General features: G+C 45.8%; 57 protein-coding genes and 1 pseudogene. 46 read left to right on the top strand and 12 right to left on the bottom strand.

The features are described from left to right. Positions 1-67 precede the first annotated feature (67 nt). The 7 genes and pseudogenes from HP401_RS32055 to HP401_RS32025 all read left to right on the top strand — a co-directional run bounded on the left by HP401_RS32055 (position 68) and on the right by HP401_RS32025 (position 7,252). A pseudogene (locus HP401_RS32055) lies at positions 68-673 on the top strand (MgtC/SapB family protein). 638 nt (positions 674-1,311) lie between these two features. Further along, the gene (noc, locus tag HP401_RS32050) at positions 1,312-2,169 is read left to right on the top strand and encodes a nucleoid occlusion protein (protein ID WP_015894095.1); all 858 of its coding nucleotides are present in this window, start codon (positions 1,312-1,314) and stop codon (positions 2,167-2,169) included. Between the two features lie 502 nt (positions 2,170-2,671). Then, on the top strand, positions 2,672-3,430 hold the full coding sequence (locus HP401_RS32045; protein ID WP_015894094.1) for a ParA family protein: 759 nt from the start codon (positions 2,672-2,674) through the stop codon (positions 3,428-3,430). Beyond that, positions 3,427-4,272: a ParB/RepB/Spo0J family partition protein gene (locus HP401_RS32040; protein WP_173606420.1), complete on the top strand. Its 846-nt coding sequence runs from the start codon at positions 3,427-3,429 to the stop codon at positions 4,270-4,272. The genes HP401_RS32045 and HP401_RS32040 overlap by 4 nt, the downstream gene beginning before the upstream one ends. A 15-nt stretch (positions 4,273-4,287) precedes the next feature. Next, positions 4,288-5,442: an aminotransferase class V-fold PLP-dependent enzyme gene (locus tag HP401_RS32035; protein ID WP_173606419.1), complete on the top strand. Its 1,155-nt coding sequence runs from the start codon at positions 4,288-4,290 to the stop codon at positions 5,440-5,442. 30 nt (positions 5,443-5,472) lie between these two features. Continuing rightward, positions 5,473-6,186, top strand: a complete 714-nt coding sequence (locus tag HP401_RS32030; protein WP_015894091.1) for a DUF554 domain-containing protein — start codon at positions 5,473-5,475, stop codon at positions 6,184-6,186. Between the two features lie 166 nt (positions 6,187-6,352). Beyond that, positions 6,353-7,252 (top strand): diacylglycerol/lipid kinase family protein, encoded by a 900-nt coding sequence (locus HP401_RS32025; protein WP_173606418.1) that lies wholly within the window; start codon positions 6,353-6,355, stop codon positions 7,250-7,252. Between the two features lie 214 nt (positions 7,253-7,466). On the opposite strand, the gene yyaC is transcribed toward HP401_RS32025, so the two are convergent. Then, a complete protein-coding gene (gene yyaC, locus HP401_RS32020; protein WP_015894089.1) occupies positions 7,467-8,072 on the bottom strand; it encodes a spore protease YyaC in 606 nt (201 codons plus the stop codon). 214 nt (positions 8,073-8,286) lie between these two features. Here yyaC and HP401_RS32015 point away from each other — a divergent pair, with 214 nt between their 5' ends. The 4 genes from HP401_RS32015 (at position 8,287) to HP401_RS32000 (ending at position 10,559) form a co-directional block, all read left to right on the top strand. Continuing rightward, on the top strand, positions 8,287-8,568 hold the full coding sequence (locus HP401_RS32015; RefSeq protein ID WP_173606417.1) for a putative Se/S carrier protein: 282 nt from the start codon (positions 8,287-8,289) through the stop codon (positions 8,566-8,568). Beyond that, a complete protein-coding gene (locus tag HP401_RS32010) occupies positions 8,565-9,440 on the top strand; it encodes a mechanosensitive ion channel family protein (RefSeq protein WP_015894087.1) in 876 nt (291 codons plus the stop codon). Before HP401_RS32015 ends, HP401_RS32010 begins: the two co-directional genes overlap by 4 nt. 15 nt (positions 9,441-9,455) lie before the next feature. After that, positions 9,456-9,665, top strand: coding sequence for a DUF951 domain-containing protein (locus HP401_RS32005; protein WP_007720174.1), 210 nt, complete (start codon positions 9,456-9,458; stop codon positions 9,663-9,665). A 114-nt stretch (positions 9,666-9,779) separates the two neighbouring features. Next, a complete protein-coding gene (locus HP401_RS32000) occupies positions 9,780-10,559 on the top strand; it encodes an Ig-like domain-containing domain (RefSeq protein ID WP_173606416.1) in 780 nt (259 codons plus the stop codon). A gap of 220 nt (positions 10,560-10,779) precedes the next feature. On the opposite strand, the gene HP401_RS35635 is transcribed toward HP401_RS32000, so the two are convergent. Then, positions 10,780-10,866, bottom strand: a complete 87-nt coding sequence (locus tag HP401_RS35635) for a YjcZ family sporulation protein (RefSeq protein WP_017246824.1) — start codon at positions 10,864-10,866, stop codon at positions 10,780-10,782. A 356-nt stretch (positions 10,867-11,222) separates the two neighbouring features. Between HP401_RS35635 and pepF the strand changes: the two genes are divergently transcribed. Then, a complete protein-coding gene (gene pepF / locus HP401_RS31990; RefSeq protein WP_173606415.1) occupies positions 11,223-13,133 on the top strand; it encodes an oligoendopeptidase F in 1,911 nt (636 codons plus the stop codon). Between the two features lie 64 nt (positions 13,134-13,197). Here the strand turns inward: pepF and HP401_RS31985 are convergent, their stop codons facing one another. Beyond that, positions 13,198-13,821, bottom strand: coding sequence for an NAD(P)-dependent oxidoreductase (locus HP401_RS31985; RefSeq protein ID WP_173606414.1), 624 nt, complete (start codon positions 13,819-13,821; stop codon positions 13,198-13,200). A 215-nt stretch (positions 13,822-14,036) separates the two neighbouring features. Between HP401_RS31985 and ychF the strand changes: the two genes are divergently transcribed. The 10 genes from ychF to HP401_RS31935 all read left to right on the top strand — a co-directional run bounded on the left by ychF (position 14,037) and on the right by HP401_RS31935 (position 22,959). Continuing rightward, a complete protein-coding gene (gene ychF / locus HP401_RS31980; RefSeq protein WP_015894083.1) occupies positions 14,037-15,137 on the top strand; it encodes a redox-regulated ATPase YchF in 1,101 nt (366 codons plus the stop codon). Between the two features lie 143 nt (positions 15,138-15,280). Beyond that, the gene (gene rpsF / locus HP401_RS31975) at positions 15,281-15,568 is read left to right on the top strand and encodes a 30S ribosomal protein S6 (RefSeq protein WP_007720183.1); all 288 of its coding nucleotides are present in this window, start codon (positions 15,281-15,283) and stop codon (positions 15,566-15,568) included. Positions 15,569-15,597: 29 nt separating this feature from the next. Beyond that, on the top strand, positions 15,598-16,077 hold the full coding sequence (locus HP401_RS31970) for a single-stranded DNA-binding protein (RefSeq protein ID WP_173606413.1): 480 nt from the start codon (positions 15,598-15,600) through the stop codon (positions 16,075-16,077). A gap of 40 nt (positions 16,078-16,117) precedes the next feature. Beyond that, a complete protein-coding gene (gene rpsR / locus HP401_RS31965; protein WP_016739387.1) occupies positions 16,118-16,348 on the top strand; it encodes a 30S ribosomal protein S18 in 231 nt (76 codons plus the stop codon). Positions 16,349-16,449: 101 nt separating this feature from the next. Beyond that, positions 16,450-17,358 (top strand): DUF2232 domain-containing protein, encoded by a 909-nt coding sequence (locus HP401_RS31960; protein ID WP_173606412.1) that lies wholly within the window; start codon positions 16,450-16,452, stop codon positions 17,356-17,358. A gap of 4 nt (positions 17,359-17,362) precedes the next feature. Then, positions 17,363-19,300 carry a DHH family phosphoesterase gene (locus HP401_RS31955; RefSeq protein WP_015894080.1) on the top strand — a complete coding sequence of 646 codons (1,938 nt, stop codon included), beginning with the start codon at positions 17,363-17,365 and terminating at the stop codon, positions 19,298-19,300. A gap of 26 nt (positions 19,301-19,326) precedes the next feature. Further along, positions 19,327-19,770, top strand: coding sequence for a 50S ribosomal protein L9 (gene rplI / locus HP401_RS31950; protein ID WP_015894079.1), 444 nt, complete (start codon positions 19,327-19,329; stop codon positions 19,768-19,770). A gap of 24 nt (positions 19,771-19,794) precedes the next feature. Further along, positions 19,795-21,144: a replicative DNA helicase gene (gene dnaB / locus HP401_RS31945; RefSeq protein WP_015894078.1), complete on the top strand. Its 1,350-nt coding sequence runs from the start codon at positions 19,795-19,797 to the stop codon at positions 21,142-21,144. A gap of 181 nt (positions 21,145-21,325) precedes the next feature. After that, positions 21,326-22,612, top strand: coding sequence for an adenylosuccinate synthase (locus HP401_RS31940; RefSeq protein ID WP_173606411.1), 1,287 nt, complete (start codon positions 21,326-21,328; stop codon positions 22,610-22,612). A gap of 131 nt (positions 22,613-22,743) precedes the next feature. After that, a complete protein-coding gene (locus tag HP401_RS31935) occupies positions 22,744-22,959 on the top strand; it encodes a hypothetical protein (protein WP_007720197.1) in 216 nt (71 codons plus the stop codon). Between the two features lie 68 nt (positions 22,960-23,027). On the opposite strand, the gene HP401_RS31930 is transcribed toward HP401_RS31935, so the two are convergent. After that, entirely contained in the window at positions 23,028-23,483 is a 456-nt protein-coding gene (locus HP401_RS31930) for a hypothetical protein (RefSeq protein WP_015894075.1), read from the bottom strand. 173 nt (positions 23,484-23,656) lie between these two features. Here HP401_RS31930 and HP401_RS31925 point away from each other — a divergent pair, with 173 nt between their 5' ends. The 6 genes from HP401_RS31925 (at position 23,657) to HP401_RS31900 (ending at position 30,861) form a co-directional block, all read left to right on the top strand. Further along, the gene (locus tag HP401_RS31925) at positions 23,657-25,153 is read left to right on the top strand and encodes a LysM peptidoglycan-binding domain-containing M23 family metallopeptidase (RefSeq protein ID WP_015894074.1); all 1,497 of its coding nucleotides are present in this window, start codon (positions 23,657-23,659) and stop codon (positions 25,151-25,153) included. A gap of 206 nt (positions 25,154-25,359) precedes the next feature. Beyond that, entirely contained in the window at positions 25,360-26,070 is a 711-nt protein-coding gene (gene yycF / locus HP401_RS31920; protein ID WP_007720203.1) for a response regulator YycF, read from the top strand. Further along, complete coding sequence (gene walK / locus HP401_RS31915; protein ID WP_173606410.1) at positions 26,067-27,890, top strand: cell wall metabolism sensor histidine kinase WalK; 1,824 nt, start codon at positions 26,067-26,069, stop codon at positions 27,888-27,890. Before yycF ends, walK begins: the two co-directional genes overlap by 4 nt. Further along, on the top strand, positions 27,887-29,269 hold the full coding sequence (locus tag HP401_RS31910; protein ID WP_173606409.1) for a YycH family regulatory protein: 1,383 nt from the start codon (positions 27,887-27,889) through the stop codon (positions 29,267-29,269). Before walK ends, HP401_RS31910 begins: the two co-directional genes overlap by 4 nt. After that, complete coding sequence (locus HP401_RS31905; protein ID WP_087350572.1) at positions 29,256-30,029, top strand: two-component system regulatory protein YycI; 774 nt, start codon at positions 29,256-29,258, stop codon at positions 30,027-30,029. Before HP401_RS31910 ends, HP401_RS31905 begins: the two co-directional genes overlap by 14 nt. Before the next feature lie 43 nt (positions 30,030-30,072). Continuing rightward, on the top strand, positions 30,073-30,861 hold the full coding sequence (locus tag HP401_RS31900; protein WP_015894070.1) for an MBL fold metallo-hydrolase: 789 nt from the start codon (positions 30,073-30,075) through the stop codon (positions 30,859-30,861). On the opposite strand, the gene HP401_RS31895 is transcribed toward HP401_RS31900, so the two are convergent. Next, positions 30,856-31,092: a hypothetical protein gene (locus HP401_RS31895; protein ID WP_173606408.1), complete on the bottom strand. Its 237-nt coding sequence runs from the start codon at positions 31,090-31,092 to the stop codon at positions 30,856-30,858. The genes HP401_RS31900 and HP401_RS31895 overlap by 6 nt on opposite strands. 265 nt (positions 31,093-31,357) lie before the next feature. Here HP401_RS31895 and HP401_RS31890 point away from each other — a divergent pair, with 265 nt between their 5' ends. From HP401_RS31890 to rlmH, 3 genes are all read left to right on the top strand, one after another. Continuing rightward, the gene (locus tag HP401_RS31890; protein WP_173606407.1) at positions 31,358-32,593 is read left to right on the top strand and encodes a S1C family serine protease; all 1,236 of its coding nucleotides are present in this window, start codon (positions 31,358-31,360) and stop codon (positions 32,591-32,593) included. 551 nt (positions 32,594-33,144) lie between these two features. Then, the gene (locus tag HP401_RS31885) at positions 33,145-33,411 is read left to right on the top strand and encodes a CxxH/CxxC protein (RefSeq protein ID WP_254457141.1); all 267 of its coding nucleotides are present in this window, start codon (positions 33,145-33,147) and stop codon (positions 33,409-33,411) included. A 4-nt stretch (positions 33,412-33,415) separates the two neighbouring features. Continuing rightward, positions 33,416-33,895: a 23S rRNA (pseudouridine(1915)-N(3))-methyltransferase RlmH gene (gene rlmH, locus HP401_RS31880; RefSeq protein WP_173606406.1), complete on the top strand. Its 480-nt coding sequence runs from the start codon at positions 33,416-33,418 to the stop codon at positions 33,893-33,895. 170 nt (positions 33,896-34,065) lie between these two features. Here the strand turns inward: rlmH and HP401_RS31875 are convergent, their stop codons facing one another. The 4 genes from HP401_RS31875 to HP401_RS31860 form a co-directional block, all read right to left on the bottom strand. Then, entirely contained in the window at positions 34,066-35,037 is a 972-nt protein-coding gene (locus HP401_RS31875; RefSeq protein WP_173606405.1) for a PDDEXK family nuclease, read from the bottom strand. A 261-nt stretch (positions 35,038-35,298) separates the two neighbouring features. Further along, a complete protein-coding gene (locus HP401_RS31870; RefSeq protein WP_173606404.1) occupies positions 35,299-35,553 on the bottom strand; it encodes an HNH endonuclease in 255 nt (84 codons plus the stop codon). A 133-nt stretch (positions 35,554-35,686) separates the two neighbouring features. Beyond that, the gene (locus HP401_RS31865) at positions 35,687-36,136 is read right to left on the bottom strand and encodes a hypothetical protein (protein WP_173606403.1); all 450 of its coding nucleotides are present in this window, start codon (positions 36,134-36,136) and stop codon (positions 35,687-35,689) included. Between the two features lie 60 nt (positions 36,137-36,196). Continuing rightward, positions 36,197-37,012, bottom strand: a complete 816-nt coding sequence (locus tag HP401_RS31860; RefSeq protein ID WP_375140436.1) for a recombinase zinc beta ribbon domain-containing protein — start codon at positions 37,010-37,012, stop codon at positions 36,197-36,199. A 224-nt stretch (positions 37,013-37,236) separates the two neighbouring features. On the opposite strand from HP401_RS31860, the gene hsdR reads away from it, so the two are divergent. From hsdR to HP401_RS31800, 12 genes are all read left to right on the top strand, one after another. Then, the gene (hsdR, locus tag HP401_RS31855) at positions 37,237-40,458 is read left to right on the top strand and encodes a type I restriction-modification system endonuclease (RefSeq protein WP_173606401.1); all 3,222 of its coding nucleotides are present in this window, start codon (positions 37,237-37,239) and stop codon (positions 40,456-40,458) included. 23 nt (positions 40,459-40,481) lie between these two features. Then, positions 40,482-41,903 carry a class I SAM-dependent DNA methyltransferase gene (locus HP401_RS31850; protein ID WP_173606400.1) on the top strand — a complete coding sequence of 474 codons (1,422 nt, stop codon included), beginning with the start codon at positions 40,482-40,484 and terminating at the stop codon, positions 41,901-41,903. Further along, complete coding sequence (locus tag HP401_RS31845) at positions 41,900-43,285, top strand: restriction endonuclease subunit S (protein ID WP_173606399.1); 1,386 nt, start codon at positions 41,900-41,902, stop codon at positions 43,283-43,285. The genes HP401_RS31850 and HP401_RS31845 overlap by 4 nt, the downstream gene beginning before the upstream one ends. Positions 43,286-43,603: 318 nt before the next feature. After that, positions 43,604-44,113, top strand: coding sequence for an SRPBCC family protein (locus HP401_RS31840; RefSeq protein WP_173606398.1), 510 nt, complete (start codon positions 43,604-43,606; stop codon positions 44,111-44,113). A gap of 262 nt (positions 44,114-44,375) precedes the next feature. Further along, positions 44,376-45,203 (top strand): helix-turn-helix transcriptional regulator, encoded by an 828-nt coding sequence (locus HP401_RS31835; protein ID WP_173606397.1) that lies wholly within the window; start codon positions 44,376-44,378, stop codon positions 45,201-45,203. Between the two features lie 87 nt (positions 45,204-45,290). Further along, positions 45,291-46,274 (top strand): ABC transporter substrate-binding protein, encoded by a 984-nt coding sequence (locus HP401_RS31830; RefSeq protein WP_173606396.1) that lies wholly within the window; start codon positions 45,291-45,293, stop codon positions 46,272-46,274. A gap of 29 nt (positions 46,275-46,303) precedes the next feature. After that, the gene (locus tag HP401_RS31825; RefSeq protein WP_173606395.1) at positions 46,304-46,642 is read left to right on the top strand and encodes a cupin domain-containing protein; all 339 of its coding nucleotides are present in this window, start codon (positions 46,304-46,306) and stop codon (positions 46,640-46,642) included. Positions 46,643-47,067: 425 nt separating this feature from the next. Then, positions 47,068-48,747 (top strand): DUF6138 family protein, encoded by a 1,680-nt coding sequence (locus HP401_RS31820; RefSeq protein ID WP_173606394.1) that lies wholly within the window; start codon positions 47,068-47,070, stop codon positions 48,745-48,747. Between the two features lie 96 nt (positions 48,748-48,843). Next, positions 48,844-49,341, top strand: a complete 498-nt coding sequence (locus HP401_RS31815) for an imm68 putative immunity domain-containing protein (RefSeq protein WP_173606393.1) — start codon at positions 48,844-48,846, stop codon at positions 49,339-49,341. A 135-nt stretch (positions 49,342-49,476) separates the two neighbouring features. Beyond that, entirely contained in the window at positions 49,477-49,995 is a 519-nt protein-coding gene (locus HP401_RS31810) for a DUF4303 domain-containing protein (protein ID WP_173606392.1), read from the top strand. Between the two features lie 28 nt (positions 49,996-50,023). Then, positions 50,024-50,440 (top strand): hypothetical protein, encoded by a 417-nt coding sequence (locus HP401_RS31805; protein ID WP_254457140.1) that lies wholly within the window; start codon positions 50,024-50,026, stop codon positions 50,438-50,440. A gap of 54 nt (positions 50,441-50,494) precedes the next feature. Beyond that, on the top strand, positions 50,495-50,917 hold the full coding sequence (locus HP401_RS31800) for a tetratricopeptide repeat protein (RefSeq protein WP_173606390.1): 423 nt from the start codon (positions 50,495-50,497) through the stop codon (positions 50,915-50,917). A gap of 155 nt (positions 50,918-51,072) precedes the next feature. Here the strand turns inward: HP401_RS31800 and budA are convergent, their stop codons facing one another. From budA to HP401_RS31785, 3 genes are all read right to left on the bottom strand, one after another. Then, positions 51,073-51,930: an acetolactate decarboxylase gene (gene budA, locus HP401_RS31795; RefSeq protein WP_173606389.1), complete on the bottom strand. Its 858-nt coding sequence runs from the start codon at positions 51,928-51,930 to the stop codon at positions 51,073-51,075. Positions 51,931-51,964: 34 nt separating this feature from the next. Continuing rightward, positions 51,965-53,989: a methyl-accepting chemotaxis protein gene (locus tag HP401_RS31790; RefSeq protein WP_173606388.1), complete on the bottom strand. Its 2,025-nt coding sequence runs from the start codon at positions 53,987-53,989 to the stop codon at positions 51,965-51,967. Between the two features lie 159 nt (positions 53,990-54,148). Then, the gene (locus HP401_RS31785) at positions 54,149-54,988 is read right to left on the bottom strand and encodes a helix-turn-helix transcriptional regulator (protein ID WP_064202793.1); all 840 of its coding nucleotides are present in this window, start codon (positions 54,986-54,988) and stop codon (positions 54,149-54,151) included. Between the two features lie 172 nt (positions 54,989-55,160). On the opposite strand from HP401_RS31785, the gene HP401_RS31780 reads away from it, so the two are divergent. From HP401_RS31780 to HP401_RS31770, 3 genes are read left to right on the top strand one after another with little or no spacing between them, the layout of a single operon-like run. Beyond that, a complete protein-coding gene (locus HP401_RS31780) occupies positions 55,161-56,330 on the top strand; it encodes an MFS transporter (RefSeq protein ID WP_217366172.1) in 1,170 nt (389 codons plus the stop codon). Beyond that, positions 56,317-56,727, top strand: a complete 411-nt coding sequence (locus HP401_RS31775; protein WP_173606386.1) for a carboxymuconolactone decarboxylase family protein — start codon at positions 56,317-56,319, stop codon at positions 56,725-56,727. The genes HP401_RS31780 and HP401_RS31775 overlap by 14 nt, the downstream gene beginning before the upstream one ends. After that, a complete protein-coding gene (locus HP401_RS31770; RefSeq protein ID WP_173606385.1) occupies positions 56,724-57,509 on the top strand; it encodes an amidohydrolase family protein in 786 nt (261 codons plus the stop codon). The genes HP401_RS31775 and HP401_RS31770 overlap by 4 nt, the downstream gene beginning before the upstream one ends. Positions 57,510-57,671 lie beyond the last annotated feature (162 nt).

The raw sequence follows: 57,671 nt of genomic DNA, 5'->3' as shown, positions 1-57,671 counted from the left end.
TAGCCCCTCCGAAAGAATGACATCGTGATAGAGGGGGATTTGACTATGCAAGAAACTCCCGACCATATTGCTTCGGCTCTTTCTTGCTTTTCTAGCAGGTGCCATCATGGGGTGGGAGCGAGAGAGATTTATAAAGGATGTGAGTAGGCAAAGATGTGCTGGTTTTCGAGCGTATAGTCTCGTTTGTTTTGGTTCGTTTCTTTTTGGACTAACCTCTATTTAACGTGAAAGAAAGTTTAAACTTTCTGGAGCGCATAAAAACATTCCGCAAAAACGCGGTCGCTCCTCTATGAATAGGCTTCGATAGAAGTTTTTTTACGGTTTTTCTTCGAGTGGCGTAAATCATGACCCTGGGAGAGTAGCTGTACAAGTCGTGACGGGAACGGGATTTTTGGGGACCGAAGTTATTATTAAATTCAATGGTACGGTAAAAGGCCTTACGACGGCAGCTGGGATGTGGGTTGTTTCAATCATTGGTTTGGTTCAGTGCAGGATGTCTGTCGCTGTGATCGTTGCTGCGATTTTTTCGCACCTGAAGTTAGACTTTCATAGTCTTTTTCCTCGATTGTTTTCTGTCACCAAGATTTCACATCCTACTGATGAGAGCATTGGAAGTGATGAGAGGCCAAAGCACCGTGACGATCACGATTTTTATGTGGAAGATCACGATTGATGTTTCACGTGAAACGTTTTTCGTTAGCAGGAATTGGGCGAATCTTGCAGAATTACATATATATAAATGAACCTGAAGAAAGCGTATAGGGAAAGAAGATTAGGTCAAAGGCAATTTTACAAACCGATCGGATGGGCAAGAAGAGTCTGTTAAGCAGTATGTACTATAGGGCTTGTGAAGCTTTTTTAAAAGAAGATGCATGCTGTCCTTAACGATGTAAGAGGAGGACCTATGTTAAAAGAGTAGGACTGAACTCACTTACGACGCCAATATGCCATTTTTCCTTAGCAGCAACAATCAAAGAACATATTCAATCTGTCATATCCGGACAATGGATTGGCGGGGGATAACAAAATGTTTCTAGGAAGATTCTGTCGTTGATTGGACAGGACCTTTTTCAGTTTCTAGGACGTATTCAAAAAGTTGTCTTTTCAGCACGAAGAAAGCGGCGAGAAGCTGAAGAAGGAGGAGCGGGATGTAGGGGAGCTACATGAGCACCTGACTTTCGAGAGTGAACGCTTGTATCATTTTTGCGCAATCTTTCAGGATTACTTCGTGATCAAAAATGACTTTTTGAACACCTCTTCAAAGACTTTAAAATAGCACGGATGGAACGGGTAGAAGTGGGGGATTTTTCTATGGCAGTTAAAGATTCATTTTCTCGGATTTTTGGCTTGACGGACAAGACAGATAACGAAGAAATCAAACAAATACCAGTCGAGGAGATTGTACCGAATCCATATCAACCTCGTACTGTATTTGATGACGAGAAAATTGATGAGTTGTGTCAAACGATACGAACTCATGGGCTCATTCAACCGATTGTCGTGCGAGTTCGCGACGGTCGTTATGAATTGATTGCTGGGGAACGACGTTTGCGCGCAACTAGAAAATTGGGCATGGAGAGGATTCCTGCGATTGTCAAAGAGTTTAATGACTCGCAAACAGCCTCTATCGCATTGATTGAGAATTTGCAACGAGAAGGTTTGACAGCTATTGAAGAGGCAGTCGCATATCAAAAGCTGATTGATTTGCACAATTTGACGCAAGAGAGTCTTGCTCAACGTTTGGGTAAAGGACAATCGACAATCGCAAACAAACTGCGCTTGCTCCATTTACCACAAGGAATTCAAGATGCCTTGTTGTCCAGACAAGTAACAGAGCGTCATGCAAGGGCTCTGATTCCGTTAAAAGATCCAGAATTACAAAATAAAGTCCTGTTGGAGATTTTGGAGCGGGAATGGAATGTGAAACAGACAGAAGTGCGCGTGAAGCAGCTTCTAGAACTGGCCGAGAATCCTAAATCGGAAAAAGATGCGAAGCCACGCTGGAAAGCATTCTCAAGAGATACGCGGATTGCGATTAATACTGTTCGTCAATCGATCGATATGGTGATCCAGACAGGCCTACCTGTAGAAACAGCAGAAGAAGATCATGATGAATTCTATCAATTCACGATCCGCATTCCAAAAAACAAGGAAACAGGAAATAAATGATCGTAACAAACATGGCGACAAGGTCGCCTTTCTTTTTGGGCAAATGCTGATTATTTATAGGAAAATGAGGCTTTTAGTACTATTTGATTTCCAGAAATATGCATTTCCTGTAAAAAGGCTAGGTAAATCTACATTTTCGGGGCAAAAATCAGGCTTTTTTGTCTCACTATCTAAAAAAAACAGCGTACGACCAAGCAGCAAATCTGATAACATGGAGAGTACCAACCTGTGCATACTTGCAGGTTTACTCGATAATCAATGAGGATGACTTTGCAGGGGCTTTTTTCGTCTTATCATGTACAGGCGATGTAAAGGTTACTGAATGGCAACGGACGAAGGAATTTGTATAAAAGATCATCGTTTTACAAGAATACGAGCAAATCGTAAATAGACTCGAATGACTAACTAGATGAGGATACAGAAGATGACTTTGAAAGACGTACTGGAGAGTGTACTGGTCGAGCCACAAACTTTCCTACACGACAAAAAAGAGGTGGAGAAGTTGGGAAAAATCATTGCGGTTGCGAACCAGAAAGGCGGCGTCGGGAAAACGACTACGTCCGTCAATCTAAGCGCTTGTTTGGCCGCATTGGGGAAAAAGGTGCTGCTGGTTGATATTGATCCCCAAGGAAATGCAACCAGTGGGATCGGGGTAAATAAGGCAGATGTTAAGTACTGCATTTATGATGTCCTGATCAATGATATCAACCCTGTCGATGCGACTTTGCCAACTGAAATTGAAGGATTAATGATCATTCCTGCCACCATTCAACTGGCAGGTGCGGAAATCGAGCTGGTCCCTACGATTTCTCGTGAGGTTCGTCTGAAAAAGGCGCTGGAAGTTGTCAAGGACAAGTACGATTACGTCATCATCGATTGCCCGCCATCCTTAGGGATTTTGACCGTAAATTCTTTGACAGCATCTGATTCGGTCTTGATTCCAATCCAGTGTGAATACTATGCGCTAGAAGGATTAAGCCAACTATTGAACACCATTCGTTTGGTCCAAAAACACTTGAATTCGCAACTTGCCATCGAAGGCGTCGTGCTGACGATGCTCGATGCACGTACGAATCTCGGTCTGCAAGTGATTGAAGAAGTGAAAAAGTATTTTCAGGACAAAGTATACAAGACAATTATTCCTCGAAATGTACGCTTGAGTGAAGCACCATCACACGGACAAGCCATCATTACGTACGATCCACGCTCACGAGGAGCGGAAGTCTATACTGATTTGGCGAAGGAAGTGGTAGGGGTATGAGTAGAGGATTGGGAAAAGGGCTGAATGCGCTTATTACTTCCAATCTCATCGAAGAAGGGGAACAGGTAAAAGAGGTTTCCATCAATGAGATTCGTCCTAACCCTTATCAGCCCCGGAAAGAATTCGAGCAATCAGCTATTGAGGAACTGGCACAGTCGATCAAAGAGCATGGGATCATCCAACCACTAATTGTTCGGAAAAGCATCAAAGGTTACGAGCTGGTGGCTGGTGAAAGAAGATTGCGCGCTGCAAAGCTAGCAGGGTTAAAAGAGGTTCCAGTAGTAGTAAAGGCGTATACAGATCAGCAATTAATGGAGATTGCCCTGATTGAGAACTTACAACGTGAAAATCTGAATCCACTCGAAGAGGCAGAGGCGTATGACAAGCTGATTTCCCACCATGATTATACGCAAGAACAGCTTGCACAAAAGATAGGGAAGAGTCGACCGCATGTAGCCAACATGCTGCGTTTGCTGCAACTGCCAGAGAAGATCCGAAAAATGGTATCGGCAGCCGAACTATCCATGGGGCATTCACGTGCTTTGCTTGGGGTAACGGATAAGAAAATACAACAACAGCTTGCAAATGACGTGGTGGAAAAAGGATTGAGTGTTCGTCAGCTGGAAGAGCTCGTGAAGCAGCTCAATGTTTCACGTGAAACAAAAAAGAAAAAGTCAGCGAAAAACGAGCCAGTTTTGATCGAGATGGAGGAACGGCTACGCAGCCGTTTTGGGACATCGGTCAAGATTAAAAAAGGGTCAAAGCGCGGCAAGATCGAAATTGACTTCTATTCACAGGAAGACTTGGAGCGAATCATCGAAATGCTGAATATAGAGAAGTAAGTCCAGGAGGTAGTCATGGCGATCATCTATTTGGATAACGCAGCTTCTACATGGCCGAAGCCACCAGCAGTTAAAGAAATGATGGCGGAGGTCATCGAGGATTTTGCTGCAAATCCTGGCCGAGGTGGACATGCACTGGCGATGAAAGCGAGTAAAGCTGTGTTTCGGACACGGGTGCAAGTGTCGCGGTTGTTTGGGATTCAAAACCCGAATAACCTCTTTTTTTATCTCAATGCCACTCAAGCGCTTAATCAGGCGATAAAAGGGTTCTTACAAGCAGGCGATCATGTTATTTCTTCATCTGTTGAGCATAATTCGGTAAGACGTCCCATCGAGTTCATGCGCAAAAACAACCAAGTAGAAGCTACTTTTGTAGAGCCAAGAGAAGACCATCAATTCTATGTAGAGGATTTTGCCAAGGCAATTACGCCCTCAACGCGTTTAATCGTTGTGAGCCATGCTTCCAATTTGACAGGTGTCATCCTGCCTGTTGCCGAACTGGGGAAACTGGCAAAAGAGCACGGAATTACGTTTTTGGTGGATGCTTCTCAGTCTGCTGGTGTTTTACCTATCGATGTAGAGGCAATGAATATTCATATGCTTGCTTTTCCTGGGCACAAAGGGCTGTATGGTCCACAAGGTACAGGTGGTTTGTACGTAAGTAGTGATATTGATCTCGAGCCCTTGATTCATGGGGGGACAGGCAGTCAGTCTGAAGCCATTGATCAACCGACAACTCGTCCAGACCGATACGAAAGCGGGACACTCAATACGGTTGGTTTGGCAGGGCTGCAAGCAGGCGTTGATTTTGTCATGGAAAAAGGTGTGGACAACATTCGTCAGCACGAATGGGAATTGGTGAAACAAACGATCCTTGGATTGCAGCAAATCGAGGGTGTACATGTCTACGGACCGGGGATTGAGATCGAACGTGTGGGCGTGGTTGCTTTTAATATCGGAGAGGTGGATGCAGCCGAGGTATCGTTTATCCTGGATCAACAATACGGGATTGCGACCAGATCGGGTTTTCATTGCACGCCATTGGGTCACCAGACTGCCGGTACCGAACAACGTGGAGCCGTTCGAGCCAGCTTTGGAATTTTTAACTCAGAGAAAGATGTAGAAGCGCTTCATAACGCTGTTCGGGAAATAGCAGCAGCGTTTGTGTAAGGGTAAGGCATCTGTAGGGGGACAGCGCAAGTGATCTTGCTGGGAACATTGGTCAACGCCGGAGCAATCATCTTAGGAGCATTGTTAGGCAGAATGTTGAAGCGAATTCCGGAGTCGATGCGACAAACCGTCATGCAAGGAATTGCTCTGGCCGTATTCATATTGGGTATTAAAATGTGCCTCGGTTCGGATAATTTTTTACTCGTGATTATCAGTATTGTGCTAGGAACAGTAATAGGTGAATGGATTGGGATTGAAAAAGGCTTAAACAATCTGGGGCACTGGCTGGAGAGGAAAGTTGGGGGGAGTCAAGGCAGTATCGCCACTGGTTTTATCACGGGGACGCTGGTGTACTGTATTGGAGCCATGGCTGTACTCGGTTCATTGGACAGTGGTTTGCGTAACAACCACGAAGTACTGTTTATGAAAGCAATGCTAGACGGATTCTCTGCGATCATTTTCGCATCAACACTAGGAATCGGTGTCATCTTTTCGGCAGTGCCCGTGTTTTTATATCAAGGCATGATTGCGTTATTATCTACAAGCATTTACAGTGTGGTGAGCGAAACGATGCTGAATGCGATCCTGGTAGAAGTAACGGCGGTAGGTGGCTTGATGATTATTGCCATTGGGTTAAACGTTTTGGAGATCAAACAGATCAGGGTAGCCAACATGATGCCAGCATTAGTGATTGCAGCAGTCGGTGTTCCCTTTATCGATTGGGTTTCAAAGCTGTTTTCATAGTTGGTACAGAGGCTCTTCCTTCGGGAGGAGTCTTTTTTTATGAAAAATCAACTATCATCGATAAAAATAGCATGCGATAATATGATACAAAAACTTGATTGCGAGCAAGGATGGATAATTGGGACGTGACAGTAGAGTACGACAGCATGTTGGGGAGAGAATGATTATGTTGGGTGTTATCGTCAATCCTGTATCGGGTAATGGCACAGGGGTGAAAGTATGGAGGCAAATTGAGCCGACGCTACGACGTCTGGGAGCGCCTTTTCATGTCAGGTTGACATCAGGAGAGGGGGACGACAAAAAATTATCAAAAGAGCTGATTCAAAAAGAGGGAGTAAAAACAATCATTGCTGTCGGAGGGGATGGAACTGTCCGAGGCGTGATAAATGGGATATACGATTCGAAACAAGATTGCCGATTTGGATTGGTGCCGGCTGGTTCCGGGAATGATTTCGCTCGCGGACATGGAATTCCGATGAAACCGTTACAGGCATTAGAGCGAATTCTGTCGGAAAAAGGGGAAAAGCGAATCGATCTGATTTTATTGAATGGGGAAGTAGCTGCGAATTCAATCGGGGCCGGATTCGATGCACAGGTAGCAAAGGTAACGGATCAAGCTGTGTACAAAGCTTGGCTGAATCGGTACAAGTTAGGAGCACTCGCCTACATTATATCGGTGATTCGCGTCGTATGTACGTATCAGCCACGTGACATCGTACTGAACGTTGATGGTATTGAGGCTCGTTTAGAGGCTGCCTGGCTAGTCGTCGCTGCCAATATTCCGAATTACGGAGGCGGAATGCTGATTTGTCCAGATGCTATACCGGACGATGGCATTGCGGATATTTGCGTAGTTAGTGGTGTGAGTCGGCTCGGATTGTTAGCTGCTTTTCCGAAAATATTCACAGGAGCTCACCGTCATCATCCGGGTGTCCGCTTTTATAGGGGAAAGCATGTAACGATACATGCAGCGGGACAGCTACCAGTCCATGCAGATGGGGAAAGCGTAGCGCCAACACCGATCAGTGCCCAAGTGATCGAAAAGTGCCTGACCATTTATGTGTAAAATAACCTGTATCGAGGTCATCTCATTGAGGAGCGACCGCGTTTTAGTAGAAGGTTATTATGCGTTCCAGAAAATTCATGGTCGCCTTTACAAGGTGAAGTACTTAAATTTTCCTACACGTAAAAAAAAATAGACCTGTCATCCGTTGAGGGAGAGAACAGATCAAAAAGCAAGTTTTCTAAAGAGGGATGGAACCTTTTGCAGAAAGAAACGGTCAATCATATAAGACACTATCGAATCGACTAGGCGTAGAAGCCAGTGTTACGGCTTTTGCCAGTCCGGAAGCTATGGTATCTGCCATGTTCATGACGATGGAGAGGCGGGTATTTTGAAGGACAAAATACTCCATGAATCCTCCTACGTTGACAATCCCGGTAATGTGGAAGGAACCAACAGGAGGCAGCTCTTTTTTTACACCAGCCCCTGGTTTTAGTGGACCATTCATCACATTGATGTTTCCGACGTGGCTAAATTGACCTAAACAGGCATCGACCGCAATAAGTGTAGCTGTCGGATGATTCGCCTGGATGAGCTCTAACTTTTCCTTAAGATTCATGGCGTGTACAGGATCCTCAAGCGTTCCGTACACTTGCAAAAAACGAGGTGACTGCGCGATGAGCTTGGTTCCTACTAATGGGCCTAGAGCATCACCAGTAGAACGGTCTGTCCCAATACATACAATGACAAGGTCGTCATCGAACCGATTTAAGCGAAAGCGCTGGGCAAGGTGACCGGCGAGATGCTCGTCTGCGTTTTCACTGCGGTATTCCACTTTAAAAGGTGGCAAAGAATAATCCTTGCGATTATCAGATGTACTCATGGAAACCCCCACTCTTGCCGACTTGGCTTAAACCAACCTGTAAAAGGTTATATAAAAGTATTCACAGTATCGTACCGATATGACATTTTTATACCTGCTAATGGGAAAGTTACGTAGGTTTTGAAAACTCAGCGAGGCTGGCATGCATCAAAACGAACAGGTAAAATAAGAGGAGCCTATGGTAGTTTGTGTGAAAGAGATGAGGGGGAGTGAAATGGGAGGAGAGACAGTGCTGATCGCGTTTGATTCCACGCAGCAAGCCTTGCGGGCAGAAATGCTGCTGGAGTACGAAGATATTGAGATCGATACAAGACCAACGCCAAAAGAAATAACGGCAGGCTGTGCCCTTTCCATTGAGTTCTCACTGTCGGATTACTTACGAGCGAAAGCGATCATGATGGAACAGCAAGTGGTAATACGAGGATACTTCCGTCAGTTTTTCGGCCAGTATAGCGAGGTGGACGAAAGCGGGGAGCAGAAGGAGCGGGAGGAATGAAGCAAGCTGGTTTCTTTGAAAGGATTTATGCCCAGGTACATGCGTATATGACAGATGCAGATATGTGGGTAAATATAGGGATGGCTGTACTGAAAATAGTCGCGATCATCCTGTTATCGCGAATCGTCGTTTCTGTTGTGCAATCAGGCGTAAATAAAGTGTTCCAGCACCGCCACGGAAGCAAGATTCAAATGGATCAACGCCGAGTGGACACAATGCGGGTGCTCGTCAACCATATCGTTCAGTACGGCATTTACTTTTTGGCGATTCTCATGATTTTGCAGCTGTTGGGCATTGATTTGCGCCCCGTTTTAGTAAGCGCAGGGGTACTGGGACTGGCAGTTGGTTTCGGGGCGCAAAGTCTCGTGCGTGATATTATTACGGGATTTTTCATTATTTTTGAGGATCAATTTGCTGTTGGAGACGTTGTAACGATCAACAACTTGACAGGCACGGTGCAGGAGATTGGTCTGCGCATTACAAAGGTGCGAAGCTGGACGGGGGAGGTACACATCTTTCCAAACGGCACGATTAATCAAGTGACCAACTTTTCACTGCAAAATACGTTAGCGGTTGTCGACGTATCTGTAGCATATGAAGAAGATCTGAATCAAGTTGAGTCTGTGCTCAAAGAAGTATTGGCATCGGCTCAGACAGAATTGACGGATATCGTAGCTGAGCCACAGATTTTGGGAGTACATGCACTGGGGCCTTCTGAAGTCATCATCCGGGTTACGGCTGAGTGTAAGCCGAACACACATCACGGAGTCAATCGAAATTTGCGTGCGAAGATCAGAACGGAATTAACCAACCGAGGCATTCAAATTCCGTATCCAAAAATCGTCGCGGTGTCTGGAAAGGGAACAGTGTAGAGAGGAGAAAGAGATATGGAACGCAAGCAATTTGGACTGGGGGATGTCGTACAGATGAAAAAGCCGCATCCATGTGGCACGAATGCGTGGAAGGTCATACGCATGGGCATGGATGTGCGAATCAAATGTACGGGTTGCGATCATAGTGTGATGATTGGACGACTAGAATTTGAACGCAAGCTGAAAAAGATACTGATTCGTGCGGAGGAAGAACCGCAAGCATAAACCATATTTCTTTGATCAACCCCTCTGTCTTTTTCTACAATGCCTGTAAACGATGAAGCGACGCACTTATATGCTTCACGGAGCGGCTTTGTCGTTTTAGACGGGAGGGGTTCAATGAAAAAGATGAGTGTTCGGTGGTTGCAATGGGTAGTAGTGTTTGCGCTTTTCCTACTTCCATCACAGGGAGTGTGGGCAAAGTCGGCAAACGAATGGGGAGTGAGAATATCCCCTGCTGACAAATCGGCGGAAATAGACCCGAATCAAATCATTACACTGACGTTTTCGGGGCCGGTTTCGTTAAAAAATGGGCAAGAGCTGTCCGACAAGTCTGGTCTCTCGATTATTTCACTCACGGACGCGAAAAAAAAGAAGGTTCGTTTTACGGCGAAATGGAACAAAACAGATCGAAGCATGACAATTGATCCGGAAGGAAATCTGGAAGCAGGGGCGTCCTATCGAGTTAGCTTGCTGGCCAAAAAAGTGAAGGATCAGCGAGGCAATTTGAATCCAGAGCTGGCTAGCACGTTTCAAACGAAAAAACCTGTGGATAATATCGCTCCACAAGCAGTCATATTGCCCGGTCACGGAGCTAAGAATGTAAAGCTCCAGGATAAAGTGACACTCCAGTTTGCAGAAGAGATTACTTTGGTTGATGGTGGAGCCCTATCCAGCAAAACAGCCGGGCCATTAGTTCGTGTAACAGATGAAAAAGGGACTGTCGTTCCGCACACAATTACATGGAACAAAAGCAAGCGGATGTTGTCTGTGAAGCCAAAAGGAAAATGGCAGCCACATACGAGATATCAGGTAAGTCTCATTGCGGGCTTGGTTAAGGATACAGCAGGTAATTTAAATCAAGCGCAGTGGATAACTTTTCAGACCGGATCGAAGTAATTCAAGCATGTGGGTAAAAAAAAGGATGCAGCCAATTTAGAGGCGCATCCTTTTTCCTTTTGTACGATCAAATGTATCTCCCGGTGATGGTACTTAGGTTATGACTGATCATTATCCCTAGGCTGCATTGCCTTGGCTATGATCTATGTGGAGTTAGAGAAGGTAAGGCTGCTGAGGATGCAAGCTTACCTTCAGATAGGCTGGATGGCAGCGGAGTAGGTTAGTCGCAGTCACAACCTACGATAACGAGAAGGATGAACAGAACCAAGATCAGCGCGAAATCGTCGAAACCGTTAAAGATACCCACTTGCTAACACCTCCTACCGTAGTTTCAATACTCATGCTATGTAGAAACCCACAACGGGGTATAGGCGGATGCCCTGGTTCCAAAAAAATAAGTTATGCACAGCATATCCACAGAAAATGTGGACAACTTTTTACTAAGAAAAGGAGTGTCTGCAAACGATGTGGGAGACAAAAAGTTGTTAGTAAATACTTATCCACAGACTTATCCACAAAAGGGGATTTTCTCTGGATAAATCGACGGTAATTATTGAATATTTTAAAAATTTTTATTAGTAAGAAGGAATTTGGCAGGTGAAAATATAATTACACACTTATAATTTTGGCAAAAATAGATAGAAGAAAAGGGGCGATTGAGATTTGAAGAAGCAAGTATTTGCATCAGTTACGGCTTTGGCCATTGCATTGTCGACAGTATCTGTACCATTTATTCCTTACAGCACGCAGGCGGTAGCTCTTGCTGCTGAAAAGCCTTCTTATCAAACTCGCGCTGAGATCCCAGATGCGTACAAGTGGAAGCTGGATGATATTTATCCGACTGTTAAGGAATGGGAAAAAGATGTTGCAAAGGTTGAATCTTTGGCAAACGCTTTCACAAAACACAAAGGCAAGCTGGGTACATCGTCTGGTGCGATGCAGGCAGCATTCGATGACTATGTTGAGTTGATGCGCTTAAATGACAAAGCATACGTGTACGCAAACATGTCTCTCGATGTAAACTCCGCGAATCCTGATCTGCAAAAGCTGGGAGACCGCGCTGAGAAAATGTACACGCTTGTCACAGAAAAAACTTCATGGGTACAGCCTGAAATCGTTGCGATTCCCGATGGCAAAATAAAGAGCTTGCTGTCTAAAAAGGAGCTTGAGCCTTACAAACTGTTTATCGAGGACATGCTAAGAACGAAGCCGTACTCACTCTCTGCGGATATGGAGCAGCTCTTGGCGAAATCGTCTCCTTTGGGAGGTGCACCGACCAACATTTACAGCATGCTGTCCAAAGACGTGAGGTTCCCTAAAATCAAAGATGAGACAGGCAAGGAAGTTCAGTTAACTCGTGCCAATTTCATTTCCTATATGGAAAGCAAAGATCAAAATGTGCGCAGAGAAGCGTTCAAGGCCTATTATGGGGCTCTGATCGATTTCCAAGACTCGTTTGCATCAACATTGGCTGCCAAAGTAAAGGGCGATAATTTCTACGCAGCGGTACGCAATTACGATTCTGCTCTGGAAGCAAGCCTAACACCGAACAACGTACCGACGAAGGTGTATGATGAGCTGATTGACACGGTGAATGATAATCTGCCATTGCTGCATCGCTACATTTCTTTGAAAAAGAAAATGCTTGGCGTGAAGGAATTGCACATGTACGACATTTACGTGCCGATCGTTCCATCTGATGACAAATATATTTCCTTCGACGAAGGAAAGAAAATCGTCGTTAATGGTTTGGGAGTAATGGGTGATGACTATGTGAAGGCAATGTCTGACGGCCTGGATGGCGGATGGGTAGATGTCTATTCCACTGATGACAAGCGCACGGGTGCCTACCAATGGGGTGCTTATGATACACATCCATATGTACTGTTGAATCACCAAGGTACGCTCGATGATGTGTATACCATCGCCCATGAGATGGGACACGCCATGCAGTCGTATTATACGAACAAAAATCAACCTTATATTTCCTCTAACTACCCAACCTTCACGGCAGAAGTGGCTTCTACCATGAATGAAACTCTGCTGTTCAAGAGCATGTACGCGAAGGCGAAGACGAAAGAAGAGAAGATGTATCTCTTGAATCACTATCTGGAAAACTTCCGCTCCACGTTGTTCCGTCAGACGCAGTTCGCGGAGTTTGAGAGAGCGATTCACGAGAAGGAGCAAGCGGGAGAATCTCTGAATGCGGAAGCGATCAAGAAGATCTACCTCGACATCAACAAGAAGTACTACGGAAAAGACATGGTTTCCGATGAGGAAATCGGTATGGAATGGGCACGTGTGAGCCATTTCTACAACTATAAATACTACGTCTATCAATACTCGACGAGCTTTGCCGCTGCACAAGCATTAGCGAAGCAAATCATGGATGAAGGTCAGCCAGCTGTGGATCGAGTTCGTAAAAACTTCCTCGAAGCGGGTAACTCTGCTCCGCCTATCGAGGTGCTGAAAGCAGCAGGTGTGGACATGTCCACGTCCCAGCCAATCGAGCAAGCGATGGAAATCTTTGAAGAGACATTGAATGAGCTGGAAAAGCTGGTAAACGAGAAGTAAAGAAGCAATAGAAGCAAAACAGGCTCCCTTCCATTACGGAGAGGAGCCTGTTTTTTTGTATGTATCAATAGGCAATGCCTACTCGCGCCCGAATGTATTCGGAACGACAGAGCTGCTGATACGTAAACTCCGCCGTATCTGGCACGGAAATTTGCATCCCATCTACAGGCAACTGGTGAGCCTCGACCCGGTAAGTGCCTGTATACTCGCCATCAGGCAAATAGGTCGGGCAAACAATAGTCCAATCGAGCTCGGACTGTTCCAAAAGCGAGTATGCCTTGTGATGTTCCTCGGCAGCACGCGTCAATTTTTGTCTGGACTCACTGGATTGATAGCGGAGCAGGTCAGGAGAAACTCTGCTTTGCAAGATGCCGGCGGTGCCCACCGTAATAATGCGTGAAACGCCTTCTCGCCTCATTGCTTCAATAATATAGGGAGTTCCTTCGGATAACGTCGTTGCCTTGTCTGTCCCGAGCGCGCTAATGACCGCGTCGACTCCACGCATGGCTGATGCAACATCCTTTTGATCAAGGACGTTTCCGGTCAGAACACGAAGATTTTCAGCAGCCAGATGAAGAAGCTTGTCTGCGGACCGAACGAGAGCAGTTATTTCATGCCCATCTTTTAACGCATAGTCGAGGATATGGCTTCCTACGCGACCAGTGGCACCAAGGAGTAAGAGCTTCATTTTTTAGTCACCTCTTTACCTTTTCTTTTACCGTAGCAAACAGATTCTGTTTGTCTAGTCTATCATTTCTTTTTTTGTCCCACCACATGGAGCTATGATAAGAGACAGGAGGAGACAAGTAAAAAAAAAGCTTCCACAAGGAGACAATTGTAATCTGAAAACCAAATCTATATACTTAGAAGGATATCAGGATGATGATAAGGGAGTGTATATAGATGGGTGCATCATGCGGGATTGTAGGTCTTCCTAACGTAGGAAAATCGACATTGTTTAATGCCATTACACAAGCGGGCGCTGAATCGGCTAACTACCCGTTCTGTACGATTGACCCGAACGTAGGGATCGTGGAGGTGCCAGACGAGCGTCTGGAAAAGCTGACACAAATCGTTGTACCGAACAAGGTAGTTCCAACTGCGTTTGAATTCGTAGACATTGCAGGCTTGGTAAAAGGCGCGAGCAGAGGTGAAGGACTTGGCAACCAGTTCCTGGGTCACATCCGTGAAGTGGACGCGATTGCCCATGTTGTTCGTTGCTTTGAAGATGAGAACATCACGCACGTAGCAGGTCGTGTCGATCCTTTGAGCGATATCGAGACAATCAACCTGGAGCTGATTTTTGCTGACCTGGACTCTGTTGATCGTCGTATTGACCGCATTGCACGCAAAGTGAAATCCGGCGACAAGGAATCCAAGCAAGAGCTGGACGTGCTGGAAAAATTGAAAGCAGCATTTGAAGAGGGTCAATCTGCTCGCAGTGTTGAACTCGATGACGAAGAGCGCAAATGGATTCGCGATTTGCATCTGCTGACAATCAAGCCAATGCTGTACGTGTGCAACGTAGCGGAAGACGGCATTAACGATGCAGACAACAACCCGCATGTGCAGACAGTTCGCCAGCATGCAGCGAGTGAAGGGGCAGAAGTGGTTGTCATCAGCGCGAAAGTAGAGGCGGAAATCGCTGAACTCGAGGGCGAAGACAAAGAGATGTTCTTGGAAGAGCTCGGTCTTACAGAGTCTGGTCTCGATCGCTTGATTCGTGCTGCTTACAAACTGTTGGGATTAGTAACTTATTTCACTGCAGGTGTACAAGAAGTTCGCGCATGGACCATCCGTCAGGGTACAAAGGCTCCGGGAGCGGCAGGCGTGATTCATACCGATTTCGAGCGCGGATTCATTCGTGCGGAAGTGATTGCTTATGATCATCTGGTAGATGCTGGTTCGGTGGCAGTAGCGAGAGAACGTGGGAAGTACCGTCTTGAAGGGAAAGAGTACGTAGTGGCAGATGGAGATGTTATGCATTTCCGTTTCAATGTTTAGTACGAAATTCTTGATTCGAACTAGGCGGTTTGTTATAATACGATAATGCGAGTATTTATGGAGTGCATGTTTTGTGCGTTTCGTTTTAGCACTCGCTCCTTGCCCGAACAGGGCCGCTAAAGTCCATAAGGAGGTGAAAAGGTATGCGCCAATACGAAGTAATGTATGTATTGCGTCCAGACCTTGAAGAAGAGAAAGTAAAATCCAATGTAGCTCGTTACAGCGATGTTGTAACTAACTATGGTGGCGAAATCTCTAAGCTTCAAGAAATGGGTAAACGTCGTCTTGCGTACGAGATCAACAAGTTCCGTGAAGGTTACTACGTTTTGATGAACTTCAAAGCGAACTCCGATGCTGTTGCGGAAGCTGAGCGTCTGATGAAAATCAATGACGACGTAATCCGCTTTATGTTTGTTCGTGATGAGAAGTAATCATTGTCGCGATCAGAGGGGGAACCAAGATGAATAAAGTCATTCTCATCGGCAACCTGACGAAAGATCCTGAACTTCGCTACACGCCAAATGGCGTTGCCGTTGCTACTTTTACTGTGGCCGTCAATCGTCCCCGCACCAATCAAGCGGGAGAGAGAGAAACGGACTTCATTAACATTGTCGCTTGGCAAAAACTTGCCGACCTGTGCGCAAGCTATTTGCGTAAAGGTAGACAAGCAGCCATCGAAGGACGTATGCAAACACGCTCCTATGATAATAAAGAAGGTAAAAAGGTATACGTGACGGAAGTCGTTGCGGAGAACGTTCAATTTTTGGGCGGTCGAGGCAATGAATCCGGCGGAGACAATCCAGGATACGATCCAGGACCGGGCATGGGTGGCGGTAACAAACCATCCGCTCAACGAAATAATGACTACGATCCGTTTGGTGATCCTTTCGCGAGTGCAGGCAAGCCGATCAACATTTCAGATGATGACTTGCCGTTCTAGTATCGTATAACTTTCACATTCCTAAGAGGGAGGGACTATCATGGCACGCAAAGGACGTCCTAATAAGCGTCGTAAAGTATGCTTCTTTAAAGTGAACAAAATCAAGCACATCGATTATAAAGATGTTGACTTGCTGAAAAAGTTCATCAGCGAGCGCGGCAAAATCTTGCCACGTCGTGTAACTGGTACTTCTGCGAAGTATCAACGTGCACTGACAATCGCAATCAAGCGATCCCGTCAAGTAGCACTGTTGCCTTACACTGCTGAATAAGTTGCAAAAGCTATAAAAAGGGGGGCACAATTGCGTGGCCCTCTTTTTTCCATAGTTTTCTATGGAAAGTGTACATGAGACATGAATAATGAGGTGCTGACATGCCGTCCAAAACGAAACACTTGGCTGAAAATGCCCTTATGCTGGGTATCGCACTGGTGCTGCTGTTTCTCGGTACATATACCATACTGGGAGGACTCGTCAGTTTCCTGATACCTCTGCCTTTTATCCTTTTGGCAGTAAATCGAACAGTACGTAACATGGTATGGATAACCCTTGCCTTTACGTTTCTGGGCTGGATCATTACGGGTCCGTTTGCAGCTACACTTGCTTTTTCAAGTGCGGTTTGGGGTTCAGTCATGGGGATTTTTTATGCGAGAAAAGGAACGGCTCTTCCGGCGATTGTGGCAGGGGCAGGCGTTGCCTTTTTAGGTGTCGTTTCCATGATGGCATTTATGGCATTCGGGATGAACGTTGATTTTAATGCCATCACGCAAGAAGTTGCTAAGCTACGCCCAGCAATGGTGCCAAAAGAGCAGTTTGATCAGCTTCTTGAACTGGGCAAAATCGTCTTGCCTACGAGTCTTGTCATGTTCAGCTTTTTATCGACCGCCATTATTCATGGATTGGCGAGTCTGATTGGACGACGTCTGCGCAGACCGATTCCAGCATTGAAGCCAATTCGGGAATGGAACTTCCCACGATCATTGCTTTATTACTACTTCATTGCGATGATCAGTCTTTTGTTGTTTGCCGAAAGCATGCAGGGAACGTTTTGGGAAATCGCCTTGATGAACCTGAAAGTCATGCTGGATGCGATTTTTGTTTTGCAGGGTTTGAGTTTTTGTCTGTTTGCAGCCTATTTATACGGCTGGAAGAGACTGACTCCTGTGCTCGTTGTCTGTCTATTTATTTTTCCACCCCTAAGTACTATACTTAGTCTAGTAGGGATATTTGACCTAGGAATTCGTTTGCGTGAAAAACTGGAAACAAGAGTGAAGAGGGGCTGAGGAAATGCCCAAGTTCCTGTTAAAGCGTTGGTACGGGATGCACATGGTCCTGGCACTCAGCTTTAGCTTGCTGTTGTTGGGGATTTTGACCTTGTTCCATTGGATGTACGGGGCGATCGGCATGGTGTGCTTGATTGGCTTGGTTCTTTACGCTCTTCAAGCAGAAAAGGGGTTCCAACGAGACTTGCGCCTGTACTTGGCGACGGTCACCCATCGTGTGAAGAAGGCGGGAGAAGGCGTTATCCAGGAACTGCCGATCGGAATTCTTTTATACAACGAGGAAAAGGCAATTGAGTGGGTAAACCCGTATATGACGCATATGTCCGGGGATGAAACCATGATCGGGAAAAGCCTTCAAGAGGTATTCCCCCAACTGGTTTGGAAGCCGGAGCAAAAACGGCTGGAGTTTACTTATAACGAGCGGGTATACGAAGTCATTGTTCGGTCCGATGAGCGCCTTTTGTATTTCAAGGACATTACGGATTTCAAAGAATTGACGACTCGTTACCATCGAGAAAAGGCTGCACTTGCCATCATTCACCTCGACAACTTGGACGAGGTTGGACAAGTCATGGATGATCAGAGCCGTACGCTGCTCTCTACAAGCGTGGCTGGTGTGATTACAGAGTGGGCCAACAAACATGGCATATATCTTCGCCGAATCACAGCCGACAAGTTTTTGGCTCTGATGGAACGGGAAGCACTTGATAAATTGGAAGAATCGCGATTTGACATTCTCGATGTAGTACGGGAGATGACGGCTGACAACAAGATTCCGATCACGCTCAGTATCGGGGTTGGAGCGGCGGCTACCACTTACATTGAGTTGGGACAAATGGCGCAATCAAGCTTGGATATCGCATTAGGGCGCGGTGGCGACCAGTGCGCTGTCAAGATTGGCAACAAGCTCACTTTTTACGGTGGGAAATCGAATGCGGTGGAAAAGCGGACACGTGTCCGGGCTCGTGTTATTGCACATGCTTTGCGTGATCTCATTCATGAGGCGGAGCACGTCATTGTCATGGGGCATAAACAGCCTGACATGGATTCCATCGGGGCATCACTTGGTGTATTGAAAGCTGTGCAGTTGCACAACAAAACGGCTTATATTGTCATGGATGAAGGCAATCATTCTGTCGAGCGTCTGATGAAAGAGATTTATGCCAATGAAGAGTTGGCTGAGACCTTTATCACGCCAGAACAGGCAATCCGACTCATCTCCGGTCGCACATTGCTGGTAGTCGTCGATACGCATCGACCATCGCTGGTGATTGAGCCGAAGCTGTTGACGGAAACGAGCCGAATTGTGGTGATCGACCACCATCGACGTTCGGAGGAGTTCATTGAGCCAGTACTCTTGTATCTGGAACCGTATGCTTCTTCGACGGCCGAGCTTGTTACGGAGCTCTTGCAATATCAGAGCGAGCGATTGAATATCGACAATCTGATTGCAACGGCACTGTTAGCAGGGATTGTGGTGGATACCAAAAGCTTTGCCTTCCGCACAGGTTCGCGGACCTTCGAAGCGGCGTCTTTCCTTCGCCGTAACGGGGCTGATACCGCAGCTGTCCAGCGTCTGTTGAAGGAAGATCTGGGGCAGTATGTGAAGCGAGCAAAAATCATCATGAATACGGAAACGTACCGTGACAACATGGCGATTGCCATAGGCGATCCGTCTGAGGATTACACACAGGTACAGGTGGCGCAAGCTGCTGAGCAGCTACTCACCTTGTCAGGTATCCAGGCGTCGTTTGTTGTTGCAGAGCGATCCGACGATACGATCTTGATCAGTGGACGTTCTCTGGGCGACATCAATGTTCAGTCCATCATGGAACTGCTGGGTGGAGGCGGTCACCTCACTGGTGCTGCGACACAAATTCAAGGCATATCAATTAAAGAAGCAACACGTCGTTTGAAAGAAGCGATTGACTCGGTCGTATAGGCCAAAATATAAAGGGGGAAACGATGATGAAAGTCATTTTTCTTCAAGATGTAAAAGGCCAAGGGAAAAAAGGCGAAGTTAAGGATTTGTCAGAGGGCTATGTACGAAACTTCTTGTTGCCAAAGAAGCTGGTAAAAGAAGCGACAGATAGCAACGTGAAAACGCTCGACGCTCAAAAGCGCAGCGAAGATAAGCGCAAGGAGCAAGAAAAGCTGGATGCTCAGGAGCTGGGCAAAAAGCTGGAAGAGCTGACAGTGAAAGTAACAGGAAAAGCAGGCGAAGGTGGTCGCTTGTTCGGTGCAATTTCCAGCAAACAAGTAGCGCAAGCGCTTGAAGATCAGTATAAAATCAAAGTAGACAAGCGTAAGCTCGAAATGGATGCAATCCGTGCTTTGGGCGTGACGCAAATCAAAGTAAAACTGCACAACGAAGTAACGGTGACGCTAAAAGTACACGTTGTGGAAGAATAATGTCTCAATTGTGGGGGGTGTGACGTGAGCGACCTGTTTTTGGATCGTGTGCCGCCACAGAACAAGGAAGCGGAACAATCGGTACTGGGTGCCGTGTTCTTGTCTAAGGAAGCTTTAATCACGGCCATTGAGATTCTCCGTCCGGAGGATTTTTACAAGACAGCGCATCAGCGCATCTTTCAAACGATGGTGGACCTGTATGAAAAAGGCGAACCTGTCGATCTGGTTACGGTTACAGCTGATCTACAGGATCACAAGCTGCTGGATGAAGTCGGCGGGGTTACGTATCTCACGGAAATCGCGAGTTCAGTTCCAACGGCTGCCAACATCGAATACTACGCAAAAATTGTAGAAGAAAAATCACTGCTTCGTCGATTGATTCATACAGCTACCAAGATTGCCAATGACGGCTACTCCCGTGAGGATGATGTCACGCAGATCATCGCGGATGCGGAGAAGTACATCATGGAGATCGGCCAAAATCGCAACAGTGGCGGTTTTACACCGATTCGGGATGCCCTTCTGGAAACGTATGAGCGGATTGAGTTTTTGAGTCAGCGACGCGGTGATATTACCGGGATTTCTACGGGATATACTGATTTGGACAAGATGACAGCAGGATTGCAACGCAGTGACCTGATTATCTTGGCGGCCCGTCCTTCCGTAGGGAAGACGGCTTTTGCCTTGAATCTCGCGCAAAACGTTGCAGCCCGTGCAGGTGAGACCGTAGCCATCTTCTCCTTGGAGATGGGTGCTTCTCAGCTGGTTCAGCGTATGATTTGTGCGGAGGGCAATCTGGATGCGTCCCGGATGCGTTCCGGTACACTGGAGGAAGATGATTGGCAAAAGCTGACGATGGCAATCGGTACGCTGGCGAAAGCGCCGATTTACATCGATGATTCACCTGGGGTTACTGTACAGGACATCCGGGCAAAATGCCGTCGCCTTCAGACAGAGAGAGGCTTAGGCCTGATCCTGATCGATTACCTTCAGCTGATTCATGGACGAGGCAAAGGAGATAACCGTCAGCAGGAAGTATCTGAGATCTCGCGTACGCTTAAAGGGATCGCGCGTGAGCTGAACGTGCCGGTTATCGCCCTGTCGCAGTTGAGCCGTGGTGTAGAGCAACGGCAGGACAAGCGACCGATGATGTCCGATATCCGTGAGTCGGGGTCGATTGAGCAGGACGCCGATATCGTTGCCTTCTTGTACCGTGATGACTACTATGACAAGGAATCAGAAAACAAGAATGTCATCGAAGTCATTATCGCCAAACAGCGTAACGGCCCGACCGGAACGGTAGAGTTGGCGTTTTTGAAGGAATTCAACAAATTCGTTAACTTGGATCATCGCTTTCGAAATCAAGCGGGTTAATAGTTGGAATGGAAGAAAAGCCGGAGAAATTCCGGCTTTTTTTTCTATATTGAATTGCCGAACATATTAAGAATTAACTATATGAATGTTCGTATTTAGCGTTGACATAGGAAGTCTCGTTTAGTAAACTTAGATTGTTTCAGGCCCGAAAAGACATGATAATATCAGGAGGTGTTTTTCGATGTCAACAGTCGTTGTCGTCGGAACCCAGTGGGGCGATGAAGGTAAAGGTAAAATTACAGACTATCTAGCTGAAAGTGCAGAGGTAGTGGCTCGTTATCAAGGCGGTAACAACGCAGGCCATACCATTATTTTTGATGGTAACAAGTATAAGCTGCATTTGATTCCATCCGGAATTTTTTATAGTGACAAGACCTGCGTAATCGGAAACGGTATGGTAATCGATCCGAAGGCATTGGTAAAAGAGCTGGAGTACATTCACAGCTTCGGTTTTTCTACAAGCAATTTGAAAATCAGTGATCGCGCGCATGTGATCCTGCCATACCACATCAAGCTGGATGGCGTAGAGGAAGATAGCCGCGGTGCTAACAAAATTGGTACGACCCGTAAAGGTATCGGACCTGCTTACATGGATAAAGCTGCGCGTATCGGTATTCGTATCGCTGATTTGTTGGATCGCGATGAGTTTGCTCGCAAGCTCGAGCGCAACCTGGCAGAGAAAAACATGCTGCTGGAGAAGCTGTACAACACAACTGGCTTTGAGCTTCAAGAAATTCTGGATGAATACTTGGCTCTGGCAGAAATCATTCGTCCTTACGTAACCGATACATCTGTTGTCCTCAATGATTCCATTGATAGAGGCAACCGCGTATTGTTTGAAGGTGCACAAGGCGTATTGCTCGATATTGACCAAGGTACGTATCCTTACGTAACGTCCTCCAACCCAATTGCGGGTGGCGTGACGATCGGTTCTGGTGTAGGACCAACCAAGATTCACCAAGTAATCGGGGTGGCAAAAGCTTACACAACACGTGTAGGTGATGGTCCGTTCCTGACTGAGTTGAATGATGCAACCGGCGATCATATTCGTGAGGTTGGTTTCGAATATGGTACAACAACAGGTCGTCCACGCCGCGTAGGCTGGTTTGACAGTGTTGTCGTTCGTCATGCTCGTCGTGTCAGCGGTATCACCGGTTTGGCGATCACCAAGCTGGATACATTGTCTGGCATTGAGACATTGCGTATTTGCACAGCGTACAAATACAATGGAGAAATCATCGAGTCGTTCCCGGCGAACCTCAACCTGCTGGCGAAATGCGAGCCAGTTTATGAGGAACTGCCAGGTTGGACAGAAGATATCACAGGCATTCGCAATCTGAACGACCTGCCAGAAAACGCTCGTCACTACATCGAGCGCATTACGCAACTGACTGGTATTCCAATGTCGATCTTCTCCGTAGGACCAGATCGTGAACAAACAGTCGTTGTTCGTGGCATTTACGGATAAGCTATCGGCTATATAATAGAAGAGAAAGCTGTCGAGTATTCGGCAGCTTTCTTTTTTTGCAAGGGACAGACACGAAACGGCACCCTCTGGGCATATGGTTAGACATAGGGAGAAATGGAGAGGTGATCATGATGATGGGTTTTGGATTTGACCAAAAGGCCATGAAGCTACTGGGCAAAAATGTACAGGTAAAGATGATCAATGGCGTCGTCATCAAGGGAACCATGACTCATTTCAATAATGGCTACTTATGCTTTATCACCACATACAAACAACCAAATGACGCCGAGAAAACGAAAATACGCAGACTTGCGTTAAAAGACGTTACCTCGATGCAAGAGGTGTGAGTCACAGATGTTCATAACGAAATAAGCCATCTTTCCTAGTCAATTAAGGGAAGATGGCTATATTTATTTTAGATCATGCCTCCATATGATCGGATGATCTCAGTCGCAAGATCACCTTGTTCCTCTGGTACGACTGCCGTTAACAAGACACTGCGATTCAAATTGTCATCGCCTCGATCGGCCATGCCGCTGGCGTCTGGATCTACTGCGGCCATGACACTTGCATCCCTGCCGCTTGGGAAATCAGCTGCCAGTGTTAGGTTGCCCAAGCTGGGAAAATCTCCGGATATGGGATTCAGGATCTGTTCATTTCCGTCACCAGGGAATTGTCCGATTCTGTCGATCTGAATGGTGGAAAAACCAGCTTGTCGAAGTGCTTTTTCTGCCTTTTGGGCATCATCTTCGGTGTGAAATCCTGCAAGAATGTTACGTTCCTTCACGTATATCAGCCTCCAGATATGATAAATACTACCAATTGTTTGTACATATAGTGACTCTATGTCTATTTTTTTATTCGACAGCAATTTACACTTGATGTTGTCGTTAATCTTATGGTAAAGTCGACATAGTTGGTTTCTTTAGGCAATTTGGCAGATAAATGGAAACTAAATTTTGGGATTTACGACCTAGTCGATAAATTAAAAATTTTCAGGAAATGGAACGAGCAAGTTGTATCTGTTTTCAGGAGGGACAAGTTATGCATTGGTCGGAATGGAAGGCCAAGCTGCAGGAACGGTCATCACGAATCGTTCGGGATTGCAGTGATCTGGCGAAACGTACAATGAAACGTACAAGCTCTTACATCCAGTCACATAAAAAACAGTCGCTTTCAATTGCGGCAGGTCTAGTTTTGACGATTGCTGCTGGAGCATCTGCACAATACTATTACACAAGCAATGTCAATTCTGTCTACCATGTCAGTGTAAACGGCAAAGAGATTGGCGTGGTAAATGATCCAAATGTGATACATAACTGGACAGTAGCAAAGCTGGAAGAGGAAAAGGCAAAAACAGGTCTCAACTTGCAATTGGCTGACTATATCACATTCGAAGAAGAGCGTGAGTTCAAGGCACCGTTCAATAACGATGCTGCTGTACAAGCTCTGGCATCCGTAGCGGATATCAAGGTTCAGGGCGTTAAGCTGACGATTGACGGCAAAGTGGTAGGTTACATGCCCGATCAGCAATCGGCTGATCAAGTACTGGCTGAAGTGAAGCAAAAATACTCCGGAGTTCCTGCAACGACAGGGAATAAGGCTGTTGTAGCAGCAGCATCCACAGTCCCGGTCAAACCAAATCCGGTAAAAGAAGTCGCATTTAAAGAAAACGTAGAGATGCAAACCGAAACAGTTGATGCATCTCAAATTTTGTCTGCCGAAAAACTCGAGGAGTTGCTGGTAAAAGGCACCTTCAAGGACATGAAGCACACGGTCGTAGAAGGCGATTGCATCGGTTGCATCGCGAAGAAATACGGCATTACATCAAAAGATATTTACGCGAACAACCCAGGTGTTACGGAAAATACCGTCCTGAAATTAGGACAAGAAATCAATGTAACCGCAGTGCGTCCACTGGTTACTGTACAAGTCAAAGAAGAAGTAGATCAGCAAGAGGTTATTGCTTTTAATACCCAAATTAAAAACAATGACAAGGTTCCTAAAGGCGAAACGAAGGTCGTACAAGAAGGTAAAAACGGCAGTAAAACAGTTAAGTACGAAGTTGTGAAAGAAAATGGACAAGTCGTTAATCGCAAAGTCATCAAACAAGATGTAACTGTGCAGCCTGTAACCCAAATTATGGAGCGCGGTACAAAAGTTATCCCATCGCGCGGTACAGGTCGTTTGAGCTGGCCTGCTAGCGGTTATATTAGCAGCGGCTTCGGACAACGCTGGGGAAGCATGCATAAAGGGATTGATATTGCCGGTGCTGGTTCTGTCATGGCGGCAGACAATGGACGTGTCACATTCGCTGGTTGGAATGGTGACTATGGAAAATCGGTTATCATCGACCACGGCAATGGAATGAAGACATTGTACGGTCACATGAGCGTTATTAATGTGAAGGCCGGCGATGTTGTTAGCCAAGGAAAGAAAATCGGCGTAAAGGGTTCTACTGGGCAATCGACCGGCGTCCACCTGCATTTTGAGGTTCTACAGAATGGACGAAATCAAAACCCGATTCGTTACTTAAAATAGACTAGTAATTTATGGATAGGAAAGGGCAACTCTTAGGAGGGGCCCTTTTTTTGCTGGCAGGGATTGAATGCCAAGCCCTTCTTTACGTGGCATACATGGTGTATTGTAGAGGAATAGTGACGGTCGAAGTGGAATCCTTGAAGAGGCAGTTTGAGAGGAAACAAAAGATTGTTGAACACGTACTTACAGAAAAAGGAGGGCGCAGGATGGCAAAACTCCTCGTAGTTGACGATGAAAAACCGATTGCAGATATTTTGAAATTCACGTTTGAAAAAGAAGGATATCAGGTCGTATGTGCCTACGATGGTGATGAGGCACTTGTCGTGGTCAAGGATGAGCGACCAGATCTGATTTTATTAGATGTTATGCTTCCGGGCAGAGACGGAATGGACGTATGCCGAACCGTTCGCCAAACGTATGATGTTCCGATCATCATGCTGACTGCCAAAGACTCTGAATTGGATAAAGTACTCGGGCTGGAATTAGGCGCGGACGATTACGTGACGAAGCCATTTAGTACGCGTGAGCTGGTAGCCCGTGTAAAGGCACATTTACGCCGTAACCGCTCGAAAGTGGAAGAGAAGGATAGTCAGCATGTACTGCGCGTGCATGAGCTGGAAATCGATTTGAACTCGTATACCGTCGAAAAGGTGGGAGAAGCATTAGAGCTGACGCACCGTGAGTTTGAGCTGCTGGTGTACCTCGCTCGCCATCAAGGACAAGTATTGACGAGAGAGCATCTCCTGCAGTCGGTCTGGGGATTTGACTATTTTGGCGATGTGCGGACGGTAGATGTGACCATCCGTCGTTTGCGTGAAAAAATCGAGGATGATCCAAGCCAGCCGAAGTACATTATCACGCGGCGTGGTTTGGGCTATACATTACGTAATCCCGGCATGGGAGGCCAGCCTGGATGAGGCGGCTGTTCAAAACCGTTCAGTGGAAAATGGTCATCATTTACATGCTGTTGATTTTGCTTGCGATGCAATTTATTAGCGCGTATTTTGCCCGGGAAGTCGAGAGCTACTACATCAACAACTTTTCCGAGGCCTTGAATGGACAAGCCAGTTTGTTAGCGAGTTTGCTGGAAAGCGATTTGCGCCCGCATGACGGGAAGGAATCCAACACCGAACAAAATCGTCAGTACATCGACAACCTGATCAACAACCTGGTAAAAATCAATGGAGCCAATGTGCAGGTCATCGATCAGACAAGAACGGTGGTTGCGACGACAGAGGACAAAAGTACAATTGGACAGCGAACCTCGCAGCCTGAGGTGACGGTTGCCTTGCTCGGGACGCGCAGTGAATCGATGCGGATCGACCCGAAGACAGGGGCGCGGGTGAAAGTATTGGCATTACCTGTTAAGGGCGATCAGATTGTATACGGTGCGGTCTACATGGTCGCTTCGATGGAAGGCACTTATGCGACGATTGGTAAAATGAACGGCATCTTGGGGACAGGTACGATGATCGCGATGGTCATTACGGCGGTGCTCGGGGTCGTATTGGCCCGCACTATCACCAAGCCTGTGAAGGAGATGACCCGTCAGGCGCGATTGGTGGCAGACGGGGATTTTAACAGTAGTGTACGTATCTATAGCGATGATGAAATTGGCCAACTCGGTATGGCCTTTAATCATATGACCTTGCGTTTGCAGGAAGCCATCTTGCAGCAAGAGGAAGAGCGTGAGAAGCTCGCAGGAATTTTGAGCAACATGACGGACGGTGTTATTGCCGCTAACCGAAATGGACAAATCATCCTGTTTAATCGAGCCGCAGAAGATATGTTGCAGGTGACGATGGCTGACGTCCTTCTCAAGAGGCGCACCTTGTACGATCTGTTGGGTCTGCCGCCAGAAGATGAGATGTCGCTCTACGCGCAGGAAGAACCGCTTATCATTGAGATGACGCTGCCGAATAAGGAAGAAGTCATCCTGCGTGTGACGTTTACGCCCTTGCAGCACGATAGCAAAAAAATGGGTGGGATCATTGCTGTTGTAGCCGATGTGACGGATCAGCAGCGACTGGAGCAGCAGCGCCGTGAATTCGTGGCGAATGTATCGCATGAGCTACGGACACCACTGACGACCATTAAAAGCTACGTGGAAGCGCTCCTGGATGGTGCAGTAGAAGAGCCGGAGCTGTCCCAACGGTTCTTGAAGGTTACGTCGTCGGAGACAGAGCGCATGATTCGCTTGGTAAACGATTTGTTGCAGCTATCGCGTTTTGATTCGCAAGGGGTCCGTTTGCATTGCAAGGAAGCGGATCTCAATCGATTGCTTCACTATGCTGCTGATCGTTTTTCCATGTTCAGTGAGCAACAGGAGGTTCAGCTCAGTCTGGATATGCCGAGCAAGCTTCCGCTGGTTTACATTGATCTGGATGCGATCAATCAAGTATTGGATAATCTTCTGTCCAATGCGATCAAGTATACGCCTCAAGGAGGCACTGTGGTTCTCATGGCAAAAGAGAACCAGAAGCAAAGGCGGGTTCAAATCTCTATCACCGACACAGGAATTGGTATTCCTAGCCGCGATCTGAAGCGAATCTTTGAGCGCTTCTACCGCGTAGACAAGGCGCGTTCGCGCGGCCAGGGTGGAACAGGTCTGGGATTGGCGATTGCCCGCGAATTAGTACAGGCACACGGTGCAGATATCGAGATTACGAGTGAATGGAACGTGGGAACGACAGTCACGTTCTGGGTGCCATTTGCCCAAGGAGGAAAAACGGGATGAAGCGGATGCTAGAGCCTGCCAAGACCGTCTTACTCAATCTGCTAGTGCTAGCCAGCTTTGTTTTGACAGCGATGTTGTGGTCGAATCAACCCAACCTTCAATTTATTGAACCGGCAGAGTACACGCAGTCTAAGCCCGTTCAGGAAAAACAACTCGAACAGCTCGTTACGCCGGAATCCGTTGTTTTTCACTATGGGGAAGATCGCCATACGAAAGCATCCGCAACCGATGCTCCTTACAGTTTAATCGTGCGAGAAATGTCGAAATGGATCTTCCTCGATTTTTCTCCGCTCACCATCTCCAATGAGAAATGGGAAGATATTGCCCGGGAAAAGATGGGGTTGGAAGTGCGCTTTCGGAGCACGGTTCCCTTGTCAATTGTAGGTCGGCTGGTAACCTTTCGGGATGAGTTTGACAACCGAATGAAAGGGATTGACCGATTGTGGCTGTATTACGAGAAGGACGAGGATGTCGTCTACGCGTTGTTTTTGTCGACTGAGGAAGGTCGCATGATGCGTTCTCGAACATCGATCAGCCCTAAGGATTTGCGAGAATCGTATTTGGCTTCTGGTGATTTAATGCCTGAGCAAATCATGAAAATCGTCAAACCAGAGCGAAGCTTCGTAGATTTGGAAGGATCGGCGCTGATGTGGAGCACTTACTATTTGCCCAAGAATCAGATGCGCATGCAGCAATTCCGCTACAGCTACGTACCTGTTACGAATGATAGACTAATCGAGTCTTACTTTATCGATCAATCGCTCGTCAGACAGATCATGGAGCGGGATAAAACGGTTATTTTTACAGATGGCAGCAGATCGATTCAATTGAGATCGGAACAGCAGGCGTTCACGTTTACTGATCCGGCGTATCAACAGCGTGATCAGCAGCTGTCTGATGAAGAAAAAGTGCAGAGTGCCGTTACCTTTATGAATAAACACTTGGGCTGGCTTGATGAGTATCATTTTGAACGAATCAAGAAGAGCTACAATGAAAAAGACTTGATCACATTCCGCCAGTACGTGGGGGCGTATCCCTTGATTAGTGAGGGGGAAGCCAAGCAAATCGATACAATCCAAATGACCTCAGAGGCAGGCCAGGTTGTGACGATGAGCCGATCGCTGCTGGATTTGGACAAGTATATCGACAATAAAGAGTGGACGATCATGTCTGGTCCGGAGCTGTATCAATATATTCGTGACAAAAAACTGGCGGACACCGAAAAAATCACGAACGCTTATTTGGCTTACCATACCAAAGTAGGCGAGGGAAACGTGGACTTGATGCCAATCTGGGTTGTGGAATTGGCGAATCAGGCGAGCCTGTATATTTCTGCGCACACCACGCAGGGAGGAGGGAAGGCGCATGGATTGGAGTAGAACCAAGACGATTCTGATCTGGGCCTTTCTTCTCCTCGATTTGTTTCTCCTGTATCAGGTGTATGTGACGCGCATTAGCCTGTGGAATGATAAGGAAGTCGCACAAAGTGAGAAATGGAATACAGAGCTGTACTTGAATCAGCAAAATATCACATTGGATACAGAAGTGCCGCAGGATACACCGGCAATGTCCAATTTGGATGCGGAGTATGTCGGGATTAATCCGATTTCCTTGCATGAGATATCAGAGCTTCAGGCAACGGTAGAAAAAATGGCGTTAGCTGCCAAGCTGGACCCACCGATGCAGATTCGTGGTCAGTTGAATCCTCAGGAGCTCTTGCGTCAAATTGGGCCGAGGCTGATTTATTCCGATCAATACGTAGCCGATCCGTATCAATCGAATCAAGCGCGGCTTTTGTATTGGCAGGTCTATGATAAGATGCCAGTATTCGTTGCTCCGTTAGAAATGTATTTGGACAACGGAACGGTACTTGGCTACAGGCAGACCTTTTTCCACCTTCGCAAGCAACAGGGGGAACGACAGGTGATCTCTGGTTATGCGGCCCTACGCTCCCTGGTGGACAAGCAAATCATTACACCAGGGGAACGGATTGAAAATGTGAGCCTGGGTTATTACGGTTCTTACGATGCAGATATTCAGACGCTGGTGCCTGTATGGCGTGTGGTTCACGATGGCAAATGGCATTTTGTCAACGCGATTACAGGGGCTCTGGAGCGTCCGATGGTCACGCAGCGCTGAATAGATAGACAACCTGGGATAGATACGGGAAGAGGGATGTTCGGTGAGATTTAGTGTGTTAGCAAGCGGGAGTACGGGTAACGCCATTTATGTGGCAACAGACCGTGTTTCCGTATTGATCGATGTAGGGATTACTGGAAAGCAAGCAGAAGCGGCACTGGAGACCATTGGTGTCAATCCCGCAGAGCTGAGCGCCATTCTCGTTACCCATGAGCACGTCGACCATATTAAAGGAGTTGGCGTCATGGCGCGGCGATATGGATTGCCGATTTACGCCAATGAAAAGACATGGTCGGAGCTGGATGGGCAAATCGGGACGATCAAGGAAGATCAGCGCCGCTTCTTTTCTGTGGGGGAAAAGAAAGAGTTGGAGGATTTGGGCATCGAGTCATTCGGAATCTCGCATGATGCCGCCGAGCCCATGGGCTTCTGTTTTTATGATGGCAAGAAAAAGCTCAGTGTCGCAACAGATCTGGGGTATGTCAGCGATCGGATCAAGGAGACGATTCGTGGAGCAGATGCATATGTGTTCGAGTCCAATCATGACGTTGAGCTGCTGCGCATGTCCCAGTATCCTTGGAGCATCAAGCGACGTATCTTGAGTGATGTCGGGCACTTGTCCAATGAAGCGGCGGGCGATGCTTTGCTCGATTGTCTAACAGGTGGAGCAGAGCGTGTATACCTCGCCCACTTGAGTAAGGAAAACAACATGATTGATTTGGCCCGACTGACGGTCAAAAACATCTTGGAGGAGCGGGGGCTGTCTGTTGGTAACGATGTGCATCTGCGCGATACGTACCCGGATCGACCTACCAAGCTGGAAGAGCTATAAGATTGGTTTGATCCCTGCTTGACGACTGGCGATGCGCTCTGTGAGCTCCGCATACGTATCGATATGGAAAGTTAATTGTGTATCGAGCTCATTCACTTTGGCAGCCAGCTCGTCATGTGTCAGCAGTCCTTTGGCTACGAGCAGCTCGATTAGGGCATGCAGGATAAGCGTATTGTGGTAGTCTACTTCCTGAAGATCAGCCAGTTTGGCGATGAGGTGGACTTCTTTCAAGTCTATCAATCCTTTCTAAAAGCTTTTAATCTATCATATCCGTGCTCTCGGAGAAATATTCCGGGAGCTTTTTTGTATTCCACAACCTTTCCATAATTCTCACGCCATTTTGCCGAAAGCTGGTCGTATACTAAGGGTGTCAAAAGGAACAGACATCAACGGAATCAACCATACAAACCAAATACGGCGCATGTCATTGTGTATACGAGCATGAAAAACCTGCAAAGCTAGTAATGGTAGAAGATAGAAAGGAGAGGTATGAATCATGGGTTTCTATGATGATTTCACTCACGTGGAGCGAAAAAAACAACGCGGTTCTAACATTGGACGTATGGTTGTGACGTCAGTAACGTCCGCGGTAATTGGGGGGATGGTCGTCCTGCTCACGCTGCCGACTCTCTCCAATGCGGGATATATTAATATGGTTAAGCCTGGAACAGAAAATGCGATAAGCAGCAATGCCTCCTCCGCCTCTAGCCTGTTTGCTAAGCCAGTATCTGTGAGTGTAGGATCGGGTACAGTAGAGGCGGTGAAACAAGTAGAAAATGCGATCGTTGGTGTAATCAACATCGGTCAGCGCAGAAACAGTTGGATGCAGAACTCGATGGATGTAGAGCAGGGCCAAGGCTCTGGTGTCATCTTTCAGAAAAAAGGCGGAAAAGCCTACATCGTTACCAACTACCACGTAATCGATAAGGCGCAAAAGCTGGAAGTCGCCCTGCCAACAGGGGAAAAAGTATCGGCGAAAGTAGTCGGTGCCGATGGTTACGCCGATCTGGCTGTACTGGAAATCGACGCCTCCAAGGTTACGGACGTTGCTGAGTTTGGGGATTCCTCTACCTTACAGGTGGGCGAACCGGCCATTGCTATCGGGAACCCATTGGGTATGCAGTTCTCCCGGACCGTTACACAAGGTATCATCAGTTCCAAAGAACGCTCCATGCCGATGGACTTTAACGAAGATGGCCAGGACGACTGGGAGCTGGACGTCATTCAAACAGACGCAGCGATCAACCCTGGTAACAGCGGTGGTGCCCTCGTAAACATTGAGGGACAGGTCATCGGGATTAACACTTTGAAGATTTCCAAAACAGGTGTCGAAGGGTTAGGTTTTGCCCTCCCGATCAATGATGTCAAAGTAATCGTGGACCAGCTGATGGAAAAAGGCACGCTGCAACGTTCTTACCTCGGTGTGCAGCCACTCGACTTGGCCAATGTGCCACGCTACGAATGGAAAGAAACCTTGAATCTGCCTGATCAAGTGCAAAGTGGCGTTGTCGTCCAAACGGAGGTAGGCAAATTCTCTCCTGCGGGTCAAGCGGGCTTGAGACAATTCGACGTCATTATCAAGCTGGATGACAAGAACATTTCCACAAGCGCTCAGCTGCGGAAGTATTTGACGATGAACAAAAAGCCGGGCGATACGATGGACGTTACGTACTATCGTGACGGTATCCAGAAGACTGCCAAAGTGAAGCTGACCGCTCCACCACAGCAGTAAAAAGCACTGACCAAGACATTTTGTGGGCAGGCATGTGAAGGAATCAAACGTTGACGGGCAATTCCGGGATGCATTTTGTCCCGTTTGCATATATGCAGTATCCTAAGTTCCCCCCTCTATCTATTTTAAATAGATCCCTTCTTAAGAGCGCCGAGCTGATACGGCGCTCTCTTTTTTTGTTGGTCGGTCGAGCTTTCGGTGGAGGAGAGAAAAAAGAAGAAAACGCTCAAGTTCTTGGGATACCTGCCGGGAGGCGGTTCTGCCCAGCTCCATGGAAAAAGCGAAACCCGCGTCCAAAGTCGCGTAGCTACGTAGTGTCTCAGAGGTGGACGCTAAAGGCTGGTTTCCCTTTTTCCATTGCGCTTCGGATGGTATCCCAAAGACTTTCGCTGTTTTCTTCTTTTTTCTCTCTACAGCTTTAATTGTCCGACGAGGTTTTCAAAATAAAAGCTATAAAAATATAAAGGCATATGATTGCAAACACATCGATGTCTTTTTGGTGGATTCATTTGTTTTGTTGCGGTTCTGGGGTAGAATAGGAAGCGACAATTATGAACGGAAAAGAGGCATTTGATATGGACATGAAGATGAAAAGCTTGCAAATAGAAGGCAAAGAAGTTGAGCTGTTGGCGGAATATCCGGTGCGGTTTGCTTGCATGGAGCATTTGGAGCAGGAGTTGGATGATTACGTAAACGATTTTGAGGCGGCGCCGGATACGTATGCAGCACAGGCGATTGAGGGCGATGGAGTAGACAAGCGTTGTCGGGAATGTGGAGAGCCTGCGCAGATTGCGCTTTTGAAAGAGAAGGGAATGTAGGATCATGCAGATTTCGATTATTACAGTAGGGAAGCTGAAGGAGAAGTATTTGCGTGAGGGCATTGATGAATACAGCAAGCGTCTGTCTGCTTATTGCAAGCTGCAAGTGATCGAGGTCAATGATGAAAAAGCGCCGGAAGAGATGAGTGCGGCGGAGATGGAGCAGGTGAAGCGCAAGGAAGGCGAGCGTATCCTGGCGCAGATCAAGCAGGATCAGTATGTGATTGCGTTGGCGATTGATGGTCAAATGTGGTCATCGGAGAAGCTGTCTGCGGAGATGGACAAGCTGGCTTTGCATGGGCGCAGTCAGGTGGCGTTTTTGATTGGCGGGTCGCTGGGGTTGGCTGATCAGGTGTTGAAGCGGGCGGATGCGTTGTTGTCGTTTTCGAAGATGACGTTTCCGCATCAGTTGGTGAGGTTGGTGCTGCTGGAGCAGGTTTATCGGGCGTTTCGGATTAGTCGGGGGGAGCCTTATCACAAATGACGCAAATTTTTTGAATAAAACAGGGAAATACCCTTATTTTAATGGGTATTTCTCTGTGTGGGTTTAATTAATTTTACACTACTGAAAAGGAACAGAGCCCCCTTTAAGGTATGAAGGAGGCTCTCTCAAAAATTAAGTCAGACGTTACGGGCGATAGGATTTAAGAAGGCTTAAAATTCTTCGGGTGAAAGAAATTTTTGAATTATGGATTCAGCGGATGTTGTCAAATAGGGATTTTCATACGATACCACAAGCTGTCCTGGAAAGTATTCTTCATAAACGGTTTGTTTTTTTACCCAATGTGAATCGTACTCCATGTTGCCGATCAAACCAAGATGCTCCCAGTAGAATTCTTCCCCATTTATTGTAATCGTGAAGTCAGGTGATAATCGGCTTCCAGACCCATAGCCCAACTCTTTTTCATATTCGTAGGAAACACCGTACTGGTGCAGCAAGTTGGCTATGATGACCTCGGATTTCGAGCGAACTAAATCTCCTTTGGTAGTCTTATAAATTCGATCCAACAAAAACTTGGGCACGCCTAAATGCCGACCGATTTCTTGATGGATTTGTCTTGAATTCTCACAGTTTTCGATCAGGTGTACAAAATAGTCAAGAAGCGCATGCTTGTATGAACGTTTCTCTGCGCTGTACTGTTCGAGTTGCTGTAAGGCCTGATCATCGAGCTCTTCGGCATGACTGTAAATAATTAGACACTTGCCCAGACTCTTCGCAAGCTTTACTTGCTCTGTGACAATGGCTTCAAACACAATCGTACTGATCTCCTGCACGGACTTTCCGCTCTTCTTCATCGTGGTGATCATATTTTTGGTTTTTGTTAAGCCGATAAGTTCCTTCAACGCTTCATGCTTCACATCGTTGAAGACATAGGATTGGCGGTCCTTTTCAAATTCGTTAATACCCTCAAGTATGGTTTGTTTAAGAACCGCGCCGATGTTCTTTTTCTGGGTTTTTACAGCGCCGTCGCTACCAAATTTCTCCGCCAACTTCTGAATCTGATCGGCTGAAAGGGAGGTCCCGGCGCCTGACTCCATAAAGCGGTCAAAATAATCGTGGAAATGCGCTTTGATTTCCGTTATCACTTGCTCGATATGCTGCTCTTCATATGTCCTCGATAGCATTCGGATAATACAGGGTACCAGCCTCCTTATTCTTGCAGAAATTTATGTAATCCAACCTACAAAATATAAATACGAATGGGAAGGTGAATAGTATGCCACCCTTTTAATTCGACAGAATTATGGGGATCCCTACCAAGATATGGGTGAGTACTAATTGTATTGTGTGTTCCCTATGATCCGGGACAATTGCTTGTCGATCAAACATCGCTCTAATTATAATATCTTATTTATTCTGCTGTTGAGACAATTTCATTCGAAAATTCAGACTAAGTAGTATCTAATTGCTAGGCGGGAGCCCTTACCTTTTGGCGGGGCGTAAAGAATATCATGTTTGACCTTTGAATCATACATGGCATCACAGCAAGTTGGCATTCTGTTCTTTACTGCAGGTGAACCAAAAACAACTTTGTGAAGTTCGCCTGCAATGATATCCATGTGCGTCTTGCCTTCGAGTCGCGCTTGAATAAGAATTTCTTCAAGTTGCTTTTTACACAAATCGATTGGTCTTTGATCCACTACAAAATCCCCTCCAAATTGGAAGAAATATAGCATATCTGCATACCCCTAAAGCAAGCGTTGTTGTGATTAGCTTTGTTCGCGGGTGATTATGAGGAGATCGTCTATTAATGACGATCTCCTGTAATACGAGTTAAAGAGTAGACGGATCTTCTAATTGAATATAGAAGGGTCCAGCCATGCGCTTGCACCAAGCAAGTGAAGACAAAATGGTACCTCCCTCAAACTTAGGTGGCCCCTCGATCCAAGTATCAGACCATACAAGGCAGTCAGCTTCTTGTTGTTCGAGGTCAACGGAAACGTAGACATCCGTACCATCAACATATTCGCAAAGGCCGTAGGAGCCGTTTGTTCGAAGGACTACCCGCACAAAGTGGGTTGGCTTTCCTGTACTCAAGTACGATTCACGGAGCACAGCATCGTCTAAAGAATAAGGGAGGAAATCAGCAGTCTCCAGCGTCTCCTCGAACGGGATCACTGCTGCAGACATGATCCATACGTTATCATCATACATTTGCTCCTCAGCGTTGTACCCGTTCCTCTCGAATGCGGTTTTTAGCTTGTCAAGAATTAGTTCATTCACAGTTTTCATTTTGCTTTGGGGCTGGCCCTAAAAAATGCTTCTGGGTGTTTTCATCAAAGTTCAGTTCGATCGTTTCGATCTTCGGTCCTTGACGCTAATTTGCTTGATGATCAGGTGGAGTAGAGACTTGATTTGCTCGGTAGGTGCATTTCCGAGAATATGATCGAGTTGGCCAAGGGTAGCCCGAACGTAGTTGAGGTCGATCAGCTGGCTGTTGTCGTTACCGAGCTCCCATTCGATCTCTGATTTTCTGGCGAGAAGCCGCTCCCTCTCTGCTTTCAGCTCATCCAGCCGGTTGGCAAGGGTTTCGGGGTCGACCAACTCGTCCTCGAATAGGCTAAAATACTTTTGCCGTTTCCCCTCGATCGAATCCACCTTTTGATTGATGTGCTTAAGCTCATCTTGGAGCGGAGCAGTGTTTCCTTTCCGCTGCTGGTTCATGGTCAGTACAATATCCATGAGAATGCGCTCGTTGTTAATCACCTCCTTAATGCGCTGGTACACGAACGATTCGGGGTAGTCCGCCTTCACACTGTTGGCGCGGCATACGGAACTACCCTTGCTCTTGAAGTTACCACAGGAATAGTAGCGGCGAACGATTCTCGTACCGTCTTTCAGTTTGTTGACGGTTCGGCTCGCGACCATTGCTGCGCCACACTGTGGGCATCTCATGAGGCCAGTCAGGGTGTACTTGCCGTCGAAGGTTCTCGATGAGGCAACAGCTTTGGACAACTGGAGGAGCTGGACTTTTTCCCAGAGCTCCTCGGAAATGATCGGCTCATGCTCCCCGTCGACAATAATAGGGTTATCGTTTTTTCCCTTACGACGGCGCTCGTTCCAGTTCTCTAAAGGGAAATTGTAGCCCCCCTGAGATATTCAAATTCAATAAATCCATCTCAGGGGGGACTACCTTGTTAATAATAATCCAAAAGAACTACTTGTAAGTATGATTTTACAGGAACTAGGAACAACCTGTTGAATTAATAATTATGAGCATTCTTGCGCTTTAACGAACATTCGTTTCCTGACAGCATAATAACATCATCACATGATAGAATGTTGTAAGTGCATATTCAGCCTGTTAATGATGAGGTGGATATATGAAAACAAGCAACTTTGCTTTTTTAGCAGAAAAATGGCCGATCCTAGCATCACTCGGTCAATTAGCTGAGGAATACCTTCTTAAAGATCCCAATACAGCGATGGTTAAGATTCGTCAGTTTGGGGAGACGCTAGCTCAGCTGATTTTAGCAATAGAAAAGGTAGCGGAGCCTGAGGACAGGTCACAAAATGCTCGATTACAAGTATTTCGCCGGGAGGACTTGGTCCCTTCAGAGATGGTGTCCTTTTTTCACTCGATCAAAAATATCGGGAACAATGCCGTGCATGCTTTGCATGATTCTAAGGGTGACGCCAAAGCAGCCATTTCCTACGCATTCACACTGGCGGTATGGTTTATGCAAACCTACGGTGATTGGAGATTTGAACCGCAACCCCTTGACCTCACAAGGGCAGAACAACCTAGCGTCGACAATGAGGTCGTCCTCACCAAACTATCCGCTGATTACGAGAAGAAAATAGAAGAGTTGCAAGGTCAGCTGGAGCAATTCCGCCGGGCGCAGTCTACAGTGGAAGAACGAAACAAACGTAGAAAACAGTCTGGTAAGGTCGCCGCTGCACTTCTAGACGAAGCAGAGACAAGAAGGCAATTCATCGACCTGCAACTACGGAACGCTGGCTGGGAAGTGGATTCAGATGCCTTGAAGTATTCAAAGGGTACACGTCCTGAAAAGGGGAGAATCCTGGCTATTGCTGAGTGGCCATCTAAAAAGGGGCGGGCAGACTATGCACTTTTTGTTGGGCTGAAAATGGTCGGTATCATCGAGGCAAAGAAAAAGGCAAAAGATGTATTGTCTGACCTGGCCCAGGCTAAGAAGTATGCAAAAGAAGTACAGCATGGGGGAGAAGAAGAGCCTGTTGGAACCTGGGGAGAATATACCGTGCCGTTCCTGTTTTCCACGAACGGTAGACCCTATCTCCAGCAACTTGAAACGAAATCAGGGATTTGGTTTCTAGATGCACGAAAGAACACTAATCATCCTCGTGCACTGAGGGACTGGTACGCGCCAGGAGAACTTCTGGAGATGCTTAAGCAGGACATCGACGAAGCTCAATCTAAGCTCCAGAGTGAACCACTGGACTACCTTGGTTTGAGGGAATACCAGTATCGAGCGATTAAGGCCGTTGAGGATTCCCTTGGCGAAGATCAACGTAACATTCTGATTGCTATGGCTACGGGGACAGGTAAGACGAGAACGACGATCGGGCTCATTTATCGCCTTATCAAAGCGAAACGATTCAGACGCATTCTCTTTCTTGTAGACAGAGAGGCTCTCGGGCAGCAGGCACAGGATGCTTTCGAAGAATCTAGGATGGAAGACTTTAATACCTTCACGGAAATATTTGAACTGAAAGGTTTGACTGATAAACGACCAGAGGCAGAGACTAAGGTTCACATTGCCACTGTGCAAGGGATGGTGAAGCGGATCCTATTCCCTAGCGACAGTGATACGGTACCAACGGCAGGTCAGTACGACTGTATTGTAGTTGATGAGGCGCACCGCGGCTACATCCTTGACAAGGAAATGACGGAGATCGAATACCAATTCCGCGACCAGAATGATTATATCAGTAAGTATCGGACCGTACTTGAGCATTTCGATGCTGTGAAAATTGGTTTGACCGCAACACCAGCCTTGCACACGACGGAAATTTTTGGCCCCCCTGTTTTCACATATTCGTATCGGGAGGCCGTAATTGATGGATATCTAGTAGATCATGAGCCGCCGCATCAGCTGGAAACCAAACTAAAGAAACACGGTATCCAGTGGAAAGTAGCTGAGCAGGTCGAGGTCTACAAAACAAATTCCAACACCGTGGAGACAGAATATCTTTCTGATGAAGTGAACATCGAAATTGAAGGCTTCAACAAGATGGTGATCACGGAAAACTTCAATCGAACGGTAATTGCCGAGTTGGTGAAGTATATTGATCCTGTTTTGGATGGCAAAACGTTGGTGTTCGCGGCTACAGATGCCCATGCCGATCTTGTGGTGAAGATCTTCAAAGAAGAATTGACCAAAGAATTTGGAGAGGTCGATGATGATGCTGTTCAAAAGATTACAGGCACGATTCACAAACCGTCGGAAGCCATTAAAAAGTTCAAGAACGAGAAGTTGCCTAATATCGTCGTAACGGTGGACCTGCTTACAACAGGCGTTGACGTTCCCAAAATCACCAATATTGTGTTTTTGCGCAGAGTAAAATCGCGTATTTTATACGAGCAGATGTTGGGACGTGCTACCCGATTGTGTCCAGAGATAGGCAAAACGCATTTTTCCATTTTTGACGCGGTAGGACTGTATGAGGCATTAGAATCGGTTAGTACCATGAAACCGGTCGTTGTGAACCCTTCTGTGACATTCAAGCAGTTGGTTGAGGAACTCCAGCATATCGAAGACGCGAAGCAGCAAGACGACCATATTCAGCAAATCATCGCCAAACTGCAGCGTAAGAAAAAGCTTCAAAAGCGAGAGCAACAAGAGGAGTTTAAGACGTTGTCGGGTGGGCTGAGTGTGGATGAGATGATCGAATGGCTAAGAAATACTCCTTCTGTGGATACGCGGAAAGTATTGTATGACAACCAGCGTCTCGTTACATTTTTGGATGAAAAGTTTAGCGAACCGACCAAGCTATACATTTCCCGCCATGAGGACGAACTTCTCAGCCATGAGAGGGGCTACGGGAAGGCAAAGAAACCGGAGGATTATCTAGACCAGTTTGCCGCCTTCATCCGTGAGAACATGAATGAGATTCCGGCATTGCAGATTGTTTGTACAAGACCGCGGGATCTGACGAGGCAGGATTTACGCGAATTGCAGGTGATTCTTGCCCAAAAGGACTTTACCGAGACGAACCTTCGCACCGCTTGGGCACAGATGACCAATCACGAGATAGCTGCGGACATTATCGGATTCATTCGTCAGAGAGCTCTAGGAAGCCCGCTCGTTGGACACGAAGAGCGTATTAAAGCAGCGATGCGCAAAATCTATTCGATACGGGCATGGGACCCACGGCAAAAGCAATGGTTGGACCGAATAGAGAAGCAATTGCTAAAAGAAACTGTCTTGGGACCGTCAGCGCAAGAGGCGTTCAGTGTTGCCCCATTCAATCAGGATGGGGGGTTCAATCGGATCAACCGGATCTTTGATGGTCAGTTACAGCAGGTGCTAGACGATATTAACGAAGCGTTATACGCATGATGAAGGGATGAAACTAAGACCTCATGAATACACAAGAAATCGTACAGAAACTATGGAATTTATGTAACGTATTGCGGGATGACGGTATTACTTATCACCAATACGTGACTGAACTAACCTATATCCTCTTCTTAAAGATGATGAAGGAAACCGAGCAAGAAAAGAATATTCCCGAAGGTTATCGTTGGGATCAGCTGGTTGAGAAAGACGGCGTGGAGCTTATGCGGTTCTATCGCCAGCAGCTGCTTGACCTTGGAACCAAGGGTAATGCTAAGGTTAGGCAGATTTATGCTAACGCTTCTACGAATATTGCGGCTCCCGCAAACCTAAAGAAAATCGTTTCGTCGATTGACGAGCTGGATTGGTTCAGTGCCAAGGAGGAAGGCTTGGGTGATCTGTACGAAGGCCTTCTGGAGAAAAACGCGAACGAGAAGAAGTCTGGAGCGGGACAATACTTCACACCGAGGCCTTTGATCAACGTCATGGTGGAACTGATAGATCCTCAGCCGGGTGAGCGCTGCAACGACCCGGCAGCAGGGACATTTGGTTTCATGATTGCGGCTGACCAGCACGTACGAAACAAAACAGGGAACTATTATGATTTGGGAGAGCACGAGGCGGATTTTCAACGTAAAGAAGCATTCAGCGGTTGCGAACTGGTTCAAGACACCCACCGGCTCGCCCTTATGAACGCCATGCTCCATGGTATTGAAGGGGAAATTTTGCTCGGTGACTCGCTCTCTAACCTAGGGAAAACGATGGGCAATATGGATGTCATTCTGACGAATCCCCCGTTTGGCACAAAAAAAGGTGGTGAACACCCGACGCGGGACGATTTGACGTTTGCTACCTCCAACAAGCAGCTCAATTTCCTGCAGCACATTTACCGTGCGTTGAAGCCTAACGGCAAAGCGAGAGCGGCGGTCGTATTGCCGGACAACGTCCTTTTCCAGGACGGCGACGGCCAGAAAATTCGGGCTGACTTGATGGACAAATGCAATTTGCACACCATTTTGCGGCTACCAACCGGTATTTTTTATGCTCAGGGTGTGAAGACAAACGTGCTCTTTTTTACCCGCGGCGAAACAGACAAGGGTAATACTAAGGAGGTCTGGTTTTATGATCTACGGACCAATATGCCCAAATTTGGAAAGAGGACTCCGTTTACAGAAGAATATTTCGAGGGATTTGTAAAGGCGTTTAACGCAGAGGATCGCACTAAACTACAGGATGAGCGTTGGAAAGTATACTCTAGAGAAGAGATAAAGTTTAAGGGTGATAGCTTAGACCTCGGGTTGGCTGTTAATGACTCAATGATGTCGTATCTGGATGTAGCCGATCCGATAGAATCGGCCGAAAATACAATTTCAAAATTAGGGCAGGCTATCACGCTCCTTGAAGAAGTAATTAAGGACCTGAAATTAACCAAGGGAGAAAAAGAATGAGCAGTACCCAAAAACGTTTAGATCCACTTCAAAAGAATCCAGTGCGGGCATTGTTTCAAGTAAAGGAAAATTGGGTTTGGGCAAATCTAGGAGAGTTGTGCAATATTTCAACTGGGCGGCTAGATGCAAATGCAGCTGTAGATGGTGGAATCTATCCCTTCTTCACCTGTGCAAAGGAAATATCGTATATCGATACTTACGCTTTTGATAATGAGGCTTTACTGATCGCGGGGAATGGTGCTTTTAATGTAAAATATTATAAAGGCAAATTCAATGCATATCAAAGAACCTATGTCTTGCAAGACTTTAAAGGACATACCCCCTATTTCTACTATTATCTATTATTCACACTTGAAGAATTAACGAAAGGAAATCGTGGCTCGACAATAAAATATATACGTCTTGGGGATTTAATAAATCACCCCGTATGTGTACCTCCACTAGAAGAGCAGGTACAGATTGTAAAAAGAATTGAGTCCATGTTTGAGAAAGTAAATTCTGCTAGATCTCTCTTAAAGCAGATACTTGGTTCGACCTCTGAAAAAATTGATTCGTTCGTTAACATTGCTCTTTTGGGAGGAATAACTGAGAAATTTAGAGAACAGAACGACCTTGAACATGCCGAGGAATTGATGGAGCGGATTAGAGGAGAAAAAGTAAAGAGGCAGGGGTATGACCTTGGCCTTATTGGTAAAGGAAAGAGTAAAAAGAGTAAAAAGAGTAATAAATATAATTCACTAGGATCAATTAATACTGAAGGACTACCTGAACTACCTGATGGTTGGTGCTGGGTTTCACTTGGGGAGCTGGTTGAAAGGATCGAAGCAGGAAAGAGTCCAGCAGCACAAGGGCGCCCCGCCACCGCCGGTGAATATGGTGTTTTAAAGGTAAGTGCAGTAAGTTGGGGGGAATTCCTACCCGATGAAAATAAAGCCTTATTTCCGGGTTTTGATGTCACCGGATTGCCGGTAGTCCAGGCTGGAGATCTTTTAATTTCTAGGGCAAATACAGTAGAACTTGTTGGTGCCGTTGTTGTCGTGAAACAAGATTACCCCAATTTAATATTATCGGATAAGACACTTCGGTTAGTTCCCGTAAATAATGAGATAAACATTGATTACTTACTTTACGCTCTCCGAACACGGTACGTTCGGAGATTATTTGAACAAGCAACGGGAACTAGTGATTCTATGCGTAATTTAAGCCAAGAAAAAATATTACGGGCACCGATAGCTTTAGCTCCTTTAAAGGAGCAGCAGGTTATTGCTGACCAAATAAAAAGTTATGAACGGGGTCTAAAAGAAAGTTCTAAATTAGCTGCTGACTGTTTAGTTGAATTAGAAGCTCTTATTCACCAAATTCTCTATAATACCTTGACGTAACTAGTATTTCGAGGAGAATACTCAAAACCATAAGTCATCAGCAGATGACTTATGGTTTTTTATCTTTTATTCGCTGTTAGACCCGTTACGGTGAGCCTTATCATAAGTAACGGCAAGTATTTACAAGCATTAACAAAGTAGCTGCCTTGAAATAAAGTTCGTAATGATTAGATTTATATATTTAACTAGGTCGGTATGTTTAAAGGTATTAACTTTGTTTAATAATATTGGCGGTGTCAGTAATCGCGGTTGGGCACGGCATCTCGTCCAAGCACTTATATAAATTAAAAGTGAGCACTGATTGATGGAGGAATCGATATGACGCCCAACTCGGAAAGCAAAGAGTTAGTAATAACGCGTGAGATTCATGCGCCACGTGAACTTGTATACCAAGTATGGACTGAAGCAGAGCACCTGAAGCACTGGTGGGGGCCGAAAGGGTTTGAAATAAGTGTAAAACATCTCGATTTTCGTGAGGGCGGATTTTTCCACTACAGCATGCAAGCTCCTGATGGCAGTCAAATGTGGGGTAAATTTGTGTATCAGGAGATCAAGGCTCCCGAGAAGATTGTCTGGATCAACTGCTTTTCGGATGAGGCAGGAAACATTGTCAGGTCTCCATTCAGTGATTTGATCCCGCTCGAAATTCGCAATGAGGTAACATTGAGCGATAATAATGGTACAACCCAAACAACCCTTTGCAGCCGACCGATCAATGCTACTGAAGAAGAGCGCAACTTCTTTGAGGGGATGTTCGATTCCATGAAGCAGGGCTTCGGAGGTACTTTTGATCAGCTTGAACAATATTTGTTGGAGGAAAAAAACTAGCCAAAGCGTCCAATAGGATGTCTTTTTTTGGTCCAAAGTTCCGTGAGCAGAAAGTTATTTCTACACCTGCCGTTACCCGCTGTTTGAACATTAGCGGGTGCGGTATTTTTATTGTCCTCACACACTGAAAGTGATAATCGTTATCAATAGTGATAAAATAAACAAGAGCCCTCATCTGCTTCTGATCAAGAAGCTGCACAGGATGTACAACGATCGATCTTACGTATTACTGGCAAACGACTATTGAAATGAGGTATGCAACGTGAAAATCGACGTTAATCAGTTAGCGGAGCATTTGGCACACATTCCTTTTCAAGTAGAAGGAGTATATCGATATGCGAAAAATCCAGGCGTACCTTACGCTGAATATACAGATTCTTTTCCTGGATTTGTGTTTCCACTTACAGGGAAGGTACAATTTCAATTTAATGGAACGCCTTATATCTTTTCGCCAGGAAAAGTTGTGCATGGCGGTGCAAGAATGAAACTAGCTCAAAAAATGTTCGGTAACACAAACTGGGAATATATCCTTGTTTTATACCGGATATATAACTCAGAACTAGAAGAGACAAGCTTTTCCCATCAGCACTTTGAATTATCAACGGGTCAATCTCCTCGTCTGATTGAATTAATTATGCGCCTTTGGCATGTGTATAATCAGCCTGGTGGCATTTCGATGTTTCAGACCGAAATGCTGTTTCGTGATGTACTGAATGAAACCTTATTATGTGTTGTGAATAGGCAGAATAGCTGTGAATCACAAACTTTGTTCGAACGGGTATCTCATTATATTCATGAATACTATGATCAAAGCCTTACAATAGCATCGCTTGCAGAACAACATAACGTGAATCGAAATCGACTGTCTTATGTATTTAGAAGACATGCAGGTATGGGACCAGCGGAATATATATTAAAACATCGGATAAACATGGCGCAAGAAATGCTATTTACAAGTGATGCGCCTGTACAACAAATTGCGCAAACGGTTGGAATTGCTGACCCGTTTTATTTTAGTAGAGTGTTCAAGAAACAACATGGTATCTCTCCTACTGAATATCGAGAGAAGTTCATCAATAATCCATGCTAATTTCAACAGGCATCCATTCTCATCTGAAAATTCCTTTTCTATACTAATGGCAAACGAAAGATAACATGATGTTGGAGGAATTTTTGTATGCAAAAGATGAAAGGCCTGCTAATCTCCATCCTATTAGTAGCAGGCATACTGGCAGGTTGTAATGAAACACCTGCTGAAAATAGAGGATCAACGACAGAAGGCGCATCTACAACAGCAGGTAAGGTAGATACAACTGAATGGCCAAGAACATTTAAGGATGCCTTAGGTAAAGAAATTGTTATCGAGAAACAACCAGAGAATATTGCTTCATTATGGTATTTTTATCCTGAAATACTAGTTGCATTAGGTGAGTCGCCTGCTGCTTCTACTGAAAAAGAGTATCTATCTTCTTTAACCTATTTAAAAGGAAAGCTGGATTCTGCTGATGAATTAGGAGAAAAATTATCACCTAATATTGAAAAAATCCTATCGATAGAGCCTGACATTATTTTAGCAACTGAGAATCATGAAAAAATGTATGATTCACTAGGAAAGATTGCGCCAGTCATTACGTTAAAATCCAAGGACATCTATGATGATTGGCAATATGGACTCCGTACAGTAGCCGAGATTATTGGAAAAGAAGATGAAGCGGAAAAAGTCATTGATAAAATGATGAAAGAAATCACAACTGGGCGCGAAGCATTAAAATCGATTGAAGGAGAGTCAGTAGCCCTTATATTGTCATGGGATGGAAAAACGTTTAATGTCCTAGGTGAAGGAAATCCGGTCTATATACTTGCGTTTGATAAAGAGAAGGGACTGGGACTTACACCAGACCATATATTTAAAGGTACGACTAATAAATTTACTACGTTTGAAGGAATATCAACTGTTGAAGCAGACCATATTTTCCTTATCGGTGACATTACCAAAAAGGAAAAATTAATGAATGACTTAAAACAAAGCAATGTATGGAATAATCTCAATGCCGTTAAGAAAGGAAATGTTCATTTAATGGATACGTCCGCTATTACTGGTGGCCCATTAGCTATCGAATACGCTTTACAAAATATAACAAGTGCCTTGCGTAAGCTCTAAAAAGTCGAGAAGAATGAGGAGGGATTCACATGCATTACCAAGCTATTAATCTGAATGAGAAGCTATCTACATTCAACGATCTCTGGTCTCCGAAAGTCATTGCTGAAATAAATGACTATCAATTTAAGCTCATTAAAATTGCTGGGGATTTTATGTGGCACGGGCATCAAGGGACGGATAAGGTATTTATTGTGCTCGAAGGAGAGATGTTCATTGCTTTTCGTGATGGCCAAGTGAAAATTTCCAGGGGTGAGATGTTTATTGTCCCGGGGGGAGCCGATCATAAGCCTTTCGCCGAAAAGGAATGCCAGATCCTGTTGGTGGAGCCTAGAGGAGTAGTAAACACTGGCGGTAATGAGTCCGAATGAGCAGCAGCCAATGATAAATTGGATCTACTAGTACAGCTCTCAGCTCCGCTTTTTTTACGTTCAATATCATTTTGTTCCTTTTCCAGCCGCTGTAGCTATTGCTCCAGCGGATTTTTATGCTAATTAAATCTGATCTTCCCGACATAAGCATTTTTCCACTGCTGGTTATCTATAAAAGAGTTCCTGCCATTAAAGAAAAAGAAGCCATTACCATTGGAATGCAGTTCTCTATAGGAAAAGACAAAACTGATAGCCTTAGTCATCACCTTGCTTTATATCGGTGGCTATTCAACATTAACTTCCTACATCCTAAGGACTGAGCTTTAGCCGATCCTAGGGAAAGGTATACAATTCCAACAAGCTTTCCCATTTTCATAGTATGATTATATTGAGCTAAGATGGAACACGCGAAAAGGCGGGAGACAATGAACGAACTACAAAAAGAAGCGCTGGAAGAGATGAAAACGGCGATACATAAATGGTTTGACGAACAAGAAAATAGAAAGGACACAGAAGAAGTAGTCTTACGCACCACACTGCAAGTAGGCATCTTTAACTTTGTCATGCTAGATTATCGGCCGGGCAGGACTAGGGTTGAAACTTCGAAATCTGTGGGAAGTGCCGCAGGCAAAAAGTCGATGAAAGCCTCACCCTTTACGCGGGAGCAGATATTGCATGAGGTTCAGCCCCTGCTGGCGGAAATCGTAAGGGAGAGGCTGGGCAAGCTGGAAACGTCGCCGTTGATCAACTACCGTTTTACCTTCCAAGGAACCTTCGCAACGACGGACGGGCTGGTGGAATTAACGGTGCTGGAAACTGTGTATGAAGAGAAAAAGCGGCAGCTTCTGGAGCGAATTCAGTCCTATATGGTGGAAAATCTGGAGAAGGGCTCTAACCCGACAAACAGGCTGGAAACCTTCTTTTTGGCGCGTCATCTGCTTGATACGCATTTGTTCCCCGAACCGCAAGCCGCAAAGACGATAGCTTTATTTGACCGGATTCAGGAGTTGAATAAAGAACGGGTTGAGGCTCTCGCGGAGCATCGAAGAGATATCATTAGGGCTTTGACTGACTGGGTCGAGAATGTATTTTTGCCGCGTTACTATGATGTCACCCGTTCTGAATACAGGACTAATGAGTATGTAATCAAGCCAGATGCTGTTTTTGAGGACAAGGATGAGCCGAATCAGCCTATCGACCTTTTGTTGTACGGAGCGGTAATGATTATTCGTTACGAGCCGGACTTCAACAAACTCAAGGGTCAGACTTTTCTGGAGCTGGCGAAGCAGCTTGGCAGCGGTAAAGCCGCACGTATGCTGAAGGATGGCAGCGACAGCTTCTCGCAAGAAGACGTCCATATGCGCCATGAATTAGTTGAATGCAAGGCTAACGATGTTTTTTCCCTTTTCACAATCGTTATTCGTAAGGAAGAAGCCGGGGCGTACGAGCGGGCGATTTCGTTTATTCTCTCCCTGCTCCGAAAGGACTTCCCGAAAAGCTACAAGATCAAGTTGAAATCCAGCGTGAAGGAGTATTTGCCAATCAAGGGGCTAGCCAAATCGGACACGCACCGTTTTTTTGCAAATGCTCTAGCTTATCCCGAGCTGCATCCTTTGTTGGAGGAATATGCTCGTGAGGCGATGGAAGAGTTTGAATGGTACGAGGATACGGAAAGCGAAAAAAGCGTAATGCCGGGCAGCTATGCTGTGTTCGGGCTGGGGCTTTCGTCCGAGCGGTATTTTCCGCTTGTTGAAGCTTACATGGACCTTGTGGATGATGAGCATCAGCTGGTGCATGACAAGTTTACAGCCGTTTTTGCCGAAACCTATGGCATAACGGAACGCTCGACTCCCACCTTGATCGCCTGCCTGCTGCGCTCCCACGATTCACTAAAGCTGAAGATTCAGCCGGAGCTGGAAAGCGAAGACAAGCTGTGGCTATTCGTAAAGAAAATAGAGACTCTCTCAGATGACGAGGCCGAGCGGGTACTGTACCCGATCTGGGGCAAGGTGGAGAAGCTGGCTGCATTGGCTCGAAAGGCGGAGGGATCGCACAAGGAGCTGATCATTCGTCTGCTAAAGGCGGCGGGGGCGGGGATAGCCTGACGGTGGTTCGGTGAAAGCGGCATTGATAAGTATGCTTTTGAGTGAAACGATCTTATTTGCATAATTACCATGCTGAAAAGAAAGTGGGAGAAGAACATGTACATAAGCAAATGGTGGGGAGATTTAATTGGCGGGTCCGATGATTCGCTGGCATTAGTCGACTATTTGGAACAATTGGGCTCAACGAATGTGACGCTCGATCAGATTCTAAAGGACTTGGGTCTGGATGTTCTGCTTTCCGAGGGAGACTTGAAATGCGGCGGAAGTATTGGATTTGATATCAAAAATGCTAACGGCACGTTTCGAGCAGAACTTGATATTGCCTGCTCAGCTCTAATCGATCTTTCAGCCATTGTGTTGGAGTCTCAAAAATCAGGCTATGTCGATTTGCATGATTTGGATGAGGATAGGCAGTCGCGCAAACTTTATATAGATGCCTCTGAAGAAAAAAGGAACCTGCTTCGGGATGAGTTGTACAAGTTTTCCCGTGATCCGCTGGCTTACGAATTAGCCGAGCTTGTTCCAGTGGATGATATGAGAGAGCTTGCGGAAAAGGCAAAAATGATCGCAGATGAGCTGGCACAGTTAAGCTGAATCCATACCACAAGTAACGGAAAATTTTTGGCCTTAACCGCTCATGGGGCTCGGAGAGTTGCCTCGAAGGTGGGGTGGGAGTCTCCTCCAATCCTGTCGTTACAGGCTCGACTAAAGTAGGACAAAGGAGAGAACATGGATTTTCAAGTGCTGCAATTAAAAATCGAGGCGGCTGCGAGGGCTGCATTCGAGCAAGTAAGAAACAAATATGCAGGACAAAGCTTTTGCGGTTACGCCTTGTATTCCGACTCGGATGCAATCACCGTATGTCCGGCGGTAAACTCAACCGATCACCTGAACAAAATGATTGCTGGCGACCCTGATGATGCGATTTATTATCGCTGGAGTCCAGGGGAATGGGATCATGAATTCGAAGGTGCTGAGTTCTTTGAGGATATTTCCAATCTATTGTATAACGAAGTGATGAGTATGCAGTCGGCGGAAAGACACAGGGACTATAAAGAGAAGGTTTATGAGTGTTGCGTGGCTGCGCTTGAATCACTGAAAAAGGAAGGTTTTTTCTCCGATATGAGCGAATCGGGAGTATTAGTCTTTACTGTATCGGATGACACAAATGCACTGGAATGTGATTGGATTGCCCGATTGAACCGAAATGAACTTGCTCAAGAATTTCAGAATTGGATTGGCGGTTGAGAACATCCAGTACGATTGGGGAGATATTATGTCCGTAATACATGCCTACCTTGCGAAGTCTTCCAATCCTTACTCCCATGAGCGTCTTGCTTCCGAGTTAAGCGACTATTTTGATTTTGAAAGAAAGAACGGACTGGAAATTGGAGTATCAGCAAATCCGTTTACGAGAGAGAAATACTTGATTTTCCGTTGGCCGGGATGGAATTTTACAGCACATTTTGAAACTGGCCGTAGTGTAGCTGAAGATGTAAATTACATTGCGAGCATCACCAAGGATTGTCCGCCTGAAATCAAAGACTGTGCCGAACGCATTCGTTTCGTATTCTCGCCTGATGAAGGACGGGAATTCACGAATCATATCATTTGGGCGATAGACTATTTGGCGGAAATACCAAGCGCAATCATTTTTGATGAAAGTCAAAAAACAATAGTGCGTGGCTGGTAAAGAGGCGAATACCTACGGCGGCGTCAAATCGCAGAAGGATAGGAGAGATCGACAATGCAACTTTCAGATTCCACCCATGCCGAAATTACCGTGCTGTGTAAACAAGGCGATGATTTGGTGAGAGCAGGCAATCTTGAGGAGGGCAAGAATAAGTACGTCGCGGCCCTCCGATTATTGCCGGAAAATCACCGAGAATGGGAGGCCGCAACGTGGATATATGTGGCTATTGGGGATGTTCATTTTCAAATGAAGAATTACGATAAGGCATTCAAGTGTTTCTTTAATGCTGTACAGTGTCCCGAGGGGCTGGGGAATCCTTACATTCATCTTCGGTTAGGGCAATTGTATTACGAACAGGACAACCATGAAAAAGCTGCAGACGAGCTGACCCGGGCTTACATGGGTGCCGGGATTGCGATCTTTATGGAAGATGACCCAAAATACCTTGAGTTTTTGGAGACAAAAATAGAGATTTGAAGTTTCAGGATTAGAAAAACACTATTGGTACAGGAAAGAGCACCAATTACCAGGCAGAAGTCCAAGCTGGAGGGGACTCCTAGATATGAAAAAGCTGGCACTTATAATAGGCCAGCTTTTTCATGTCCTCGCTAAATTTCTCGCATGAGGCTGCTTTATTTTCTTTCTGACTCAGCTTGGTGTACTTGGCTAGTAGTAACTTGTGTCAGATCAGAGTGGGCAAAATCATCTGTGTGCGGCAATTGTACATCAAACTCATGGATCGGAGAAATTTCCAGATTCGCGTTTTCAAATTGCAGATTTAAGACGTGTCCGCCACTTGTTTTATCCTCTGTGATGAAGTGGAGATGGAATCCGGGAACATTCAGGGCTGCTGCATAATTTGGCGTATAGAAGCCAATCAGGGTTCCCTTAACATTTTTAAATTCAAACTCGGATTGTTTTTTGGTTACTTCAGTCAGCTGCGGATAAGGTCTGGTTTGTTTTGGAACTGTTCTAGCCTTTACCATCTTAAAGGTACCGGTCAGCTTTACGGCATAAAAGACGTTCTTGTTTTCAAATTTCTCCTCAAGCATTTTTGTTAATTGATTGTAATCTTGCACATTGGTTAATGTAGTTTTTTCTTTCGGCTCGAAATGTGTAGTAACCGCAAATGGAGTTTTCACACTTTCTGGCAGCTCCGATAATTTTCCGGTGCTGTCGATCTGGTAGAATTTTGTACCCATCTGAATCATCTCTCCATCGAGATCATTGATGGTACCAAGCCCCATATCGCCTCGCAGCTTCAGGTCTTTCAAAGTCAAGTCCCCTTCAAACTGTCCAAGCATGAGTGCATTGATCGTTGAGTATTGAAACAGTACATTTTTTGGTGCCGGATTAGCGGCAACCGCAGGTTTGGATTCCTGCTTGGCAGGTGGTGCTGGTACAGTAGCCGTTGTAGCTGCAAAAGCAGTCAAAGACAGCCCGGCAACCAGAGCCAGAGATGTGATAGAAGTGATGATATTTTTTTTCATGTTTTTCCCCTCCACCTTTATATAAAATTTGTTGCTAACGAAGTTTGTAGTTTTGCACATTATTCCTGATTTGTTGTGCGGTATCCAGGACAATTTTCACTTGTTCCATTAATTCATGCAAAGATTCTTGTTGTCTTTCAATATTGGACAGAGTATCGCTGGAATCTCTGGAGTTGGAATTGGCAATATTCGAAAGATCTTCAACCGATGCGCTCACTTCCTCGGAACCCGCTGCAACCTCTTCCGAAATGCTGCTGAGATTTTGTATTTCATCATTGATTTTAGCCATATCTTCAATGATATCGGAAAGCAGGGTTTCCACTTTGGAGCTTAGGGTCAATCCGTCTTCAACTTCCTGCTGCACCATCGTCAACGATTCCACAGATTTTCTGGTTTCTTTATTGATCTCCAAAATCAGATTGGTAATTTGTGTAGCAGAATCAGCGGATTGTACGGCAAGCTTCTTCACTTCTTCAGCAACAACGGCAAAACCTCTGCCATGTTCTCCCGCACGCGCTGCTTCTATGCTGGCGTTGAGAGACAAGAGATTGGTTTGATTGGCGATTTCATTAATGACAGTGGCAAAATTATCAATTTCCATTGTTTTTTGCATGAGTGTTTCCACGAGATTGGAAGAGTGCAAAACAGCGGAATTAATTGTCCTCATTTGATTCAGTGAATCTGAGACAATCGAAGTTCCTTCTTTTGCTCTCTGATGCGTTTGTTCCGTAATTTCCCCGATTTCTGAAGCTACTTCGGCAAAATTGCTCACAGCAAGCACGCTTTCTTGCATCGTCCGGGATATCTCCGAAATTCCCTGAGCCTGATCCATCGAACCCTTGGTAACCCGGCTGTTCATTTCAGCGATTTTAGAGGAGGCATTGGCAACCTCAGTCACTTCCGAATTTAACACGTCCGTAACTTGATTAAGATTTTGCGCATTTTTCAGCAGGTCTTCGATGAGTTGGTGCAATTGGAGGGCAAGAGAGTTGAAGGCTTGCGCCAAATCTCCCAACTCATCTCTGTTTTTCACAGTAATGTGGGTCTCTGCAAGGTTCCCTGCTGCCAATTGCTTGGATAAACGCGTCATTTGTTTTAACGGGTGTACAAAAATCCGGTTGATCACGTACAAAATGACAAGCGACAATAAAACGGAGCTGATAATCATCCCAACTGTTTGTGTAATAATTGGCTTCTTCAGCTCGTCAAGTTCGCTGTCATAAAGCACGCCGGCGATTTTCCAGCCGGTTATCTTGTTCGTGGTAAAGACGATCCGGGAAGGTTTTCCGTCGATTTGGGCTGACAGTACTCCCGATTGCTGCTCATAAAATGATTTGTAGCTGTCATCTTGGGGCACTTCTCCAGCAGCAATGGTTGGATGGGTAATAACCTTCTGACTCTCATCCAGGATAAACGCGAAACCTTGCGTCCCTACTTTTGCCGCATTAACGGTATCAGTCACATACTTTTTCAACGATAAATTTACTACGGCAACTCCATGGCCATCGTCCGTAGTTTTTGCTACCGATACCACAATATTTTTAGAGGCGGCTGATACATAGGGTTTGGAAATAATCACTTGACCCTTCTGTTCCATCGCTTTTGTGTACCATTCTCGCGTGCGAGCATCATACTCCTTTGATAATGGACTTTGCGGCTCCATCGCAAAGCGTCCATCTTCGGTGGCAAGTCCAATCACTTCGGTATCATCGGTATGCACAGCTTTAAACTGCTTAAGGGTCGATTGCACCTGTTGATTTGACGCCAAATTCGTCTTTTCATCCTTTATCATGTCTTGATAAACGCTTTGAGGCAGTGATCTTGCCAGAACATCTGTGTCTTTCATGATGGGCACAACTACACGATCAATAATCGTGCTGAGGTTTTCGACCTGTTTATTAGCTGAATTGAGTAGTTGAACATCTAATGTTTGAGTAGCTGAACGATACGAGAAGTAGCCAATCAGAATACTTGGGACCAAAACCAAAATGAGAAAAACCGCAAATAATTTTTGGCCAATTTTCCACTGAAACCCTTTTTTAATGTCCACTCCAGCCATAATGAATTCTCTCCATCCAGATTTGTTTATTTATCTTTATATTTCAGTGTATCGGTATAAGAGTTTACAAAAATTAGACTTTTTTGTGTGAAACTTGAATAAATTGTTACAATGTACCAAATTGGATGTCCTCACCGATCTTTTGGTGAGGCACAGACTTTACCCACCATTCATCAAGAGGTTCAATTTTTTTATTGAATCGTTCTCTTTCAAAGGGCGATAAATGGTTAATTTCAACTCGGGGGCATCGTACACCCGAAATGTCATATGCTCCATCGTCATCGTACCCGCAGTCGGATGATTGATCTGTTTTGTCCCGATGGGAGTACCCTGTATATCGTAACGCGGCCACCATTCTCTGAATTCAGGACTGAGTTCCATCAGTTCGCCGACGAGCTCTTTAAACCAGTCCTCTCCGACGAACGGTGTACTGGTAGAACGAAATTGCCCTAGAAGACGTTTGGCGTGGCTTTCCCAATCGCCCATAAGTTTTCGATAGTCGGTTGACGCGAAACATCGCCAAACTGCGTTACGTTCTTTCTTATTCATTTTTTCAAAATCCCCGAACACCAACTGTGCAGCTTTATTCCACATCAATATGTCCCACCGCTGATCCGTTGCATAAGCCGGACACATTTCGAAATCGTTCATGAAGTTTTGCATGATCTTTGTAATTCCTGCTTCAAATGAGGTTGTTTGTTCAACAGGCAGTTGCCCGTGGGCGAGCATAAACAAATGATTTCGCTCCTCAGTATCGAGCTTCATTACCGTCACAAGACTATCAAGCACCTGGGTCGACACTTGAATGTCTTTTCCCTGCTCCAGCCACGTATACCACGTAAGCCCGATCCCAGCAATCTGCGCTAATTCTTCTCTCCGTAAGCCTTGGACCTTCCTTCTTGGACCTTTGGACAAGCCAAATTGCTCTGGAGAAAGCCGAGAACGCCGCGATTTTAAAAACAACCCCAATTCTTTTCGCTTGTCCTTATCGCTGTTCATCTAATCCCTCCGCCTAATCCTGTTACTTTTAATACTATGATTAATAGGCTTCTATTTGTAGGTTTGTTCGTACTTTAATCTTACAACTGTAAGGTTTACGAATAAAGACAAGGAGGTGATCATTCTGGAGGACTTAATCAGATCTGGTCCATCGAAAGGTCTGATCGCTCTTATGGTAATAACCTGCGGGTTTACCGTGGCAAACGTTTATTTAAACCAGACCTTACTAGTCGATATGGCGAAAACATTCGACTCAACCGTAGCAGAGATAGGAGGTGTGACGACTCTTACCCAGGTAGGTTATGCAATCGGGAACCTCCTGCTAGTGCCATTGGGAGACATGTTTGAAAGACGTCGAATGATTGTTTTCTTGTTGTTGGCGGTTTCATTGTCGCTATTATCGGCCGCACTATCTAATTCTTTAACGTGGTTAATCGTAAGTCATTTTGCGATAGGCATAACGACGATTATACCGCAGCTTATCGTTCCATTAGCTGCCAGTATGACAAATGATCGCAATCGGGGGAAGTTACTAGGGACGGTGGCCATCGGTCTTGTCTGCGGAATATTGGGGGCGAGGATAGTTAGCGGCATCGTTGATAGCATATGGGGCTGGAGAGTGATGTATTGGATTTCCTTTGGCTTCATGTTGTTGCTTACTCTCCTAATTCGGTTTCGGCTTCCCCAAAGCCAAGGTGAGACAGCGTTACCATACCGCCAGTTGTTGCTTTCGTTGGGGCCTCTGTTCGTGAAGCAAAAAGCACTCCAGAGTGCCTGTTTGAGTCAAGGTATGGTGTTTGGATCGTTTAGTGTCTTTTTTACTACTATAGGATTCTTGCTTCAATCACCCCCGTACGAATACGGCAGTGCCGTTGTTGGTTTGGTGGGGTTGGTCGGAATCGGAGGTGCTGTCGCAACTCCATTGATTGGACTGATCATTGACAGGAAAGGGGCAGCACTCGCCAATAAAATTTGCATGCTTGCAGCTATGGCTTCGTTCCTGATCTCCGCGGTTGCCGCTTATTGGCTGCCGGGATTGATTGGCAGCGCATTGTTGCTAACGGTTTCCACACAAGCAAATCAGGTTGCCTGTCAAGCAAAAATATTCGAACTTTCTGCTGCTGCTAGAAGCAGATTGAACGGGTTGTATATGGTTTTCACCTTTATAGGGGGTGCACTTGGGTCCTATGTGGGAGTGTGGGCATGGAGCAACTGGCAGTGGTCCGGCGTTTGCGTGGTTGGATTGATCATGGTCTTTGTCGGAATGAGTGCATCGTCGGGCATAAAAAATGTAAACGATACGAAAATTGAAAGGGTGAAAAATACAAATGCAAATTCATGATGATACCTATAATAAAGGAATGGAAATTCTGAAAAAAATAGATAGCGTGCATTACCAGAGCATTGTTGACAGTTTTAAAGACACAGTGGCCCCAGATTTGGGACAGCTCGCTGTAGAATTCAATTACGGCCAAATATTTTCCCGTCCAGGTCTCGATTTGAAATCTAGGCTTCTCGCTACAGTGGCAGGTCTGACGGCGATGGGAAATACGCAGCAGTTGAGGTTTTATATTAACGGAGCATTAAACCTTGGATGGACGGAAGAAGAGATTGTGGAGTGCATGATGCAAATGTTAATTTACGCTGGTTTTCCTGTTGCTTTAAATTCGATTCTGACCGTTGCTGCAGAAGTGTTTGCAGAACGAAAAACAAAATCAAATAAGGGGGGCTCCGAATGATTATTGACAGCCACTCACACGTTCATTCGTGGGTAGAATCTCACTTGAATATCATGGACGAATCGAACATCGATAAAACAGTTTTGTTCTCGACGCTTGTTCATCCGGAAAAAAGCGAGTCGTATTCTGAGTTTGTTGAAGAGATGGGAAAATTGTCAAACATATTGGCCAATCGGATAAATAGCTCAGAGGCACGTATAAAGGCAATGGACGAATTGATTCAGACGGTGCGGCAATATCCCGATCGCTTTATCGGTTTTGGAAGCGTACCGCTCGGTTTTTCCGAGACGGAAACGATGGAATGGGTGGAAACCAAAATCGTCAACAACGGGTTGAGAGGGTTTGGTGAATTTACGTTGGGATCAGGCCAGATCGGATTGCTCGACCCCGTATTCAAGGCTGCGAACGAGTGGCGTGGCCTTCCGATTTGGGTTCATACGTTCGAACCATTAAAAATGGTAGATATTCGGGACCTTGCCTATCTTGTTCAAAAGAATCCGAATGTGCCAGTCATTTTCGGACATTTGGGTGGCTTGAACTGGTTGGATACAATCAACTTAACGAAGGACATAGACAATGCTTATTTGGATACCTCAGCGGTATATACGGTTTTTGCCTTAACTCTTGCGATGAAAGAGCTTCCTGACAGAACGTTGTTTAGTTCGGACCATCCATACGGCGATCCTTACTTGGCAAAAATCGCTGTTCAACGTTGTGCACCGAGCAAAGAGGTCGAGAGAAGAGTGCTCGGTGAAACGATAGCGGAATTGCTTGAAATCTAATCTAAGTCCCTATTCATGGTGTACCGTATCGTCTCGTTAGCAGGTTGATCGGTAATTATATCCACTACCCCAAAAACCCGCAATATTGTCATTCAAGGAGAATATTAATGGAAGACGGAAGAAAGGGACTGGTTGTGCCAGCCCCTCTTTCATTTCTTTTTC

Origin of the sequence: Brevibacillus sp. HB2.2, assembly GCF_013284275.1 — a bacterium.
In the GTDB taxonomy this organism is placed as follows: Bacteria; Bacillota; Bacilli; order Brevibacillales; family Brevibacillaceae; genus Brevibacillus; species Brevibacillus brevis_D.
Note: the sequence above shows the minus strand (reverse complement) of the source record. Positions and strands in the feature narration are given on the sequence as shown.

Excerpts from the sequence above, each read along its gene's own strand:
- HP401_RS31955 (WP_015894080.1), top strand. The coding sequence starts at position 17,363 with ATGCCCAAGTTCCTGTTAAAGCGTTGGTACGGGATGCACATGGTCCTG.
- HP401_RS31840 (WP_173606398.1), top strand. The coding sequence starts at position 43,604 with ATGACGCCCAACTCGGAAAGCAAAGAGTTAGTAATAACGCGTGAGATT.
- HP401_RS31925 (WP_015894074.1), top strand. The coding sequence starts at position 23,657 with ATGCATTGGTCGGAATGGAAGGCCAAGCTGCAGGAACGGTCATCACGA.
- HP401_RS31785 (WP_064202793.1), bottom strand. The coding sequence starts at position 54,988 with ATGAACAGCGATAAGGACAAGCGAAAAGAATTGGGGTTGTTTTTAAAA.
- HP401_RS31780 (WP_217366172.1), top strand. The coding sequence starts at position 55,161 with ATGGTAATAACCTGCGGGTTTACCGTGGCAAACGTTTATTTAAACCAG.
- HP401_RS31830 (WP_173606396.1), top strand. The coding sequence starts at position 45,291 with ATGCAAAAGATGAAAGGCCTGCTAATCTCCATCCTATTAGTAGCAGGC.
- rpsF (WP_007720183.1), top strand. The coding sequence starts at position 15,281 with ATGCGCCAATACGAAGTAATGTATGTATTGCGTCCAGACCTTGAAGAA.
- ychF (WP_015894083.1), top strand. The coding sequence starts at position 14,037 with ATGGGTGCATCATGCGGGATTGTAGGTCTTCCTAACGTAGGAAAATCG.
- hsdR (WP_173606401.1), top strand. The coding sequence starts at position 37,237 with ATGAAAACAAGCAACTTTGCTTTTTTAGCAGAAAAATGGCCGATCCTA.
- HP401_RS31985 (WP_173606414.1), bottom strand. The coding sequence starts at position 13,821 with ATGAAGCTCTTACTCCTTGGTGCCACTGGTCGCGTAGGAAGCCATATC.
- rpsR (WP_016739387.1), top strand. The coding sequence starts at position 16,118 with ATGGCACGCAAAGGACGTCCTAATAAGCGTCGTAAAGTATGCTTCTTT.
- HP401_RS31960 (WP_173606412.1), top strand. The coding sequence starts at position 16,450 with ATGCCGTCCAAAACGAAACACTTGGCTGAAAATGCCCTTATGCTGGGT.
- yyaC (WP_015894089.1), bottom strand. The coding sequence starts at position 8,072 with ATGAGTACATCTGATAATCGCAAGGATTATTCTTTGCCACCTTTTAAA.
- HP401_RS31875 (WP_173606405.1), bottom strand. The coding sequence starts at position 35,037 with ATGCTATCGAGGACATATGAAGAGCAGCATATCGAGCAAGTGATAACG.
- HP401_RS31970 (WP_173606413.1), top strand. The coding sequence starts at position 15,598 with ATGAATAAAGTCATTCTCATCGGCAACCTGACGAAAGATCCTGAACTT.
- HP401_RS31810 (WP_173606392.1), top strand. The coding sequence starts at position 49,477 with ATGGATTTTCAAGTGCTGCAATTAAAAATCGAGGCGGCTGCGAGGGCT.
- HP401_RS32035 (WP_173606419.1), top strand. The coding sequence starts at position 4,288 with ATGGCGATCATCTATTTGGATAACGCAGCTTCTACATGGCCGAAGCCA.
- HP401_RS31850 (WP_173606400.1), top strand. The coding sequence starts at position 40,482 with ATGAATACACAAGAAATCGTACAGAAACTATGGAATTTATGTAACGTA.
- HP401_RS31910 (WP_173606409.1), top strand. The coding sequence starts at position 27,887 with ATGAAGCGGATGCTAGAGCCTGCCAAGACCGTCTTACTCAATCTGCTA.
- HP401_RS32010 (WP_015894087.1), top strand. The coding sequence starts at position 8,565 with ATGAAGCAAGCTGGTTTCTTTGAAAGGATTTATGCCCAGGTACATGCG.
- HP401_RS31770 (WP_173606385.1), top strand. The coding sequence starts at position 56,724 with ATGATTATTGACAGCCACTCACACGTTCATTCGTGGGTAGAATCTCAC.
- HP401_RS31885 (WP_254457141.1), top strand. The coding sequence starts at position 33,145 with ATGAACGGAAAAGAGGCATTTGATATGGACATGAAGATGAAAAGCTTG.
- rplI (WP_015894079.1), top strand. The coding sequence starts at position 19,327 with ATGAAAGTCATTTTTCTTCAAGATGTAAAAGGCCAAGGGAAAAAAGGC.
- HP401_RS32000 (WP_173606416.1), top strand. The coding sequence starts at position 9,780 with ATGAAAAAGATGAGTGTTCGGTGGTTGCAATGGGTAGTAGTGTTTGCG.
- HP401_RS31815 (WP_173606393.1), top strand. The coding sequence starts at position 48,844 with ATGTACATAAGCAAATGGTGGGGAGATTTAATTGGCGGGTCCGATGAT.
- HP401_RS32040 (WP_173606420.1), top strand. The coding sequence starts at position 3,427 with ATGAGTAGAGGATTGGGAAAAGGGCTGAATGCGCTTATTACTTCCAAT.
- noc (WP_015894095.1), top strand. The coding sequence starts at position 1,312 with ATGGCAGTTAAAGATTCATTTTCTCGGATTTTTGGCTTGACGGACAAG.
- yycF (WP_007720203.1), top strand. The coding sequence starts at position 25,360 with ATGGCAAAACTCCTCGTAGTTGACGATGAAAAACCGATTGCAGATATT.
- rlmH (WP_173606406.1), top strand. The coding sequence starts at position 33,416 with ATGCAGATTTCGATTATTACAGTAGGGAAGCTGAAGGAGAAGTATTTG.
- HP401_RS31825 (WP_173606395.1), top strand. The coding sequence starts at position 46,304 with ATGCATTACCAAGCTATTAATCTGAATGAGAAGCTATCTACATTCAAC.
- HP401_RS31940 (WP_173606411.1), top strand. The coding sequence starts at position 21,326 with ATGTCAACAGTCGTTGTCGTCGGAACCCAGTGGGGCGATGAAGGTAAA.
- HP401_RS31800 (WP_173606390.1), top strand. The coding sequence starts at position 50,495 with ATGCAACTTTCAGATTCCACCCATGCCGAAATTACCGTGCTGTGTAAA.
- walK (WP_173606410.1), top strand. The coding sequence starts at position 26,067 with ATGAGGCGGCTGTTCAAAACCGTTCAGTGGAAAATGGTCATCATTTAC.
- HP401_RS31820 (WP_173606394.1), top strand. The coding sequence starts at position 47,068 with ATGAACGAACTACAAAAAGAAGCGCTGGAAGAGATGAAAACGGCGATA.
- HP401_RS32015 (WP_173606417.1), top strand. The coding sequence starts at position 8,287 with ATGGGAGGAGAGACAGTGCTGATCGCGTTTGATTCCACGCAGCAAGCC.
- HP401_RS31775 (WP_173606386.1), top strand. The coding sequence starts at position 56,317 with ATGCAAATTCATGATGATACCTATAATAAAGGAATGGAAATTCTGAAA.
- HP401_RS31890 (WP_173606407.1), top strand. The coding sequence starts at position 31,358 with ATGGGTTTCTATGATGATTTCACTCACGTGGAGCGAAAAAAACAACGC.
- HP401_RS31905 (WP_087350572.1), top strand. The coding sequence starts at position 29,256 with ATGGATTGGAGTAGAACCAAGACGATTCTGATCTGGGCCTTTCTTCTC.
- HP401_RS31805 (WP_254457140.1), top strand. The coding sequence starts at position 50,024 with ATGTCCGTAATACATGCCTACCTTGCGAAGTCTTCCAATCCTTACTCC.
- budA (WP_173606389.1), bottom strand. The coding sequence starts at position 51,930 with ATGAAAAAAAATATCATCACTTCTATCACATCTCTGGCTCTGGTTGCC.
- HP401_RS31790 (WP_173606388.1), bottom strand. The coding sequence starts at position 53,989 with ATGGCTGGAGTGGACATTAAAAAAGGGTTTCAGTGGAAAATTGGCCAA.
- HP401_RS31845 (WP_173606399.1), top strand. The coding sequence starts at position 41,900 with ATGAGCAGTACCCAAAAACGTTTAGATCCACTTCAAAAGAATCCAGTG.
- HP401_RS32025 (WP_173606418.1), top strand. The coding sequence starts at position 6,353 with ATGTTGGGTGTTATCGTCAATCCTGTATCGGGTAATGGCACAGGGGTG.
- HP401_RS32005 (WP_007720174.1), top strand. The coding sequence starts at position 9,456 with ATGGAACGCAAGCAATTTGGACTGGGGGATGTCGTACAGATGAAAAAG.
- HP401_RS31935 (WP_007720197.1), top strand. The coding sequence starts at position 22,744 with ATGATGGGTTTTGGATTTGACCAAAAGGCCATGAAGCTACTGGGCAAA.